The organism is Parasutterella secunda (assembly GCF_016901835.1).
In the GTDB taxonomy this organism is placed as follows: domain Bacteria; phylum Pseudomonadota; class Gammaproteobacteria; order Burkholderiales; family Burkholderiaceae_F; genus Aphodousia; species Aphodousia faecavium.
The window spans coordinates 1-57671 of sequence record NZ_JACJKX010000012.1; the positions used below are offsets into that span (position 1 = coordinate 1).

A 57671-nucleotide genomic window follows, 5' to 3' on the forward strand; every position below is an offset into this window, starting at 1 on the left:
AAGCCAATGTCGTTCGCCCCATGGCTTTGGCTGCCATGTGCTGTAGCTTGCCAACGGCAGAAATTAATCCATCTTCAATTTCTCTTAATGAGTCACAGCCTGCCAGATGACAGAACAGCAAAGAAACAATTTGGTCCCATAAGGAAAATTTGCGAGCGTTGCACTTTGGACTGATCCGTTTATCTTCTTGAAGTATCCAGTCCTGAGGAAGGTATTTTAAAAGCTGAGCAAAGAAGCTGATCGGTGCATTTTGGTTGGTGGATTCGTTAAAATGAGTGTCCATGGCGGTTTCTCGATTTTTAGTGTGGTAACTTAAAATCTAATAAGAAAACCGCCATTTTTCTGTCCGTTATTTCCCTGCCGGAGACGAACAGAGTTTGACTGCATTTTTAAAGTTCGATTTGGACACTACTGAAAAAAACTGTCAACCAATTTCAGGCAAGGTCAAGTTTTTTATGCATTTTTAAAAATAATTCTGTCTAAATTGAGTAACAAATAAAACAAATCCTACTTATTCTCGATAAAGAAATGATGGACACATTCTCTCTGAATTCGAATTACTGCCATAGTGTACATATATCGATTTCTACAGTAAACTTCATCTGATCAATCTGGTTGTAAAAACAAAACTGGTACTTTTTTGTGAGTAGCCCGACGATTTGGAAGTTACTATAGTTAACTTACCCATAATCATCACGCGGTCAAATATGCCTGGCAGCTTATCAAACTCTAGAATTAACCCTTGAAAAGGTCCATAATCAGTCTCAACATTAAAAATCTTATTTCACAATATTACATTTTGGATTTACAAATGCTAAGAGAAATTATTAATGCAATCACAGATTTTTCTAAAAGTAGTAGAAGATTGAACATTGCCTTTATGTTAGGTTGGCAGGATATCCGACAACGATATCGTCGTTCCAAACTGGGACCTTTCTGGTTGACCATCAGTATGGGGGTCGTCATTACAGTTATGGGAATTGTCTTTGGTCAAGTTTTGAGTGTTCCAATGCATGATTATTTGCCATTTTTGGCGGTTGGATTAATTGTATGGACTTGTTTTTGTACATCAGTAATGGAAGGAAGCTCTGCCTTTATAGACGCTCAAGGAATGATAAGACAACTTAATTTACCGTTAACGCTTTACCCCATAAGGGTAGTATGGCGAAACATAATTATTTGTGCCCATAATATGGCGATTTTGCCCTTTGTTTTTCTAATTGTTAATAAAGACTTAACATGGAACTTACTTTGGGTAATCCCTGGTTGTTTTGTATTTGTTTGGAATATTTTGTGGATTTCACTCATATCGGGTACGGTATGCACTCGTTTTCGTGATATGCCTCAAATTGTCAATAGTGTATTACAAGTCTTTTTTTATGTGACACCTATAATTTGGATGCCGAATGCCTTGTCACCCCGATCTGCGAGTATGATTGTCGATCCTAATCCTGTATATCACTTAATCCAATTACTCCGTGCTCCTCTTTTAGGAGAAGCTCCCGTTTTATTAAATTGGCAAATAGGGATAGGTATGGCAATACTTGGTACAATTTTGAGCTTAATATTATTCGGTAAATATAAAAAGAGAATTGCTTACTGGCTGTAAAGTGAGGTTCTTGATGGCATACATTAAATTTCAAAATGTAAGTGTAGATTTTCCTATTTATAACGCAAAAAACAGATCTTTTAAAAATACTGTTATGCAAGCGGCAACAGGTGGGAAAGTTAGCTTTGGTGCTGAAGGAGCCATTATTAGGTCACTAGAAAATGTCTCTTTTGAAATTTCAGAAGGAGAAAGAATTGGCCTAGTAGGCCACAACGGCGCGGGAAAGAGCACGTTATTAAGGGCCTTAAGTGGTGTTTACGAACCTACTGCAGGGTATGCTGAAATTACTGGAGAAATTGGTTCCCTGGTGGATATTGGTTTAGGGATTGATGGGGAAGCTACTGGGAGAGAAAATATTTTTATTCGCGGTGCACTATTAGGTTTAAAGCGCTCTGAAATTGAAAAAAAGTTTGACGAGATTGTCAGTTTTTCTGAACTTGGCGAGTTCGTAGATATGCCAGTTAGGACTTATTCTTCAGGTATGCACCTAAGATTAGCTTTCGCCGTAGCCACTGTGATTCGACCAGAGATCCTTTTAATGGATGAGTGGTTGTCTGTTGGCGATGCTGCCTTCAATGAAAAAGCCGAACAGAGACTAAACGATCTCGTTAAATCAAGCAGGATTCTGGTTATTGCTAGCCACTCTCGAGATTTGATCTTAAAAATCTGTACAAGAGTGTTTTGGTTTGAACATGGGAAGCTAAAAATGGATGCCTCTCCAGAAGAAGTTTGTAAGCTGTACTGGGGATATTAAATCGGATTTTTTCAATAGATGGGTTCGTTCTCTACTCTCTAGGTTTTAAATTTAGAACCTATAGAAAACAAAAACATTTCGCTTCGCCATATGCATAATCACAAGTTGTTTATTTGCTACATCCTATCTGTTCCTGTAATTGTATTTGTCATTCTAAGTAGAATGGACTTAGAAAATTTCTGGTATTTTTGGGATTTTAAGGGCTACTGGACTACTTGGGAGAATCTTCTAAATTTATTACAAACAGAAAAATTTTCAGATTTTGTTACCTATGTTTTTAAAAACATCCGCGAGGATGACTATAACGTTTTCCCCATTGTAATTCCCGTACTTTTTTCGTCTTTGTTAACAGGATTAGATTTACCAAGTCGAACTTTGTACATTCTTTCTATCACTGTAACCTATATTCCTTTATTAGCACTGATTGCAACTAAAACTATCGAGTATATATTTAGAGAAAATAGAGACTATTTTTTATTAACAGGAATATTTTTTCTATTTTTATTTTTCCCTAGTTTTTGGAGCCCAACAGTGATTGGCTATCCTGATGTTTTAGGGCTTATTTTTATTTCATTTTCAATTTACATAACCTTGAGCACAGACTTTTCCAGAGAAGGTTGTCTAAAAAATGTCGTCATGCTAGGTGTGACTCTCTGGCTTGTATTTCTAACAAGACGATGGTATGCCTACACAGTTGTTTCTTTGTATATCTCCCTTCCATTTCTTAACTATATTTTATTTAACGGTTTAAGCGTTAAAACTCGAAACCTTATACTTGTAGCACGAAACTTTTTCTTATCAGGAATTATCTCCATTTGTTGTGTCATTACATTTCAAACCCAAACTTTATTAAGAATTATTAGTACTAGTTATTCAACACTGTATGAAGGGTATCGTTTAGGGGTATTTGAATCAGCAATCGTAGCTTTTGAAACTCTAGGTACAGGGATAGTAATTTTCGCTTCAGGTGTAACATTTTTTTCCTTCTTCGTGAGGAAAACTTTTCCTAAACAATTTATCTTGATTGCTTTTTCCTTTGCTAACCTTATCTTATCATCACTGTTGTTTTTTCAAACCCAAACAGCCTACGTCCAACATTGTCTTCCTTTTGGATTCTGGTTACTCACGATTTCGTGCATTGGAGCGTACCTCATTGTTGCAACGTTCGTAGAATCTATAACCCCTCAAGTTTCTATTACCCTAATTGTTTGTTCATTGGTTATTTTTTATTTGCAATATTTTTCCAATGATTGGGAACGACACAAGTTATTACCGCCACCTGTTCCTCCATTACAGATGCAAAACTATTCCGAATATGAACGATTGGTTAAGGCAATTTCTCTTCTTCCTAATTCACGAGCTACTGTCATATCATCATCAGGGGTTTTAAATCATGAAATGCTCATCACAGGAAGTTTGATTCTCAATATTCCCAGCCATATTGTGCCTTATCCTCAGATCGATAAAAGGGATCATTTAGTTGTAGAACCTTTCTTAGAACGGTATGTAATTGTTGCTGATCCAATACAGTTACATACGAAGCCTGGATCTCAGTTGGTTGTGCAAGTACCTGCCGAAAAAATACTCAAAAATATCGGAATAGGTCAAGCTTATAAGGAAATATCAGGACCTTTTGTTCTTGCAAACGGGGTTGAGGCATATATTTATGAAAAAACTCGACCTTACTCGAAAACTGAGATTATCGATTTTCTTCAACCATTTAGGCAGGCCTATCCTGAATGGGAAGATGAGCTCAATATAATTGGTTCTCTTCTTTCAATTCATAATATTAGTCTCGGAGATAAATGGGGACATTTGAACATTAAACAATCGTCAATTATTACTCATCCAGGAGAAAATACGCCGACTAAGTTCAACTGGATGCTATCAGGTATCAATCAACTTAAGATTACATCTTTTAATAACTCTTGTTTCAACAAGGATTCTGTTAGTTTTAATATAGAATCGGGAATTTCTAAATTGCGTATAAAAATACCACATGGACAATCACAAGTTATTAATGTTGATCAGTTTAATGGAATAGAATCTACAGTCACTATTGAAAAAAATATTTCTGTTGACTGTGACGGAATATCAATTGAGTTAATTAACAATTAGAGATAAAACAACAAAAGACTATTATTTTGTGATAACGTTCTGCCATCTAGTTTTAAAGAGAGGATAACTTTTTTAAACAAAGTTGTTGAGGAATTAATCGAAAGTGTTTAAAAAGCACTGAGTAAATTTATTAAGTGAATTCTATTTTCAAACAGAAACTATGCAGTAATTATCCTGGAATTTATTTTTATCGGAGTTAAGTATGCGTTGTTTAGTGGTTGGTTGTGGTATCTCCGGAGCTACTGTAGCAAGGTGTTTGGCGGATCTTGGCAATGATGTAAATATGATAGAAGAGAGGCCTCATATCGCAGGAAATTGTTACGATTTCCTTGATGACAATGGCTTAACAATACATAAATATGGGGCACATATTTTTCATACGGACAACATAGAAGTTTGGAATTTTGTAAGTAGATTTACAAAGTGGTACCCCTATCAGCACAAAGTTCTTGGTCTAGTTGATGGCCATTATGTACCAATACCTTTTAATTTGAATTCGATCGAAAAAATTTTTCCTTCAACAATAGCGCATCGATTAGAAAATAAATTAATTACCCTTTATGGATACAACGTTAAAATTCCAATTCTAGAGCTTCGCAAATCAGGTGATAAAGATTTGTCATTTTTAGCAGATTTTATCTATGAAAAAATATTCTTCCATTACACACTTAAACAATGGGGACTAACACCAGAGGATTTAGATCCTTCAGTAACTGGTCGAGTTCCTGTTGTCACAAGTCGTGATGATCGTTATTTTCAAAATCGGTATCAAGGTATTCCATTACTGGGATATACAAAACTTATCGAAAAGATGCTTGAGCATAATTCTATAAGCATAAAATTTTCAACAAAATTTCAGAACGGAATGGAGCAGGAATTTGACCATATATTTTATACAGGACCAATTGATGAGTTTTTTGATTATGAATTTGGAGAGCTGCCCTATAGAAGTCTTCAGTTTGATTTCTTTACTTTTAATAGACCTTACTTTCAACGAAATGCCGTAATTAATTATCCATGCAATTATGACTTCACTAGAATCTGTGAGTTCAAACATTTTTTAAATACTAATTCAAACAAAACCGTTATTTCATATGAATATCCAAAAAATTTTATTAAAGGACAGAACGATAGATATTACCCAGTACCTTCTTTAGAAGCCAATAATTTGTATAAAAAGTATCTTGAAAAAGCCAGGAAAGATAAAAAAGGTATTACTTTTCTAGGTCGCCTAGGTGATTATAGGTATTACGATATGGATAAAGCCATTGCACGTGCATTAGAAATCGTAAAAACAATTATGAAGAATATATAGACAAAGTCCTTGTACTATAGATTTTTTCATATTTGTAGAGAATGGCTTAAGCTTCGTCGGTATCTTTTAATGAGAGTTATGAATGCAAACACTTTCTATAATTGTCCCTTGTTTCAATGTTGAGAATTTTATTTACCAGTGCTTAGATAGTATTAGGAAACAGACTTACCAAAATATTGAAGTAATCTGCATCGATAACCATAGTACCGATAATACTTTGCAAATTTTAAAAAAATTCTCTAGGTTGGATAATAGGTTTATCATTATCGAAAAGTCCACTAATACAGGTTACGGAAGTTCTTTAAATCTTGGTTTAAAGGTAGCTAAAGGCTCATATATAGGTATTGTTGAAGGAGACGATTTTATCCAACCCAATATGTATGAGTTGTTAATGGAAAAAGCTGTACGCTATAACTTAGATATTGCTCGATGTGGCTATTGGTATTATACGGATAGTGTTTCTAAGCCTGAATTAAACGAGATTATTCCGAAAAACAAGCTAATAAGACCAGTTGACAACTTAACCCCATTCTTTACTTCACCGTCAATTTGGTCTGCTATCTATAGAGCCAGATTCATTCGTGATAACCATATTTATTTTTTAGATACTCCAGGAGCCAGCTATCAAGACCTTGGATTCTCCTTTAAAACTTACCTAGAATGTGACAGATTCATGATGGTTGATAAATGTCTTGTCAATTATCGTCAACATGCTACGAGTAGCGTACACAGTAGTAAAGGACTACACTCAATTCGAAAAGAATGGGAAGATAATGTTCTGTTTGCCAAAAATAGACTCTATAAATTTAATAAAATTCAATCTATACTGATTGACTTAATAAATTATTCATATAAATGGAATTATCAAAGACTTAACAGAAAATATCGTTACCACTTTTTATATCTATGGCGGAAAGACTTGCAAAAATTTTCCAAGGATATTCCGTTGTACTCTAGCCGCCATTTACTAAATAAACTCGAAACCCTAATAATCATTAGGTTTCCTTTTTTGTACCCTATTCTAAATTTTTTAAGAACCACATTTAAACGGTTATAAACTAAATGCCAATCCTAGTTTCAGTCATTGTCCCTATATTTAATGCTGAAAAATATCTTTTAACTTGTATTGAAAGCATTGCTAAACAAAAAATTAATGGGGATATGGAAATTATCTGTGTAGATGACGGATCCTCTGATAAGTCTATCTGTATTCTTCACAATCTAGCAAGCATTTATCACCAAATTCAAATACTTCAGCAAAGCAATCAAGGTTCATCAGCTGCAAGGAATTTTGGCCTAGATAAAGCAAGTGGTAAATACATTGTTTTTGTAGATGCAGATGATAAACTGGGAGGGAAATCTTATACAGGAAATGAACTTCAGTCTTTAATTGATCCGTTAGAAAATGATGCATCCATTGATTTTAGTGTTGGTAGGGTTAATGTGGTGCATGAATTCGATTCTAATCGTAAATTATCTGATGCGAATTATTATAAGTTACCTTTTTTCGGGAAAAAACAACTTTCTGATCAAGAGATTTTTCAACTACATTGTAGTGCTTGGTCAAAATGTTTTAGAAAAAAGATAATTGACGAATTATCTCTACGATATCCTCTCAACTTGCATTTTGAAGATGCTTATTGGCATTCGTGTTATATGTGTAAACATCACGTTGGTTATGGAGTTGATAGGGTTGTTTATTCATATTTCAGGAGAGAATCTGGAATAATGTTTAAAACCTTTCAATCAAAAGATTCGAAATTAGCTTTTGAACATGTATTAATTGCAGAATTAATTTATCAAAATTTTCAAAAACTTAATCTACTCGATCAAAAGCTTGAGTTAATCTTGAAAATTTTTGAAACTTCGTATCATTTTGCGCTATGGCACTCTCCCGAAAAAGATGCTCTTCTTATTATGTGGAAGACTGGAGAGATTTTAAGAAAGAACCAAATTAAATGCACAAACTCCACCCTTTTAAGTAACCTTAAATCAGGATTACCAGAAAGAATTTTTAGCTATGACAAAAACATTGAAAAAGAAGCTATTAAATGGAGAAAGCTCGTGGAGATATTAGAAAAGATCTTCCCTCCAAATACTTTTAGGAGAAAAGTAGCTGTTAATTTGATTGTAGCTGCATATTCCCGACTTGGACAACATTTGTTTCATTAGTAATACTAGCGCCCATGCATAAGCTACCAAAAATTGAATCTGATATTTTAACTTTCTAGCAAGATACCTTGGAGCACATTTAATAGATGACAAGAAAAGCAACAGATAAATCAAGATGTTACTATGTTACTCACTATCGGTCAAAATAATTTCGCAAATTATAAAATTCTTTTATCCCGCATTCTAAACTCATTAGTATCAAGCGAATTAACATGAAGATTAGTACAGTAATAGTCACCTTTAATCGAAAACAGATGCTTAAAAGATGCGTATTAGCTGTTTGCAATCAAACGTACTCTGTCAACGAAATCTTGATTATCGATAATTGTAGTAGCGACGGAACTGATAATTGTGTGGCTTCACTTATAAAAAAATGGGGAAGTAAAATCAAAATCCGCTATTATCGAATGTCTGAGAATCGTGGGGGAGCTGGAGGATTTGAATTTGGCATAAGCAAAGCATTTAATCACGAGGCTGATTTCATCTGGCTAATGGACGACGATGGTGAACCAGCCCCTAACTGCTTAAAAGAGCTACTTAAACATGCAAGAAGTGACCTCTTGATAGGTCCTCTCGTCGTTTCTTCTGAGAACGGTGCGTTGCTCGCTTTCCCAGTTAGATCTAAAGGTAAATTAGTTAATATTGAGTCAGTCAATAAATTCAAAAATTGTTTCCCTCTGCTTGCTCCAGATATTCTTTTTCCATTTAATGGAACTCTTTTACCAAGAAAAATAGTGAAAAACATTGGATTACCTAGGGGGTGCTATTTTATCTGGGGTGATGAAATTGAATATTGCCTCAGGAGCAAAGAAGCTGGTTATGAACTTGTAACTATAACTAGTGCTGTCTTCTATCATCCCAAAAAGGCAAACATCGGAACCAAAATGATGGGAGGTCTTTTAACATACAATTACTCCACTGAACGTATTAAAAATTACTGTATAGTTCGGAATAGTATTAGAAATTATTTAGATTATAAAAATTTTATTTATGCTATTCTGTTCGCGGTAAAGACGTTCTGGTTTCATACTTTTACAAAACCAAGTTTGACAAATTTAGGCATTTCTTTTCAAGCTTCTATTGATGCTTTAAAAAAAGACTTTTCCAAACATAAAAGATTTTTAAACAAAACTACCAGTGAGGGTTCGGATGCTACCAACAAATAAAGGTGGATTCACATTAGTATTGGTGACACATAATCGCAGCACCTTATTGAAAAAGTGCCTAAAAAGCATCTTAGAGAATGAAAATATAAACTTCTTGCGTTTACTATACATTGTTGATAACAATAGCAGTGATGATACAAAAGAACTTGTTCTTTCATATTCAAAAAGATACTCGCAAATAAAATATATTCACCTGAATGAAAACCTCGGTGGAGCCGGAGGATTTGAGTTTGGACTTAAGATGGCCCGCAAAGAAGGGGGAGAGTGGTTCGGACTACTAGATGATGACATTGTTCTTGATGCCCATTGTTTATCTAGTTTATTTCGCTTGACTGAACAATTTCAATGTATGTCAGCAGTGAGGGAAAATCTTGATGGATCTTTAGCAGAGTACTCTGCCTTAAAATTCGATTTTTCTAATCCCTTTAGACTGAATATTAAAGTAACTTCTATAGCAAAAGAGTACAAAAATCGTGACGTTATGCCTGAAACAATTGAAATTCACGGCGCTGCTTTTGAGGGGCTTTTTTTAAACAAATCTGTCATAGATAAGGTTGGATACCCGCACAAGGAATTTTTCATTTTTGGTGATGATTCTGATTACTGTATAAGAATTCGCAAAAATAATTTTACGATTCGTGCCATTAGAGATGCAAAAATAATTAGACAACTTGAATACCATCCAAGACAAGAAAATAATGTAAAAAGGTACTTCCGCTGGAGAAACTTCTTTGTTCTTCATTTTTTATATGGAGAAAATATCTTTGTTAGATGCAAACCATACCTTTTTTCTTTTGTTCTTGTAATCGCTAATTTATTTAACAAAAACAAAATCCCCGCATACAGACTATTGTCTGATGCTCGAAAGATCTATCATATCCTTAAAATAAAATAATAATTTTGCGTCTAACTACAAAACTCTCCCATTTTTAATTTATCTCTTACTTTAACAAACCAATTATTTTAGACGAAACTTGTAATGCCCTATCCAAAGCCTGATCCATATTGTAATACTTAAAATCTGCCAGCCTTCCACAGCAGAATAAATTGTTTATTTTTTCGGCTTTCCTCCTATACTTATCGTATTGGTTCTTACTCTCTGAAGTCAAGACAGGATAGTAGGGTTCTGCACCTTTTGTTTTATCGTACGCTAACGGGAACTCCTTTGCATAACTACTACCTGCACCTGTTTGAGGTTGTAACTTTTTAAATTCTGTTATTCGAGTAAACCCCGGTGCTTGAGGATAGGCAACAACCGGATATTCTTGTAAAGAATCTTTAGATGTAAAGAACCACTCAAAGCGCAAAGATCTATACGGAAGAGGCCCCTCCATAAGATTAAATAACTCGTCTAGAGCCCCCGTGTATACTACAGGGATAGATGACACCTGACCATCAATAATTAACTCTTTTCCATCATCCGAGATTCTTATGTGATTCAAAGCTTCGTGGTTTAATTTAATTGAAATATTAGGATTGTCTAAAAGATCCTTGAAAAAATCAGTAAAAGACCTTTCTGGCATCAACTGATAAGGATCATCAAAATATCCTTCTTCATATGAAAAGCGTAAAGGTACACGTTTCAACACACTAGGGTCAATTTCATCAGGAGAAATTCCCCATTGTTTAGCCGTATATAAGCTATAGTCCTTCTCAAATAAAAATTGAGCATACTGCCGAATAATAACGTCTTCGCAAGATAAAACCTCGAGAACTGTTGCAGTTTTTCTGCTTCCAAAAACTTGTTTAATATGCTCAATAAGTTCGCAAGATTTCTCTTTTGTATAAAAATCTTCAATCGTTCGGAAATTGAAAGGCGTAGGCGTACACTTCCCATCAATTTCAGCGCCACACTTCAATATAAATTTCTGCCATCTAGAGAATTTAGTTATGTAATCATAAAGTCTTTTCTCTTTGGTATGGAAAGTGTGAGGTCCATATTTCTGCACAATAAAACCATGCTCATCAACATAGTCGTAGAGATTGCCACCAATATGGTCTCGTCGCTCCCACACTTGAACCTTTTTCCCAGCCTCAGCTAACTCTCTTGCAACTACAGCTCCAGACAGGCCGCATCCAATTACTAATACATCCATAGTAAACCTCTTTCTTATTTCAGATTTGAGATTTTAAAGAATTAATTACTTTGGCAATACCTTCTTCAAAAGTAACCTTTGGAACAAATCCTGTATCACAGCGTAGACTAGTCAAATCAACACATGAACATGGAAGAACAGAATCATCTTTATATGGTACTTCTCCAATGCCAAGCGGTAATGATGGATCAATGAGGTCTCGTATCTTATAAATATAGTTTGCCAGTGCCCAATTATCCCCGTGACCTATTGAATAAAAAGCTCCTCCCTTACCTTTAGTTGCAATTAAGTACAATGCCTCAATCGCGTCATCAATATAAACATAGTCCCATAACTGTTCCAGTTTCGTCAAAGATGGGCGCTCTTTTCTTAACAACTTAGCGATTGTGTAATATATGACGTTGTTGTCTTTTCTATCAGGAGCGTATATCCCTGTTGCAACTGCATAGATAAAAGGAATTTTTAATTCTTCACATAAAGATGCACACAAAAATCTAGTCGCGACCTTTGCCGCACCATATGCGTTTTGTGGAGCCGGAGGGGTAGTGGAGTTAATTATTTGACCACTAAGAGCATACTCCATTGTTGAACCTAAAAGAATAAATCTCGAAGCAGATAGCCTTCCAGCTAATTGAACCGCTGATAAAGACATGTCTATATTTGACTTTTGTAGTAGAGTCGAACTTCTAAATTCTGGCGCCACTCCTTTCCATGCGAGATGTACAAAAGCAACAGGATTTTGCGGCAAATTTTCCGAAGTATCCTCCCAATCGTCAAAATGAACAGGAAGTATCCTCACTCCATCAATTCCGCAAATCCTTTTAGCTGACTGGCTAGTTGGAGCTGTTAGTGCATAAATCTCAAAGTTAGAATCTGATAGTCTTTTTAAAAAGTGTCTACCAATAAATCCATCCGCACCAGTCACTACTATTTTTTGTTTCATCTCAAGCCTTTCATAAATTCTAAGATTTCCCTATCCATCTCTTTTGGAATATCGCCTCCTTGCATCCAAACATTTGTCCACTCTACAATTTTTTCCATTGCTTGATCTATATGCCAAGTCGGCTGCCAATTAAAGACCGATTTAATTAGAGAACAATCAAGTTTTAAAAAATTAGCCTCATGTGGAGCGTTAGGATCTGCATTAGTTTTCCAACAGAAATCATTTCCCCATTTTTGTCTAAATAAATCCACAAGATCACCAGTAGTCACACAATCACAATCATCGGGACCAACGTTATACCACCCAGCGTAACTTCTATTCTCATATTGTTTTTGTACGATCATCAAGTAAGCAAAAAGAGGTTCTAACACGTGTTGGTATGGTCTTGTAGAGTGAGGATTTCTCACTTCCATAACTTTGTTGAATTTTACGGAACGAACACAATCAGGAATAATTCTGTCTTTAGCAAAATCCCCTCCCCCTATAACATTACCAGCTCTTGCTGTTGATATAGCTGTGTCAATATCCTCAAAAAAACTATTTCTATAACTATGAGTGATCAGTTCTGAACATGATTTAGAATTCGAGTATGGATCGAAACCGTCTAGTTGCTCATTTTCCCTATAACCCCAAGGCCATTCACGATTCAAGTAAACTTTATCCGTTGTTACATTCAACAGACTTTTAACACACCCTGACAAACGAACACATTCCAAAAGATTCACAGTACCAATCACGTTTGTTTGGTACGTGTATACCGGATCTTGATAACTCTCTCTCACAAGCGGTTGTGCAGCCATATGAATAACAATTTCCGGATGATATTTATCAAATACCTGTTTTAGGTGATCAATATCTCGAATATCTCCTGCAATGTGAACCATTCTTGACTTTACATCTGCAAGCTCAAATAAGGAAATTTCTTTTTTTGAACACAAGGAATAACCAATAAGCTCTGCCCCAGCTAAGCAGAGGATCCTACTTAACCAGGAACCTTTAAATCCTGTATGGCCTGTTAAAAGAACTTTCTTACCTTGAAAAAAACTAAAATCAGTCATATCTTCAATCCTTCCAGACTTTCCACGGAGCATTACCAGACGTCCACATATTTTCGAGCAATTGCTTCTCCCTCACTGTATCCATGCATTGCCAAAAACCCCTGTGTTTATAAGCCATTAACTGACCCAGTTTGGCAATAGTTTCTAAAGGCGTCTTTTCCAAAACGGTGGAGTCATTCTCTATATAGTCAATAAACTCGGGTTGACAAACCATATATCCGATATTGATCATATTCCCATCTCCCTGGGTTTTTTCACGGAATTCAGTTATCTTACCCTCATTATCAATATCAACAACACCAAAACGCTGTCCCGCATTGTATACCGACATGGTCACCATCTTTCCATGTGACTGATGGTATGCTACAAGTTTTCCAATATCTATATCTGAAACGCCATCCCCGTAAGTCAACATGAACGGCTCATTACCAATGTAGTCCTTAATGCGTTTTACGCGACCACCTGTCATAGTATTTAAGCCAGTATCAACAACTGTCACCTTCCATGGATCAGCATGATTTTTATGCACAATAAGATCATTCTTCCCTTTTGTAAAGTCGAAAGTTATGTCAGATGTGTGAAGGAAATAATCGGCAAAATACTCTTTAATTACATGTTGTTTATAACCAGCACAAACAACGAATTCGTTATACCCATAATTTGAATACAACTTCATAATATGCAACAAAATTGGAAGTCCGCCTAACTCAACCATAGGTTTTGGCTTATAGATACTCTCCTCAGAAATTCTAGTTCCAAAACCACCTGCTAAAAGTACTACTTTCATTTTTTATTCTCCGTAGTTAAAACATATCCTAGTAACATTACTTCTGTTACCAAATCATGGTAAACAATTTTCCGAACCATAAATTGATAATCCAATTGCAAATCTTCAATTAAAGGCTTAATCTCAAAAAAATCCTCCGGTCGATGATAGATTGCTATTGACAAAACGGGACGATAACGCTTGATTGTTTCTAAAGCTCCTTGAACAGCAGCGAGTTCGTTCCCTTCGATATCTAGCTTGATAAGGCCAACCTCCAAATTATTTTCTCTAACATAATCGTCAATTGTCAGCAATTTCACCTTGTTAGAGGTCATTTGAGGACCTTTTATTGCATTAACTTTGCTCAAATTAGAGGCGCTCTTCAACTCATTGGAGTATAGCAAAGTTGACTCTTGCTTATTGCCCAAACCTGCCTCGATAGTTATCACTCGATCAGCCATATTATTTAGACACATAGTATCTTTTAATTGTTTAAAGTTGTCCGGCTGAGGCTCAAAAGCATAAATTTTTCTTGGATGATAACCATTAATGACCAAAGCACTATCTCCCCAGTATGCTCCACCATCGATAACATCTTTGGAATGTATAGTCCGTGTCACCGCTTCTGGCAATAAAGTTAAACCACAATGAAACTTGAACACTGGGACTTCAAAATTACTTACACTGGAAGGTATAACAAATTGCTGTTTAATCTTTTCAATATTAAGTTTTATAGCCGCACCCTTTAGCTCTTCAGGAGTATATATGTGTGCATGATCATAGCGAAACAGATCAGAATCACTCTGTTTTGGTAAAAGTTCAAAATTCCTATAACAAATTTTTTCGATTAATTCACAACTTTCATTATCAAGACCCTTTTTCAACCTTATTTTTTTTTCATCAATTTGAGAGTATTTCTCTAAGTAAAATTTCTTCCACACGTCGACCCAACCTGTAGTCCACACCGCATGGTAAAACCCCTGAAATTCTCGTTTCATATCCTCCAATTGCTCGCGGATTTTCCTTGTTTCATCTTCTTTCTTTTTACTATTACAGATCTTGCCTTCTATGCTACGAATTGATTCTTCAAGATTCTCAACAAGTTGATTGTTTTTCTCCAATAATTGTCTTTGCCTATTCTCAAATTCGAGAACTCGATCCTCTAGCTCAATCAATTTTTTCTTAGTATGAGTAGAATAATCTTCATTAATTTCTTTTATTTTTCCATCCAATACATTAATTCGACAGTTTAATTGTCTAATACGAAGTCGCATACTAGACAAAATATTTACAACACTCCTCTTAAATTTCAAAAATACATCATTGTTATTTTTTAATTGGGAGTGTAGCCACTCTATTTTGGTTAGTAGATCATTCTTAACCCAATCTAACCCATTGTGTAACCATTTAATTAAGTTAAATAAGTCAGATTTTGAGATATATTTTATGTAAAAAGAACCTAAGCCAATTGTGTGGTACGAATCTTCCAAGCCTAAATGGAATAACTTTTTGTAACCCCGCCTTGTCATATTTAATATCTTATTCGTGGTCTTGGCCAAGGAATATAGAGTTGCAGAACGCATTTTTAGCAATCGATAAAATATTCGAGCCTTGGGGTTATAGTCAAAAATTCTCGATAAGCAATTCTTATCCGTTTCATCAAATAAACACCCTACCCTATCGAAAAAAACAGGAATTGCTTTGTTTTGTAATTTTGACAGCATCCATCGAGCATACTCAAACTTAAACTCTTCAATATAACTATACAGAGTAGAATTTTTGGATAAGCCAAAAATTTTAAGAATATCGGACTGATATTCAGAGCCAGATATAAATTCATCAATATGTCGCTCTGTCATGTTGTTAGACAAATTTCCAACACTACGAATTCTGTATTTGTACAATGCTTCTTGAACTGTTGCTATACGATTCGTTTGTAAAAAAGCCAATGTCATTACCGGAACATCTTCCCAGGCTAGAACTTTTGGTCTAAATTGGAAATGCTTAATCCCCCGAATGTATTCCGTCCGAAATAATTTACACCAAGCGGCTGGTTCCATTAGTAATTGAGGTCGCTCTTCTAAAGATAACAATTGGTCTGAATTACTGTACCACCAAAGAGGTCTGTGCAAATATGAATTTGACAACTGGTCAACAAAAGCAGTAACACCACACGTCACAATGTCTGCACATAAAGATTCTGCCTTCCTATACAACTTTTCAAACATTGCTTGATCACAAACATCATCACTATCAACGTAAGCAAGATACTTCCCTGATGCATAATGTAAGGCTGTATTTCTGGATATTGCTAATCCTTGATTACTAGTATGTTGAATAAGGGTAATCCTTGGATCTTTAGCATAATAATCCTTTAGGATTTCAAAACTAGTATCCGTACTCCCATTATCTACAAATATAAATTCAATTTTCTTTAATGTCTGATTAAGTAAACTTTCCACACAATCTTTAAGAAAAGGAGCTACGTTATAGACAGGCACTAAGATTGAGACCAGTGGTTTAAACCCTATTTTATTAGGATATACACTCAATTCTGGGCTGATACTTTGAAAATGTTGATCCAACCTATCGTAAAATTTCACTCTATCATTTGCCCTTGCGTATTCGACAACTCCATACCTCTTTTTATATAAGTCTTGTTCTTTCTTATCCAAATAACCCATTAACCTTTGTGTTGTTATTACCTTAATTTTCTGATCAAGTTTCTTTTTCTGTATCCACACATTAAATAGTCTCTCACCTAAGAAACCCAATACACGCCGTTGTGAACTATTAGAACCTGAATATTTTTCTGAGTTTAAAGGTAATACTTTCTGTAGTTGTAAAATAATATTAAAAAGCCATTCAGCATACTCAAAAAAAAGCTCCTTCTTCATAATGAACATATTACAAAAATGAGCATTTTTCAGTTCTTTAGTTCTTGCAATTGACTCTGTGTAATCCGGATAGAGCTCATTGATTACATCAACAGCCTTATCGAAATCTTCTGAATAATGAGCGTGTTTGTAGTGAGTTTCCAGTGTAGCTGGCGTAGCCCAATCCTTGGGATCCAATATTGCCTCTGTCTCTGGCAAAACCAGATCATATCCTTCACATACTTTTCCAATATCACTCTCGGTCCATCCATAACGTTTCCTGGTTTCTAAATTAAAGTCAAAGAATGCGCACTTCCAAGGATCCGACTCCAAAACTCGGTAACCAAAATTTAAAAACCTACGATAATGAAATAGCCCAACATAGTCGGGATTACCTAATTTTTCATAATTTTTCCAAGCCCAATAGATTGCTGTAAGCTCTGCACAATATGGATGAAGGTAGGCGATGTTATCATCTGAGCTATCCCAAAAATCGTTTTTAAAATATTCCTTTACTTCATTTGGCGCATAATGAGAACCTAATAATATTGGAGCAAATAAACTATCCCTGATGACAGGTACTTCTTTATGGCAACAAACTAAGATTTTGAACTTGGACATTTCTAAACTCCATATCGGAAATCAATAAACTCTATCCGCTTCAATAAATTCTGATCATTATAAAGTTAGTTACATTTTTTTACCTATTATCTTTACATTTCTTCTTGGAAGTAGCTAATTGCATAATTTTCGAACATAATGGATTTAAAAAGAAGTTATCAACCACTACAGCAACAATTAAGGAAAAAATAAAAACTATAACCGTCATAATAAGGTGTAACAGAATAGACAGAGATCCAGTCCACTGCATCGGGTAATATTTAATTGTTATTTCAAATACCATCATATGTACAAGATAAACAACAAACGAGTGTTTAGCTATAAACATTATTACTGGAGATAAGTTCGAGAGTTTATCTTTTAATCGTTTTGCTAAAGACAAAATACCAAAATAAGTACCAAGAGTAATTATTGTAAAAATTGGAGATAAATCGTGGATATAATTTGTCACACCTTTGTACTTTAGAATGAGAGAAATACCTACACCTACAAATGCCAACGTGAATAAAATCTCCTTCACTCTCTTGGTATAAATTATCTTTTCAACGCAAGTACCTAAATAAAAATAAAGACTATACCCACTAAAAATGAAGGACCAACAGTAATTTACATGACAGATTGAGCAAATCATCATCATCGCATGGGCGAACAGACCAAATCCCAAAAATAACCAACATTCAGTCAAATTGAAATTAACAAAAGCTTTTGCTAGAAGGGGGGCTAAAACAATATTCCCAATAAGAACATACAAAAACCAGTATTCAGTGTCTGCTAATTCACCCAAAAGATTCAAAAAATAATTACTTCCTTCATAAAGAGACCGAATATAGAAAAATATGAGTATCGGTATCCCCAAATAAACCATTTTCTTTAAATAGTACAGATAGAGTGACTGTCTTTCAATTAACGCAAATTTTCCGCTCATTAAAAAAAACATCCCATTACAAGTAAAAAATATTATCTGCATCAATTGAAAGTAGAAAAAGCTAACAGGGTCTTTGAAATCAATAACTGCTAGTGTATGAACGGCGATAACAAAGAGCATCGCAATAACACGAATATAATCAAATTCGATAAGATGAATTTTTTTAGTGGTCTGAATTGATGATTTAGGGGGGGGGCACAAATTCATTTTATTTATCTGCCTCATCTTGTTATTTTCAAAAGAAAAATGTTGGAGTGGTAATTTCTTCGAACCACTACGCTTTTTTATAAAGAGACCTTGTCATAGGCTAGAAAATGAAGGACTTACGGGATCAGAGTATAACGAAATTTGTGTTTAAAGGTAAACTGTTACAAAATCTGTGTCTGAAGGTTCTTTAGTTTAATTCCTTTTAAATTTGGGTTCAATTCTTTTGCTACAAAGTGGGCTGGGCTTTGAAGAGATTGCATTGCAGGAACGAAGAAGCCCTATTTTGCAGTGGCCGCTTTATTCAAGATGTAATCGATCGCCAAAGAAAAGTCGCATCTCTAAAAGTGCCTTGCGCCACTTGGAGACCGTCTTGCTCCATTCCTTAGTTGAATTCTTTATCGCCAGCCAAATCAGCTTCTTGGCAGCATCTTCATTGGGGAATAGCGTTCGGGTTTTGATTACTTTTCGGATCGAACGATTCAAGGCTTCAATACTGTTGGTCGTATAAATAAGTCGACGAATTTCCGGTCCAAAATTAAAGCACGGTACCACCTGCCCCCAGGCACATTCCCAAATGGCTCCTATATTTGGATAGCGTTGACCGTAGGCACTTTGCTTAAATTTCTCCAACTCCTCTTTAGCCGCTTCAACTGTAGGAGCTTGGTAGATGGTTTTGAGCGCCTTAATTACTCCTTTCATATCTTTCCAATTAATGAAGGCCATTGAGTTTCGAATCAAATGAACAATGCACGTTTGATGTAGCGTATCCGGAAATACCGTGTTCATGGCTTCCGTCATCCCTTTTAATCCGTCCGTAACGGCAATCAAAATATCCTCTACACCACGATTCTTTAGTTTAGTAAATACACTGGCTCAAAATGAGGCACCCTCATTCTCGTTAAACCACATCCCTAAGACATCTCGGCTACCGTCGGTTTTTATTCCCAAAGCTAAATGCACGGCCATAGCTTTTACTCCGGTACCGGAATGAATTTTGACCCTTAAAGCATCAAAGAAAACGACCGGGTAACAGGCATCTAAAGGCTGGTTCTGTCACTCTTTAACGTCCTCTAAAACGCTCTCTGTGACATGACTGATGAATTCAGCACTGACGCCAACCCCGTAAAGTTCTTCCAAATGAGCTGAGATTTCACGGGTACTCATCCCTCTGACGTACATACTGATGATTTTGTCATCAATGCCCTTGATTCGGCGTTCCCGCTTAGGAACACTGATGGGTTCAAAAGTTGAATTACGATCTCTTGGAACGTTCAGATCAATTTCCCCTAAATCGGTAATGACGGTTTTCTTGGTCGTTCCGTTACGTTTATTGGCAGGGAACTTGTCTTGGTCAGAATTCGATTCTTGAGGCTTGTTAACGTCCAAAACGTTATTTTTAAGATGATTGTCAAGCTCCCCTTTGAGCGTACTCTCAAGAAATTTTTGACCGCTCTTTTTTTAATGAAATCAGATAGATCTTCGCTGGTTAGGGCAGCCCCACCTCGCTGTTGCATCTTGTCGAGAACATACGATTCAATGAATGAGTCGAAATCCGATGGAGCATTTTTCTTTTGTGTCATAAAGGTTCATTTTGCGGGCATCGCCCGCTCAGTTTAATGAAAATCCTTAGACACCGATTTTTTTCATATTCCTAGAAACCAAATTTTCTTATACTCTCTATGACTATTCCATATTTTGAATTTGTTCGCGCATTTTTTCTATATTGACTTTAAGCGTCAAAGATGCCTGCGTCATTTCAATCGCTGCAGCTTTACTTCCCAGAGTATTAGCCTCTCGATTGAGTTCCTGCATCATGAAGTCAAGTTTTTTGCCTACCTCGCCTCCGACTTTTAATAACCGTCTAACTTCTTTCACATGCGTTAAAAGTCGTTTCATCTCCTCATCCACATCCAATTTAATCGCATAAAGAATTACTTCCTGACGAATACGGTCACTGACCTCTTCTTTAGTTAAAGTGGAGCGTTCTACCAAAGTTTTTGATAAAGCCTCTTCTAAACGTTCTTCCAATTTCTTCTGAATATTGTCAATAATCTCTGGAATTTTAGGTTGCAACGCATCCACAGTTTCCACAATTCGATCGCAGTAATCATTAATGACACTAGCTAACGCTTCTCCCTCCCGTTTTCTGGCTGCTAAGAAAACTGCCAATGCACTAATGAGTCCCTCCAAGACTTCTTTCTTGAGAAGGTCAAAGTCAACGGTTTTTGGCTGTAAAATTCCCGGGAAACTCAAAACCTGCGAAACCGTCAAAGGTTTAACGTCCGGATGAGCTTTCATCACTTCATTTTGAAGTGAATAAAGATTAGTCATAGCTTGTGTATTTAAAGTTTGCTCTAAAACAGCTTCCCCCATCCATTGCATACGACATTCAATCTTGCCACGGGCCACGCTTTTAGCTAAAACCGCTCGAATTTCGCCTTCTAAAAAACGCAGCTCTTCAGGTAATCTCATCGAGATTTCCTGATAACGAGAATTGACACTTTTCACTTCAATAGCCAGATGTCCCAACAGTGTTTCAATTTGGAGGTGGGCAAAGCCCGTCATGCTACAAACCGTCACAATAGCCTCTGATCGTTCAATTAGAATGTGGACATTTTAAGACTTTCACCAATTAAAGCTACTTTTGACTTATCTCAGAACTTGCATGGCGTTCTTCATTACAATGCGCCCCTCACCTCGCTTAATCGAAGCGTGATTTTTTATATTTTTGCTTGTAAAGGAAAACATGAAAGATCTTTATTCTTTTAACCTGGTTACTCTTCTCAACTGCGGAAAAATCCGATATTTAAACCAAGACTCCGCAGATCCCTGTCACTTCTATGATGTCTCCTTTTTCGATTTAAAGGATTTACAAATCGAAAACGTCATCAAAGCCGTGGGGCTTTATCCCCTCCCTTTCTTTTCAGTAAAACTTGCTGATCGCAAGACTCACATCAGAAAGGTTGAAGCCATCCGCAATACGTGGTTCAGTGTCCACATGGCTGACTTCATCCATAACACCAATCACCTTTTAACATATGCCGCTAAAATCAATGAGCCTCACGATCTGCATGAAAAGCTCTGCTTAAAAGACGAGCATTGGTCTTTACTTCATACCGAAGCCGGTGATAATGTTTCTGTCATTCAATACGCATTTTTGCGTATCGGCGGGGATCAAATTTTGAACCGTTTACCCCCCCCGAGATGAAAACCAAATACTCCGCCCGGTCGATAAGCTTTTAAAAAGTAAACTCCCTCACTCCATTGTCTCGGCTTTACTGCATACTTCCGACAACAATGTCCGAGACCTTCGCAAACAACATGTTGATGGCGCCAACTTTATCGGACGCTCCATTCCACAAAGACGTCTGCTAGAACGTCATACTTTCAGCCGCTTCTCGCTTTTTGTCGGCGTGAGCTTTTTTAAGTTCCTCTGCTCTTTAGGTTACAAACCGGTTGAAGCATTTTTAAAAACCATTGATGCCTTCGAATCGGCTCCGACCATTCTTGCCAATCGCAAAGAAGAGTTCCAATTCGGCAACAACCTTTTTCACTGGTTGGACGCTCATGGTCTTTTACCGACTAAGCACTACAAACATCATCGAGTGAGTCAACCGGAAGACTTCCCGGAAAACTTGCACGACTATTTTGACTTCAAAACAGTAAAGTACATCCCTGAGATTAAAAACCTGGGACTCTTTCACATTCCAGAATGCATGGATCAGGAACATAAGCGTCTGCTTCATGCCATCAACGAGGCCATTAAAAACAAAACTTGCTTAAATACGGTCGTTCAACGCTACTACGAAGGAGCGTTTGAATGATTTCCTTTTTTGCCAACTTCAAAAGTGTTAAGCATAAAGTCCAAGCACCCTTAGGAGCACATCTTCCTGACAAACTTCAGCCGATCAACGTGGAAGAGTTCTTAATCTCACACGAAACGCTTCTAAAAAGACTGAAACTGGCCTACTCCGATACCGACAGTTGGGAAACCAAAATTCTTCCCTGTGTCAAAGCAACGGCTCTCATGAGTGCGCATCTGCCTTACTCAGCCTCCGGCATTTTCAGCGATATGGACGGTCTTTTTAAAGCCAGTGTTTCCGCTGCAACTTATGCCATCGAAGTTATGGAAAGTTCCGTGCAGTTAGAGAAAAACATCATGGCGCAGCACCTTTTGCAGGGAAGACTCAAAGCGGTAGCGTGCCTTGCAGGCCTTTGCTCTTTTTTCGATGTCTTTGAAAAAGTGATCATCGGGGAGAAAACAACCGATTCCGGGTCATCTTTTTTTCACATCAGTGAATCCAACCACACCAAGCACATTGCTTTTGATCCCCTCTCCATGCCCTTTAACTCATGGGTTTTGGAAAAACTGGCAACCAATCCAACCATTGATTTGACCCTTCAATGGAGGTCTTCTCCCACTCTCATCACGCAAACTCAACAGAATTTGAAGCTTTTTTTGGCCAGGCACATTCTTTTACCTGAGACTTTAGCCTGGTTATCAGAAGCCGGTCCCTTGCCGCTATCAGAACTCATGAAGTGCCTTACGACCGACAACGATCTTGAGAATCTTCCGTCATCGGTCATCAAAGCGCGAAACCTGGGAGTGTACCGAACGTGTCTCTTAGAGCGCGAACGGTTGGGAGCAGAGTTAGGCAAAATTCTCGAACCTCAAGGTTGGCAAGACACCTTGATTCGTATTCTCCGAACAAGGATTCTGAACGACTGGGAAATCAATGCTAAGGATAGCCCCTTGAGAAAGGGCGCAGACGGCCTCTTTTTATTCTGGCCCGATGTTTTTCCTATATTGATCGATGACATGAAGTCCTTCGGTCTCGTAGATTTACCCACCGATCCCGATATCTGGGCAGGATGTCTACTCTCAAGTGGCATTACCCTTGCCTCTATCAACAAAACCCCTACTTGCTCCATTGCGGTAACGCCTAACGCCAACCCACGAAAGGCCATTAAATTATCAGACGCCGTCTTCTTTACAAGCGGAAGGGTTCTGGCAACGAAGACCATCAAACGCAACTTTGAAGTGGACATTAAACTCGTTGCCTCATTAGCACTTTCAAAACTCACACGTGAAGCGCTCGAGGTTGCCAATCGCGCTTTTACAGACGATTTACCTTCTGATACTCCTCAACAACCTCACTTAATTTGGTATCTCAACAAAGAACTCAAACAAGCGAGTCTTGAAGAAGCTCTGGGCTTAATTCTTAATCAATTAACTGAAAATGCCTCTACTACCCTTCACCACATCATTGATGAAGGTTTATTCATCAATGAAGATTTGGTCAGACAATCAAAAACTTCCCTTTCCTTTGAACATCTTGTTCTGGCTTTATTGTCTGAAGGCGTGATCTACCAAACAGCCAAACTAGAACCCTTGTGGGTAACCCATACCGATTCAAACGGCACACTCACCAATGGCTTTTTAGTGCGTCCTGATGCTTTAGAGGCTTTGTCCGACAATAAAAAGGTTTCTTTCAATGACGCTTTTCTGGCTATTTATGGGAAAGCGCCCGATCCAAAGTTCGCCTTTAAAGAAGTACTCAAAGAACCGACCGATCAGTTAAGTCTCGATTTTGAGGGAAAGGAAGAGAGAAATGAGTGACGCACAAAAAACGTCTCAGACGTTTGAGCGGTATGAGTGTTGGCGCCCGGCCTATGAAAGTTTTGCCGTTCTAGCCTGGTTCATCGCCTTTGGTTGGGTCTCTTGGCTTTATTTCACAGAGCGTTTGCCACTTACGTGGTGCGCCATTCTTTGGACCATTACACTCGCGATGCTCATCAAACGCGCTTTTGAAATGCTTAAAGTTTTAAATGCTCGAGCAGCCCTTTCTGGATCTCAACTCGCCTTCATGACGTTTGAAGAACTCGCCCGAATTATGAAAGGGCACACAAACGACTTATGGCTCGGATACGGATTTCGGTGGTGGCCCGAACACTCTCAAAAGCTCTATGAGCTCATGAAACTTGATTGGACGAAGCTCTTATTACCGTCATGGCTCACCCGACTTCTTCTTAAAAACTCTGAACTACCCGATGAAGCCGCAGGGCTTCCCATTATCCATGGCGTCAGTACCTACGATGACTCACTTTTTCGTCCTTTAAAAAACTTCGAAGGCGGCCTGTGTCTTTGTGGTACCACTCAAGCCGGTAAAGGCGTTTATTTAAGTCACTTGGTGGCTCAAGCCATTGCCCGAGGTGATGTCGTAATCGTTATTGACCCCAAACACTCCTCACGCCTTAAAGACAATATTTTGCATGCTTGTCGAGCTTCAGGTCGCGACGATCCCCTCACCTTTCACCCGGCCTTTCCTGATACCGGGGTGAGGCTTGACCCCATGCACAGTTTTACCAACGCTACGGAAATCGCCTCCCGCATCCGTCAAGCCTTCCCACCCAATATGGATGAAAGCTTTGCCAACTTTGCCTGGATGGCCGTCAACGCCATCGCACAAGGTCTCATTGCATTGGAAAGTCGTCCTACGCTTCCCTTGATTGCCAAATACGTCAAACTGGGTATTTATGATATTTTGGAACCGTTACTCGAAAAACATGCCAGAGAATACGCTCCCAAGGATTGGCAAAAACACTATCTAGACTTAAAAGAAAAAGCAGGCAAACCACCTGCCCCTAATGTGACTGAACGTCTGATGGTTTTAGTAGCCCTCTATGAAACCGACCTTCATCACATTGCTCCTGATCCTGCTATTGATGGACTTATTGAAGTCTTTCGTCACAATCGTGAGCACTACTCAAAGATTACGGCCTCCCTTTTACCCATTCTTTCGATGCTTACGACAGGAAAACTTGCGGACAGCCTCTCACCCACCATCGTTGATATGCACGATACGAGGCCCGTGATGAATCTTGAGAAGATCATCAACGGAGGTCACGTTCTTTATATCGGTCTGGATTCTATGCCCAACCCCACCGTTGCCTCGACCTTAGCGGGTATTTGGCTTGCGGATCTCGCTAATATCGCCGGTCGCCGATATAACCTTGGGTTATCCGCTTTAAATTCCCGTCGTATCAGCTTATTTGTGGACGAAGTCTCCAACGTCATCAATGTCCCTTTAATTGAAATTCTCAATAAAGGGGCAGAATCCGGCATTGCCACAACCTGTGCCATGCAAACCATCGCAGATCTTGCTCACCGCATGGGAAGCCTGGAAGCCGCCCACGTGGTACTTGGGAACCTCAATAACTTGATTGCCTTAAGAACCAAAGATCAGATGACGCAAAACTTTGTCGTCGAGACACTGGGCAATACCTACATTGCCAATCAAAGTCTCTCCATCAATAACCGCGCACCGGATCATCTGTCACCTGACTATCACTCAGGCCTCACCCGTCAGATGAATTCCGAACTTGAACCTATATTCCCGCCTGAATTTTTAGGAAAACTTCCCAATTGTGAGGCCATTGTTCAGGTCTCTGCGGGCTACATCTATAAAACCCGTTGTCCCATCCTTGTGAGCAAAAGGTAATCCATCATGAGCCGCTTTCTTTGGTTAAGTTTAATTTTCTGTGTCTGCGTATCGCTTCTTTGGTGGCCGGGTGCCCGAAATCAATCGAGCATTTTTGAATTGATTGAACGGGAACGTGCTTGGCAAACCGAACATCTCGGATTTGATTTAGTCAATGCCGTGGATAATCAACTCATTTCCATTCAAAACTTTATTTTTCAATCTCCGATTCCGACTGGTGACCGCTCAACGCTCAGGCATTCATCGGGAGTGGTCGATCATGAAATTGAAGGCGCTGTCACCCGTGTGTCTCAAGAGCCTTACTTTCAAGCCATGTTTGCTTTGATTGTATTAGCGATCGGCAGAGTTCTGGTAACCAGCCTTTTAGCCTTACTGATGATTCCTATTTTGGGAGCAGTGGTAGTGGATGCAATGTGTGCAAGAGAAATTCGGCATGTGAAATTTCTACCCTCAGACTCTTTTCAATTCAGAATAGCCATTGCCGCCTTTTTCGTTTTGATTGAGATAATGTTTATTTTGAGTCTGGCGCCGGTATGGATTGATCCCTTTTGGATTCTCGGGGGATTTTTATTGATGATGTTCTCTGTTCATCGCTTTATTACGCATTACTTCAAATAACAAACCAAACATATAAAAAAAAACAAGTACAATCCGTCGTATCTGCTTGTTATTCACCGATTAGACAAATGAGTTTTACTGCCCCCCCCCCAGAACCCACATATCGCATTCTTTGTTGTGCCCTGCTATAACGAAGAAGAAGTCTTACCTGAAACATCAAAAAGACTTAAAGAAAAACTTCAACAACTAATATCTGAAAAACTAATTTCAGAGAAAAGCAGAATTCTGTTTGTCAATGATGGTTCCAAAGATCGGACTTGGTTCATTATCAAGGAACTTCATCACTCCGATCCACTTTATAGCGGAGCAACACTTTCAAGAAACCGCGGGCATCAAAACGCTCTTCTGGCAGGTCTTATGTCTGCCAAAAACTACGCTGATTTTGTTATTTCACTTGACGCGGACCTACAAGACGATATCAATGCAATCGATTCAATGATTGAAAAATACTATGAAGGCTACGACATAGTTTATGGAGTACGATCAAGTAGAAAAACAGATACATTTTTTAAACGCTTTACCGCAGAGGGCTACTACAAATTTATAAAGTTGTTAGGCGCCGATATTGTTTTTAATCATGCAGACTATCGTCTAATGAGTAAACGTGCTTTAGACGATTTATCCGAATACTCTGAGGTCAATCTTTTCCTTCGTGGAATTGTCCCCATGCTTGGCTATAAAACCACGTCTGTGTTTTATGAACGTGGGGAGCGCTTCGCCGGCGAAAGTAAATATCCCTTAAAAAAGATGTTGGCTTTTGCTCTGGAAGGAGTAACTTCTTTATCAACTAAACCCCTCCGTTTCATCACGCTCTTAGGTTTTGTTATATTTTTTGTCAGCCTACTTATGTTGATCTATTCGTTAGTTCAATGGTTTGTGGATGAAACAGTCATTGGTTGGGCAAGCGTTATTTGCTCCATCTGGGCTATCGGTGGACTGGTCCTATTGTCCATTGGTGTTGTCGGAGAATATATCGGCAAAATTTATCTTGAAACAAAGCACCGACCAAGGTACAAAATCAGTGAATTTCTAAATTCTTAAGAAACAAACCTTTGAGTCATTAGACTAATTCACATACAAATTTAATTTGGTGCGAGTTAGCCTCAATTCGCACCTATCTAAAATAAATAAGAGGCTAACTCATTGAAAAATAATCTATTACTCCAATGAGAAGAGCTAAAAAAACAACCAGATAGAAAAATCCTACGATCCCATCCAAAATCGACCCAATTAACCCAAAGAACAAACTCCCTGGTCGCCTTTTTTCTCGTCCCTCTTCCTCAATCTCACAGTAAACATTGATGTTCACAGGCTCATCATACGTTTCCTCGTTATGGCCGGAAGGCGAATTTCCGGCACTTGTACTGCCCTTTCCGAATCGATAGAGATCTGCACTCTGAAGACGGTCTTTTTGTGCCATTTTCATCCCTTTAAGCAATTTCTTTAATTAACACATTCCCGCATCGAGGGCCGTTAAAAACGTTCCCAAAAACCGATTCCACCGTTCTTACTGAGCATAGTCGCGCTCCTTTTCCCCTTGACAAAAATCAAATCCCCTTAGTTTTCCATAGGAACGCATTGTCCAATCCAAATTAAGTCACTTGCCACTTTTGAACCCTAAGAGCATTTCAGAATGGAGAAGTCTCGTCTTTCATAAGAACTTTTACACCACTTAACTTCATTTTGAGAACCATCCGGTCGGGTAAATCCTGGGATTTACACGGGGCTTCTTTTCATGCACGATACCGCCCCTGTCAGCTCAGCGGAGTCTGAGCCTATAACAAAAAAAATGAAAGGACAATCATGAAAAAGAACCTCTCCCTTTGCTTAGTTTTGGGTTTACTGTCAGCTTCTGCTTTTGCGGGCACCACGGGTACCGAATTTCAGGAACTCTATGACCTCGTGCACGATTGGGCAACGGGCTATCTCGGTCGTGCCATCGCTCTTATTTTCCTTTTGGTGGGTTTAGGTATGGGTATTGTCCGCGGTTCCATCATGGGGGCAGTGGGATGTTTGGCTGCTGCCATGTGCCTTTTGATTGCCCCGAGCGTGGTTGAAGGGATTTTGACGGCAGTTATCTAAGGATAAGGACAACCTTTCATGAGCTTGCGCCGAAACGAAATGGGGCTTGTGCCGGTTCCGCGAGAGTTGGATGCCGGTGCCAAAATCTTTATTTGGGATTTTGATGTCTCGGCTCTTTTTGTGACCGGGTTTGCGATCGGAGTGATGGTGGGCAGTCTCCTAGTGGGAGTTGTTTTAGGAGTCGTCTTTGCCAAAGCCTGGAGCAAACTTCGTCAGGGAAGAGCCAAGGGCTACGGGATTCATACGCTTTATTGGTATCTGCCCGGTAAACCCTTTCGCCGCAGTCCCGAATCGTTTCGGCGCGAATTCATGGGGTAGATCACCATGAACGCTTACGCTCTGATTTCATCTGACTTAGCCGCTCGCCTAGGTTTAAAGCGCCTCACGATCGGCATTCTGGCGGCCTCTGTTGCCACGAACGTCATTTTGGCTGCAGGTCTTCTTTTTAAAAAGGATTCTGTCACCACTGTTCTTGTTCCGGTGGGGATTAACGAAACCACGCACCCGATGACCGTGACCGAAAAGCATGTTGATCAGGACTACCTGATGCTCGTCGCGCGCGACCTTTTGTCTCTAGCGATGAATGTGACACCTGAAAACGCAGACTTTAACCGTGAGACGCTTTTGCGACATGTCTCGCCCGCAAGCTTCGGGGCCATCAATGAATTATTAACCCGTCAGGCCCAAACGTTAAAGCGATTACACGCAAGCAGTCTTTTTTCCGTGCAGTCGATGACGGTGACGCCTGAATCCTTAACCGTTGAAGCCTCGGGTCTAAAGCGCCACTTTATCGGTAAAACGGAAACGTTAAGAGAACAGTCTCTGATTACGATGCGCTTTACGATGGTCGCAGGAAAACTGCAACTTACAGAACTCTCCGAATCGGGTGAGGCGAATTCTCGCAACTAAATCTTCACCGATTGTCTTAACCCTTCTTCACACTTTTATGAAAACGTTTTTATCAGACCGTCTGAGAGTCTCTTTTTGTCTCAAAATCGGTGCATTGGCACTCGTTTTGTGCCCCGCTCTCACTTATGCCGGTATGGCGCCTGACTTTGAGTCTTCAATGGACGAAACCGTTAAAGAAGCCATCCATTCGGTTTCCAACCCAAAAGCACAGGCGCAAAGTGCTCCTGCTTTTGCCGTGAGTCTCACCGGACCCAACCGCATTGCCGTCACAGGAAAAAAGATCACGAACGCTATTTTTGATGCGAGGCAACTTGATATGCAAACAGAAGAAGCCACGGGCCAAATATTCGTTTTTCCGAAAACGAATGAACCCGTTGCGCTTTTTGTCACAACGGAGGATAAGGAAACGCACGCCCTGACCTTAATGCCTCAGGCGATCCGAAGCCAAGAGATCATCCTCGGGGCCAAAGAGTCGCCCAAAGCGAGTTTAGCTTCTTCTTATCAACCCAAAGCTTTAACTGATGCGATTGATGCGCCGGACTTGGATAAGCGCGTGACCAAACTCATTCGAGCCCTTGCCCGAGACGAGTTGCCCGAAGGCTTTCATGCCACAAACCGCTGCGGCAAAGGCTGCCTCAAACTCATGGCAAACGATGAACTGGTGGGCAAAGTGCTTTTGCACACCAACACTTCACAAACTACTGTGACGCTTGAAGAGAAATTCTTTTATGAGCGAGGTGTCTTGGCGGTTGCCTTTCAGAAAACGACTTTAAAGCCTCAGGACTTCACGCGTGTTTTTCTTGTCATGAAAAACACGCCACTCACAACGAATGAGGCAAAACGATGAAAAACACCGATCTTCGCATTCGTCAGTGGGTGATACTTGCAGGGCTCGTCACCCTTTTGGTCACCTTTGCCATCGTCATTGCCTTTATTTCGCAAGACCGGTCGGAAAAGGAGAAAAAGCCCGCAAGCACCACCATCAACCTTAAAAACGACTCGTTTAACGAAGAGCACTTTGTGACAACGTACGGCGCACAGATGACGGAACTTGAAAAAGAAGTTGCTTCCCTTTCGGCTCAAATGAAACGTGAGGCAGAACGCCAAAAGCGGGAAGCAAAAATGAAAGACGCTCAAACCCGCTTTGATGAAACGTTTGAGGCCGTCACTCAGGAAATGGGGCCCGTGCCCGGTGTATCTTACTCGCCGGGACAAAACACCCGCCACACGATCGCCTCTTCCTCTCAAGACACAGGGCCTCGCCTTGTCATAAAAAAGGTGAGCGACGCTACTAAAGACAAAGAGAACAACGCCGATAAAAAAGAAGGCATCAGTAAAAACCGTACAAGGGAAAGAAAAGCTGATGACCTCCTGATCACTGGCACCTTCGCCCGAGCTCGACTTCTTAACGGCGTTGAAGCTCCAAGCGGCGGGCAGGCTAACGGCAATCCCGTTCCGATGCTTTTGGAAATCAAGGACCCGGCTTTTTTACCCAACCGTTACCGCTCGGACGTCAAGCGCTGCATGGTCACGGCTAATGCTACCGGTGACTTAAGTTCCGAGCGGGTCCTTGTGCGCCTGGATCGTTTAAGTTGCATCACTGAGTCCCGCGGTGCGATTGACGTCAAAGTCACGGGCTACGTCACAGGTGAAGACGGCAAAACGGGACTTAAAGCACGTGTGGTGACGCGCTCAGGGCAGGCCATTGCGAATGCCTTACTTGTTGGCACGCTCTCGGGCCTTGGAGAAGCCGTGAGCTTGGCTGCCCAAGACTCTTCCACCAATTTTGCGGGCACCGTCACCCATTCCGTCAATAACCCCTGGCGGGCGGGACTCGGTGAAGGAATGCAGGATGCCTTGGATCGCGTAGCAGACTATTACCTGAAACTCGCCGACAAAATTTTCCCCGTTTTAGAGGTCGATGCCGGGCGTGACGTCGATATCGTCATCACGCAAAGCGCCTCCATTGCGACTGAAAAATCCCTTTTCTAAGTACGACTATGAAACACACACTTATTGCACTACTTGCGAGTCTAGCCATGAATTTTTCGATTACCGATGTGTTGGCACAAAGCCAGACCGAGCCCTATGCACAACTTTTTAGACAAACGTCTTTAAGTGAAGAGGAGCAAAAACTCCTCGCAACGCTTCAACGGGTCTATCCCCAAAACCGTATCCGTTTCGTGAGGCAAACACCTGTACCCGGTTTTTATGAAGTAATTTTGGGTGAAGGGGTGAGCTACGTCTTCGTTACCCCTCAAACCCTTAAAGAACTTGAGAAGATCACTGACGAAAACCGTGATACCTATTTCCGTCACTGGCTCTTCGGCGGGGTCTTTTACGACATGGCGACTCAAACGGATCTCACGGCTCCCATGAAGACACTTGCCCAAATGGTGGATGTCACAAAACTTCCCCTCGAAAACGCCATTGTCAGAGAAAAAGGGAACCCCAACAACACGCTTTTTGTCTTTACCGATCCCCGCTGCCCATTTTGTAAAAAACTTGAAGCGGAACTTACCCAACTCACTGACGTTCGCCTCTATACATTTTTAACGCCTTTGACGTCACTGCATCCGGATGCGAAAGAAGTCTCGGCTCGCATCTGGTGCGCTAAGAATCAGGCAGAGGCTTTAGAAGACGTCATGCTCAAAGATCGCGAGTTAGAGGGCCCGGCACACTGCACCACACCCCTTACCCAAAACGAAAAACTCATGGCAGAGCTTGGCATTAAAGGGACCCCTACACTTTTCTTTGAAAACGGAGAGCGCATCACAGGCGCCCTATCAGCCAAGGCCATTCAAGAGAAGTTCAAAGATATTCAAAAAATGAAAGATGCAATAAAGGAGAGCAAATGATGCGTTCATTAGTGTCTTTTCCCCTTTTAGTCGCTCTACTTACTTTAACCGGGTGCTCGTCGCTCTCAGGCCTGCAGGATGCACAATCGGATTTTGCGTGTTCCGTGGATATGACTCCCCGCTGCGCCTCCTTATCTGCGGTTCATGAGTCTTTGGATAAAGAAGAAACCCTGGGCAAGGCTATCGTGATCAGAGAAGAATCTGATCGCGACACCGTCTCTCAAAGCTTTGATCCCTTAGCGATTCAAACGCCTCTCATGAGTCCCAAGAGAGCTCCTGAAGAAATTCTTCGTATCTGGATTGCGCCCTATATTGATATGGAGGGAGACCTTCACGCCGAGCACGTGATCTTTACTACCGTTCGCACCGCCCGTTGGGCACCGGAGTCGCTTGAAATCAAGTCGCTAGACGAAAGTTCCGATCGCATGATCTCTCCCTTAAAAGGTAGCGCCCGATGAAGAAATCCATTTTTTCATTGGCTCAAAAATTTAAAGAGTCTCTCACCTATAAAAGTCTTGCCTCCAACCTCACGATGGATGATGAGGCACTTGGTGTGACTCGGGGATCCAACACCCTCATTGACCGGGTGGGCTCTCTTTTACCCTATGGACATGAGATTGAGCCCGGGCTTTTTGCCATCATGGATGAAAAGCATCTGGCAATCGAGTCCGTGGGCTTTACGCTTGAGATGATTCCGCAAACCGGAGCAACGCCTGAGATGGCCGAGCAATTGGCCTCTCTTTTTTCACCCGACTTACCCACCGGCACCGGTATTCAGGTGACGCTTTTTGCCGAACCCGATATCAATTGGGCTACAAACGCCTACATCGCAAGCCGCACTCCTCACTTTTTAGCCACGGAAAATAAGCAATCTGCCGCTCAAACCCTCACGCACTTAGCCCACGAGCGTGTACGCTATCTAAACCATGGCGTCCATCATGGGCTCTCGGCGGGTTCTCACTTTCGCGTCCGTCATTATCGTGCCTGGGTCTCCGTTGCGATTCCCCTAGGCGACAAAGAACTTTTCTCAACGGTTGAGCGCGCGAAAAAAGAGCGCGAGCGTTTGATCACCCTTTTAAAGTCTCAGTACCTCTATAGCCACACGTGGGAGGCACAAGACCTCTACCTCACGGTCCGAACGATACTGAATGCTCATAAAGATCCCTCTGACTTAAAAACCCGAGCGCGACCCAACAGCCGGGACTTGCTCTCTCTTGGCCTGATGGATCCCGATACCCGCATGAGAATTAAAGAAGAGGCAATTGAACTCTCAAGCGCGCACACTGATCGTTCGGTAAGCCTTACGGGGCTATCTGTCACTGGCTACCCCGGGGACTATGCCTTAGCGCTCACGCGCCGCTTTATCGGCAATAAAGTGCTGGATATCCCCTGCCCGTTTCTCGTGACGTGCGCAGTCTCCATGCCCGATTATGAGAAAACGAAGGCCAGGGCGAACCTTATGGCCGCACGCTCCAAGCAAATTGCGTCAAGCGAATTGGCCCACTACCTCCCCTATCTTCAAAGGCGCAAAGAAGACTACGACATCGTGACCGACGAGTACGCGAAAAACGGCGGTCTTTGCAAAATCACGCACCAGGTACTGCTACTTGCCCCTAGTAAAAATCGAGAGGAGTGCATTGAAGCCGCGATTACCGTTTTTAAAGAAGCGCATCTGGATCTCACGCGCGATACGCGCATGCACTGGCAAAGTCTCATGACGACGTTACCCATGACAATGGGCCCGATTTTGGCAAAAGACCTGGAGCTTGCCCAACGGCAAAGCACAAAGACGCTCACGGACGCTGCCAATCTCTCGCCCTTTTTGGCTGAGTTTCAAGGCACGGGCAGAAGAAACGCCGAAGAGTCTCTCACGCCCCTTTTACTTTTAACGGGTGAGCGAGGTCAGATCACCCCGATCGATCTTTTTGCAAGTTCCGGTAACTACAACGCGATCATTGTGGGGACGTCAGGGGCCGGGAAAAGTGCCCTTACCAATGACCTCATCACCGGTAACCTGGGCACGGGCGGGAAAACCTACGTGATTGACGTGGGGGCGTCCTATAAAAAACTCTGCAGACTTTTAAACGGTCAATGGATTGAGTACGCCCCTCACACCAGGCTTGTCATCAACCCCTTTGAATTGGTTCGAGACATTAAAGAGGACATGGGATTTTTACTGCCCATTCTCACGGAGATGGCCTCGCCCAATGAGGGCCTGACGGACTTTGCGCAAAGCGTATTGCAAACACACGTTATTCATTGTCTGGCTAAAGCCCGCGAGGATAACCGTATTGCTACCGTTACTGATCTCGTGCAAAGCCTATCAACGGGCTTTGTTCACCCCGATAAACCCCAAAGGGTTGACTCGCGTGTCTTGGATTTGGCCGTGCAACTTGCACCCTTCAGTCGTGAGGGAGCGTACGGGCGTTACTTTGATGGTGCTTCAACCGTTAATTTCACCCATGACTTTATTGTCCTGGAGCTTGAGGGACTTAAAGGGCGCAAAACGCTTCAAAGCGTTGTACTTTTGTGTCTTATCTTCTTAATTACCCAGGATCTCACCGCTGGCGACAAACATATTCGCAAAATGGTGGTGATTGACGAAGCGTGGGACCTATTAAGTCACAAGCACGCCGGCACCTTTATTCAAAACGGCTACCGCAGGGCGCGCAAACAAAACGCCTCCTTTATTACGATCACGCAGTCTTTTGCCGACTACTACCAAAACGATACGGCGCGTGCCGCGCTGGAAAACGCCGACATCCGCTTTGTACTTCGTCAAAAAGAAGAGTCCATTCGCTTTATGCAAAGTCAAAAGAAGGTGGCTTTCTCAGCCTGGGAGATGAACGCCATTAAAAACCTTCGCATGCGTGAGGGCGAATACGCCGAGTGCCTTTTTTCAACGCCCGATACCGTCCCCTCGGTTCTTCAAATCCGCTTTGATCCCTTCTCACGCCTTTTGTACTCCAGCCGTGCGCAAGACGTCGCCCGCATTGACGCGCTTCTTCAAAAGGGGCTGACCGTGACTGAGGCAATCACCGAACTCTTAAAAAATGAAAGGCGCTCGTATGAATAAAGACTTTGTGGTTGATAACTTTGCCGCGCCCGGCACGCAGTGGTACGCCGTCAAAGACCCTTATGAGTCGGACTTGGCTCAGGATCCGACGCTTACGCGCTCAAGAGTTACTAAAAGCGAAGCAAATCGCAATCGACGCCAAACACGGCAAACCCAAAAGGACTCTCCTTACCTTCAGGTGAGTCTTCAACACAACAAAACCTATCAAAAGAAATTAAAAGACATTTTGAAATGACAAGAAAAGAGACCCTTTTTCAAGACTCCCTTCTTTGGATAACGATTTCGGCCCTGCTTTGCGCGCTCGTTGCCCTTTTCTTTGCCTTCAATACTCAGGCTAAGGCTTCACTCTCGGTTGTAACAGTTGATATCGAAAAAGTGACCGATGCCCAAAAGCTTATTTGGGTCAAACGCATGAGGGAGGGCGAAACAGACAAAGTGCTCACCGAGTCCCGAGCATTTCAGTCGAAACTCGAGCAGGTCATCGTCTCTATTGTCGGAAAAGACACAATCGTTATCGATAAAAAATCGGTCCTTTTGGCTCCCACGGATACCGATATCACGGCAGAGGTGATGCAAAAACTCAACCTCTCGGAAGTCGAGACCCGTCGTCTTTATGAAGCCCTTGAAAACGATGTCTTTGCAGACTTTCCCGCTTTAAAAAAGGGTGGTCACTAAATGCGTGAGAACTTGAAGCTTCTGATTCGGATGATTGGCCTTTGGGTAAGAAGCCATGCCCTCGGGCTTATTATTGGCGCGTGTCTCACCACTCTTTTTATCTCGCGCTTTCAGTTTGCTATTAACCTCACTGAGAGCCTTGCGGGACGCATTTTCTTAATTGATAAAAGCGATAAAAGTGTCAAGCCCGGTGAACTGGTGGCCTTTTCTTCGCAAAACGCCGCCCCGATTCCCGATGGCATCACACTCATTAAACGCGTCGCGGGTGTTACGGGAGACCGTGTCGCGGTTGAAAACCGCTTTGTTTTCATTAACGGTCAACCCGTAGCGTTTGCCAAACCCACCTCCCGCACGGGCGAGCCTTTGAGGCCTATCAATTCCTGCGCGATTCCAGAAGGATTTTTCTTTGCCGTGGGCGAGCACCCGGACAGTTTTGACAGTCGCTATGCGACACCGGGCCTCATCAGCCTCAACACCGTTCGGGGTCAGGCCTATTGCCTTTGGTAGGAAAAACCGCACGATGACATTGCCTTCTTTCTTACTGACCCTCGGACTTTTCATGGGCTCAGCCTCCGCACTGAGTGCACCGACTCAGGCGCTTGGGCCGGTCTACCCCGTCATCGAAATCGATCTTTTATCGATAATAAAGCGTCATGCCGAGGAAGAAGCCCAAAATGCCTCTTCTCGTATTCATGACAATCAAGCCCTATTAAAGCACTGGGCAAGTAAGCCTCTCGGCCACGCATTACCCGAAGCGATCGAGTCACGGCGCCTGCGCTTTGACACTCACCCACAGGCCTTGGAGGTTTTAGGCAAAGACTATCGACGTGAGTGGCTCTTTATCAATGCTGATAACCCGATGCACCTTAAAGTCGCCCAAGCGTTTTTGCAGCCAAAGGAAGTCACGTGCCGCGTGATTTTGGTTGCGGGCTCTATCGAAAACGCTCAAAAAGTCTTAAAGACTCGCCTTTGGTTTGATCAAGGGGGAACACTCGTTAAAAGACTGAAGATTCATGCGCTTCCGGCTCATGTCGAGATGAAAGCCACGGGCATCACGGTGAGCGTGCGTCCCGCAAAAGATTTCTTAAAAGGCCATAAGCCATGAAAAAGCTTCTCTTCACTATCCTCTCAGCCGCCTTTATACCGGTGGCAACGGCCGCCTGTTACGGAAAAATCACGAATCCCGTGACCGACGTCTGCTGGGAGTGTGTCTTTCCGATTACCGTCGGTCAAAACACGAGTCTTATCAGCAGCTCTGGCTTTACCGATGTCACAACCGATGCCGACTCCCTTTGCAGCTGTATGGGAGAAGCTGACATCACGTTCGGCATGAATATCGGCTTTTGGGAACCCATCCGAACGATTGAGATCGTTCGGGAACCTTTCTGTTTCCCGTCGTTGGGTGGAATCACGATGGGCGGGCGCTTTTCTGTACCCGCTCACGGCCGCACGCCCAATCCCAAAGAGCGGGGCCATCGCACAAGCTTTTATCAGGTGCACTGGTACCACACGCCCTGGCTTTACCTCTTAGAGGTGCTTTTTGATACGAAGTGTTTAGAGGCTTCGCCCTGGGATGTCGCCTACATGACAGAACTCGATCCCTTGTGGGATGACTCGATGAGCTCTTTTTTACTTAACCCCGATGTGACCCTTTTTTCAAACCCCATTGCGCTTGGCGCCTGCAGTCTCGATTGTGTGGCCGCAACCGTAGATTTACCCATTAACAGTCTTTATTGGTGTGCGGGCTGCGCGGGAAGCCTCTTTCCCTTAACCGGTTGGGTGAATGCTCATATTACCGATGAGCAGGCTTTTAGCCTCTTAACTCAGCGCTTTACGTTAAAGCTTCACCGAGAAGGGCTTCTCTGGCGTCAATGGGGCAAAGACGGTCAGTGCGGACCGCAGTTGGAATTCATGATGAGTAAAGATGTCTACCGCACCCAAATGGTTTGGCCCTCACGGCAAACTGAAGGCACTTGCTGCCGCCCCTTCGGAGCGTCGACCGCCATGGATGCTTTAGGCGGAACAACACCTCCGGTTCGTGGCGAAGACGGCGCGTACCTGATTTGGCGGCGCCGGGATTGCTGCCAAGGGATGAATTTGGGAGGCAATTCATGAAAAAGCTTTTGATTCTTACAGCACTGTTGTCTGCTTCAACGCCATACGCTTTGACGCCTTTGGAGGTTCAAAACGTCATTAACGAAGCCCAACAGACCGTTCAATCGTTGCCTGAGTCTGACGAAGAGACTATCGCAATAGACATTGCGGTCTCGCTTTCCATGCCCCGCGCATCCCTTATTCGACTGGGGCAGGACGCCAAAGACGCAGGACTCGCTCTATCTTTCAGAGGTGTCGGTCGTCAGATAGAGCCCAAACCCCATGACAAACCCCGTACGATTTTAGAGACGTACGGTAAGGGCCTTGTTGCCCGACACTTGAGCGACTTTAAGTTTCTCACTGACTTGGGCGTCTCCGTCAAAATTGATCCGGTGTTATTTAACCGGCAAGGTATTGACGATGTGCCTCAGATCCTACTTATGCCGGTCTGCAAGAGCGCCTGTGACAATAAAAAGGCTCTTTTTGTCGCCCGAGGCGACGTCACGCTTCGGTATGCACTTGACTATTTGGCAAAAGACATCGAAGTGGCTTTAAAAAAAGAGCCTCACAACGCTCAATCCATTAAAGCCTCAGAGGTAGTCAAAAACGCTCTCAATCGTTTGGGGGACAGACCGTGATGCGTTTGATTTCCCCGGTGATTTTGTTCTTTGTCACTCAAAGTGCGTGGGCCGCCGATATTTCGGTGAATGACGCAGCCGCTGCTGCACAAACCGTTGAGCGACCGAGCTACAGCACCATTGTCACCAACGACAAACGCAATGATGTGGTTAACAAAGACTTTGTGGGCGACACGTCAGACCTCTCCAACCTTCGGCCCGAGTCCGGTATGGGCGATCTCTTTACACCGGGTGCCGATAAAGCCAACGGCTGTTTATCCAAAAACGATCCCGAGTGTCTCGCCGTACAGCTTGTTTATCAAGGAGGCGCCAATAAACCGGAATTAAGTGGCGAAGAAAAAGACAAGATTCTGGGCGAGTATCAGGACACCATTGAAAATGCCGATTCGATTATTGGTGAGGCGGGCAGCATCGTAAGTACTGAAACGCATTGTGAGACAGTCACCACGGTCATCCCCGGGTTATCGGAAATTGAAGTCTGCGATGAATCAAGCGGCGGAGTTATCACCGGTTCCTGCTCCGAAGGCTGGACCATGGAAATGGGCACACGTGAGCTCTACCGCTGCCACACGGGCAACACCGTTGAAAATAAAACCTGTTCCATCAAGCGGGAAGTGCTCTCACACACTGAAAACCGCTACTCATGCGTAAAAGCCCCTGCTGAAAGCCAAACCTCGGCCTGCACGGTCCCGGTCACGGTCAATGTCACCAAAACCTATCCTTATCAGTGCCGCATTGAACAGGAACCCGCCACCAAAGAGACGTGTATCAAGACTCTGAATATTGAAGTGGTGCCGCCCTGCACCACGGCTCAGAGCCAAACCGTGAGTCTTAAACCCTTTAACGACGTGGGCTATGGCGGTACGGGCTCGTACCTCACGGCCACGATTTCGTATGCCTGCAGTAACGCCATGTCGATGACGGTGAAGTTCGGTTCCCGCCCCATGGCGACCTTTACCTCAGCTCCGGCGACAGTCAAAAAGACCCTTCGAATTGAGTTTGTGATGAGTGTGCGCCAATACACAAAAGAAGAACGGGACTTCTATGAGGTGACGATTACCAATACCGATAAGGGTAAAGGTACCCGAACCGTCACGGTTACGCTTCCCCTCTTGCGTCCCAATCACAAAGAAATCGAACGCTGGGAGACGGTATGCAAGTAATTGCTTTCGTGATTGGGGTACTGATGGTGTGTGTCTCATCGATCTCTTGGGCCGCCGGCAACTGCACGGTTACTAAAAACACCTGTCTGCAAGGGCCCGAGACCCGTACGATTCAAGGCGTCAAAGTCTATCGTGACTGTTGGCAGTGGGAAACCGTGACCGAGTGCCAGGGCTCGGACACGATTAACTATTGCTCACCATTAGAAAAGAACGGGGCTTGCAAAGAAACCGCCTCGGAGTGCTTAAGTTCCTCCAAACCCGGTGTTTGTGAAGTGAGAAAAAAGAGTTTTTCCTGCTCTTCTCCCCTTTCGCCCGTACCCAATGGCGTGACGGCACTGCCCATGCAGTCCTCTGTTTCGGACAAATTTGAGACGGGTAAATATTGCTCTCAGGCTGCAAACTCTTCCTGCTCACAAACGCAGATGATCTGCACCGCCCCGGATCAAACCCGGGTGGTTGATGGCATATCCGTAACACTGCCCTGCTGGAAGCGAGAACTGACTTACTCCTGCATTACCAAACCTGAAAACCCCTCATGCGGATACTTGATTGCTGCAGGCTGCAAGGCCTCAACCGGAAAAGACAAAGCCCAGACACTTACCTATGACTGTCAGGAAAATGCTTCGTTTACACCGCACGAGGACATTCACTTCGTGGAAAAGCTCAATATTCTGGACGGCGTCAAAGAAACCGAAAACACCTGCGGGAATCACTCCTGCACTGTCGGCAATACGACTTGCCTTGCTTATCACCCGATCTTCACGGATATCTGTTTATCGGAGCAAACTCAACTTGTCTGTGAATCAGGTGAGAAGAAGACCTGTGAATTCCTCACCGACAAAGGCTGTGTAGTCAAAAGCGAAGAGATCGACTCCACGCTCTTCTACTGCTCAGCAAAATACCCCGATGCGCCTACTCACATCGAATGGTCAGGCAGTGAAGAAATCATCACCGGGATGACCGAGGACTCTAACTGTCCCTTCAGTTCCACTTTAACTCGCGCTCCCCAGCCCAGAGCCACCTGTGAGGTAACAGGTAAGGTCTGCACAGAAGGTGCCGAGACCCGCATTGTGAACGGAACTCCCGTTTATAAAGACTGTTGGCGCTACGAAGTACAGTACGGCTGCACCAATGATGAGTCGGTCAACACCTGTGAGGATCTTTCCCAAAACAGTAAGTGCCAACTCATTGAAAAGAAGTGCTTAGCCGGAAGTGAGGCCTTCTGCTCTTTCTGGACGTATACCTATAGCTGTGAAGAAACACCCGAAACCGTTATTGAAGAAGAGGTCTGCACCGAGTCCATCTGTCAGCACGGGCTTTGCACACCGACGGATGATGCTCCTAACACGGGGTTAGCCGATGCCGTCACTAAACTCGAAGTCGTCCGTCAGGCCGCCGTTTACGGCGACTACAAAAACCTGAAGTTCTTCACAGGCGAAATGAACACCTGCCGCAACAAATTGGGAGGCGTCTCCTGCTGCAAGGGTAAAGTCAAAGGCTCGCACTCCAACGCCTCAGGTCTTCCCGTTTCTTACGTTTTTGCGGCTGACATTGCCAAAGAAACGATTCACACGTTGGGCTCACCCTATGTGAATGACATTTTGATGAGTAACGAGACGGTGGCCTCTGTCATGACCGAACTCTATGGCGAGGCTGCAGGCCAAGCCTATTCCCCTAATCTCTCCTACTACGGTCTGTCTGTGAGCTATGTGGGCGGAAGCCTTCAGTTCTCCTTTGATCCCTGGACGTTCTTCGCGATGGTTGCACTAGAAGTCGCAAACGAATATCTCTCCTGCACTCAGGAAGAACAGGCTTTGCAATTAAAGCGTGGGGCAGATACCTGCCGGTACGTCGGAAGCGTCTGCACCGAGTACTTCATGGGGCAGTGCCTCATTAAAACCGAATCGCACTGCTGCTACAACTCCAAGCTTGCCCTTTTGGTGCAGGAAGCTGCCCACGAACAATTGGGGCGCCCTTGGGATGTAACAGACAGTCAGGTCTGTCAGGGTCTTACTGCGTGGGAAATGAGTCAGGTGGATTTAGGACAAATTGATCCCGAGGCGCTCGGAGCTTTGATTGATACCTCCAAGGTAAATATTCCTGATGAGAAAAAAGCTGAAACTCGTGCCAAGGCACGACAGGAACAACTTAAAAAAGATCCCTATGCCGATATGCCCGGTAAAGAAGGCACTTGTTACGGCACAGATTGCTAATAACGAAAACAAAAATGAAAAAGACTTTAGTTTCTCTCTTACTACTGACTCCCCTATTGGCCAATGGTGCCAATGAGGACTTCTGGACGCAAGACGTCTGGTCAAGCCCCGACCGAGGTTTTCTCTTTTATCAGGAGAAAACTCAGGACAATCCAAAGGAACTTGAGGAATTTAAAACGGTTGAAGAACTTCGAGCCGAAGCTCAAAGGCGTCTGAATATCGCCGTGATGGATCCCACTGAAGAAAATCTCAAGGGGTATCTGGCCATCAATACCTTGATGCTCGAGAAATCCACCGTTTTCGCTCAACGCTGGAAAGAAACCCTTTGGGCCAACCCGGGGTTTGATCATACGGTCATTCATCCCAATGCCAACTTTGCGCAGGTGGCTCTAAAAGATGAAAAGAAACTCGCAAAAGAGGCGTCTTTGAAATCCTTGGCTTCACAGGCAGGATTGGTGGTTCTTGTTCAGGCGGAGTGCTCTTTTTGCAGCATGATGGCTCCGGTCATGACCAATCTTTCAGCTCAAACCGGTATTTCTGTTTTACCCGTCTCTATTAAAGGGGATGTGAGCAACGACTGGCCCAATGCCAAACCCGATAACGGGATTGTGAAGAGATTAATGACGCTAAGCAGCTCAGTGCCAACAGTGACGCCTGCCGTCTTCCTTGTAGATCGTACGGGGCAAAACGCTCAACTCATTGCCTCGGGTGCCTTGTCGCTTGAAGACCTCAAAGACCGTCTGGTTCAGGCCTCAGGGCTTTCTCAACCCATGAATTCAACTATTAAAACTCTCCCTCGCTTGTAAGGATGAATAAGCCATGCGACCTCTCTCATTTCGTCTGACGATCGCCGCTGCTCTGCTTTCTTTATCGTTAACTGTTAAAGCCGGGTTCCTGGAAGATTTCTACGATTCATCTTCCGGTGTGGCCCAAGGTAACGTCACGGCTGCAGGTATTTACGAGTCCGCTCATCTAAATATCGCCGCCGGGGGCGGCTTTGTTTACCGTGCACCGCGAACTGACTTCACCCCTTTTCAATTTACGCCGCCCAAATTGTCCGCAGGCTGCGGTGGCATTGATCTTTTCATGGGCGCCTTCAGCATTCCCTCAAAAGAGGAGTTCTTAAACTACTTAAGAGCCATCGGCTCGTCTTTGCCGGGCCTGGCTTTCCAACTGGCGCTTCAGACTCTGTCACCCGATCTTTCAGAACAGGTCACAAGTTTCCGTGACCTCATTCGTGAATACAGCTCCAAATTTCAAGATTCCTGCACTGCTGCACAAACGCTTTTGGACATGACGGGTGCCCAAGGCTACATGCAAAAGCTTCGGTACTCAGCATCCAACCACCTGAGAGATTCCGGAACTGCCTCAGATGCTTACGAAGCCGATGCCATGACCCGAACCGATGGAGCGACCATCTTTAAAAACACGCCGACTCGCACGGACTCGGGCGGCAATACGATTGAGGCGGGTGAAATTAATCTCACCTGGGCGCTTTTAGGGGGCGGTACCTTAACCTCCAAGTACCCCAAAGAACTCAAAGAACTCATGATGACGCTGGTGGGCACGACGATCTACACCCAGGCGGGAGACGATTCCTCTGCTGTTGCTCGATCTCGGTACATTATGGGGGAAGACATTGCAAGTCTCCTTTTCGGTTCTGCTGAAAGCGTGAGTCTCAGTAATGCCACACGCCTCATGTGCCCCACTAAGGACACCAAATGCCTCTATCCCGAGCGCGTGGCCCTTGATGACATCAACCTCACGCACCGCCTTTGGGAAGCTGCAACGAACTACAGGCAGTCACTTTTAAGCCGCGATCCTTCCCGGGTTACCGAAGAAGATGTTCTGCTTTTGGGTTCGACTTCTTCCATTCCCTTGATCCGGTTAATTAACACCTTATCGATTCACCGCTATGCGGGATTTTCAGAGGACATTCTTCGAGTCTATGTAGAAGCTGCCTCCTATGAAGCCATTGTGCGGGCGCTTGATCAACTCACAATCGACATTGAAAAAGTGATTACCGGAGCAAGTGGGGCTCAAGCCAATGCGATCAACGCTGAACACGTCAAAAGGATTTCCGCTCGCATTGCTTCCGTACGCCTGGATTTAGCTTCAAGAAGTGACCGTATCTATCAGCAAATGTCCCGAGCTCGAAGCTTCATGGAACAGATTGAACACATTGAACGCAGTCTGATGGGCAACGCTGCTCAGAACCTTGCCTCCCGCTGGGGTGCTCGTGAATAAGGATGAACCATGACTTTTGAATTTTTTGCATATTGGAACGGCGCCCAGATCAGAGACCTCTTTGAAGCCGTGGTCGCTATTACGGGTTCTGCGGACTACACGGGACTCTTAAAAACACTCGTGCTTTTCGGCTTTCTTTGTGTCATCACGGTCTGCGCCCTTCGCTATCGGGGACTCGATGCCGGCAGTTTCATCTTTGCTGTGCTTCTTTTTTACGGTGTGACACTTTTACCCAAAACCGATGTCGCGATTAACGATGAGCGATCGGGTTCCGTTTATGTGGTCTCTAATGTCCCTTTGGGTCTGGCTTTTATGGCAAGTACCACCTCTCATGTGGGGCATTGGCTCACCACCATCTTTGAAGACACGTTTGTGGGGGTTGAGGCTGAACGCTTCTCACGCTTCGGGATGGTTTTCCCCGAGCGGGCCGTCAACGCCGTCCTGGCTGCAGGCCCCGTCACCGTTCAAGGCCGAACGCTTATTTCTGACTTTAACCGCAATTGCGTCATGCCGGAATTAATCGACAACCCGGCCAAAATCGAAGCGTTAAGCACGAGTGGTAATTTGTGGCAAACCATCTCCCAGGCCGGTTGGGTCAATCCCGCCCGCATGACTCAGGACACAGCAGGCAATTGGATCGGGTGCGATGAGGCTATTGCTTTTGTTGATAACCATATGACCACAACAGAATTACCGGCCATTCAGAAGTTTCTTGCGATGAAACTTTTGCCCGATCAGATGGATGCAAGCACATTGATATTGAGAGTGCTGCCGCAGGCAGAAACTTTGCTTCTTGGGATTTCCCAGAGCTTATCGTCATCCATTAAGCATTCGGTCTTTATGAATACGCTGCAGACGGACATTGATAATGTGGCCGCCTTAGCCGGTCACCCGCTTGCTACCGCTACGGCGTTAGCCAAAGCTCAAGGTAATCTATCGTCAGAAATCAACTATCGAACCATGGCTGAAATTGCGAAGGACGCTTTGCCCAAGGTCAGAAATTCTCTTGAATTCATCATTCTTGCCTCTTTCCCGTTGGTTTTCATCATGGTCTTAGCTGTGGGCCACATGGCAGGGACTATTCTGAGGAGCTACTTCACACTTTTGATTTGGATCCAACTCTGGGCCCCGATTTCGGCTGTGATGAATTACCTCATTATTCACACGGACAGCCACCCGATGAATCAAATTATTGCGGAATACGGGGCCAACACTATTTATGCCGCTAATCTCATTCGGGAAGCTGGGGCGAGCTCTCAGGCTATTGCCGGCTTTCTCACAATTCTCGCCCCGGTTATTGCGTTTGCCATTGCCAAGGGCAGTGACTTTGCCACCGCCCAATTAGCTGCAAGCGTCATGGCTCCGGCACAAAGTGCCGCCCAGTCCCAAGGGGCAAGTCTCACGTCAGGTAACATTTCTTTGGGTAACACAAGTTGGGGCAATGTATCCACCAATAATGTCGGTGGCAACAAAAATGACCGATCGATGGGCTATACGGACTCCAGCATGAGCCAAACCACTTCTGCCTACGGCTCGGTTACTCGCTCGGGGTCGGGTACCGTTACCGGTATGTCAATGACGCCTGTTTCGATGGGGATATCTTCGGCTACCTCACTTGGAGAGGCAAGCAGTCAGACAAACTCCAGCGCTATGACAAACAGTTTTGCGTACTCTGATTCTATTCAAGCGCTTCGTTCGTACACCACACAGACTGCAGATAAATCGGTCGCAGGATTTACGCGACTTTTGAATACCACATTGATTCGTCAATCCGGATTGCAAACAAGCGATACTCGTTCGAATCAGTTGACTGATACATTGTCTTCCTCTTCCAATCATGTTTTAAGTAGTCAATTAACCAATGGACAAAGTGCAGCCCTTCAGACTTCTTTAGGACTCAGTAGTGGCAATAACAAATCCGGCAACAGCTTTATTAATCCTAAAAATGAAATGGCGTCTGACTCTTTGGCAAATGTAAAGTCTCTTTCTTCAATGCAATTGAATTCAATAAACGATGCACTGATAGCTGGAACAATTTCAACAGAACGAGAGGGTGGGAATTTATCTGCCGGTCTGTCCGGTCAAATTCAAACAACTCAACATCTCCTGGACTCTGCTACTCAACAAGAAAGTGCCTTAAACAGCAAACAACGTCAATTGGCTTATCAATCATTACTATCTGCCACTCGACAAATTGCTACCCATACAGCAGATACCGGTATTCGTAATGCCGCTAAAAACTTTGAAGCACAATTGACACGTGCCTATCAATACGGCAATCAGACCCATTTTGATCAAAATGCTTCTCGCTCGGCGTCTAAACAATTGGACTATGTCTCTAATCAGAGCATGAGGACTTTAATGGAGAACTCCCAGTTTGCCATGCAAAAGGCCATTGAGGTATTCGGTTCGGCTGAAAACGCTCAAAACGTACTCTTTCATAGCCCTGCAGCAAGAAGCGCTTTTGCCAATACCCTGCACAAGGAAATCAACAATTCCGGTTGGAATGACGAAAATCCTATACCGCTGACTACCGTCGATATCGATACCATGGCCCGTCCCCACAGACAATCCTTTGATATTGAATCATCCCGAAAATTCGATCATTCTCTTTCTGCCGATACTCTGGATATTCAGAGTTCTTTCAACCAAGTTCTTGAAGGAAAATCTGTGAGCGAAGCTCCAAACACCGAACCGCTCAATCAAACGGTTTCTAAGGAGAAAGGTTTTATTGATAACGAAAAAGAACAGCTCAATGCTGAGTTACTGGCTGACAGAGGAACAACTTTTTCTGCAAAAAACTTCTACGAAGAAAAACAGATTGGTCTTCCCACCGTTTTAGATAACGCATTTTTGGGCGGTACAACGTACAACAGCGGAATTGAATACAAAAATAAGTTCGAAGACAAAAAAGATGAATCAACTGAGTTTAAGAAGGCAATGATAGAACTCGGTCAAAGTCATCGAACCGAGTTCTCTGACTTTGAACGAACAACGCAAAAACATCAATAGAGTTCAAATGCGATGTCAGAACCAATATTTAGGATTTTTTCCCCATTTTATTGCCGGAGGAACTCTTGACGACATTCTTAACCGCAAACGACGGTGCAATTCACCGTCACTGTCCATTTCATAGTAAGGAGAGACCATGATCAACGCAAAGAAAAAATACGCGGTATCCAACACCTCTTTAAGACTGATTTTTTCACTGAGAATTCGGTCGGCATACTCATTTTGTGTTTTAACCGGAGCCGTGAAGAGCTTACGAAAATTCATGGAAAATCCCCAAAAAGCAACTGTCATCGGAGAGTATTTAACCATGAGAAAAATGAGCTCGTCCAATTGATTTTTCCTATTAAAATCAATGATCTAATTGATCCAGACTATGATCTTTTGCTCCAAAAAATTTAACAAATTGTAAAAATGTAACATGGCAAAAATTTCTACTTTCGGCATGAATGCCGCATTCCAATTGGGTTTTGAACGAATTGCTGACGTCAGAGGTGTTACAAGTGTCGTGAGCCTGTTTGAAAATGCGATGATCCTCTCGGGAATCTACCTTCAAATTCGCCCGGGCAACGTCGCCTACATCGGCAAAACCAACAATATGCCCGCTCGATTTGAACAACATTTAAGCCGCGGAGTGGTGATTGAAGAGTTGGCTTTTAAACCAGTGTTGGCCAAATATGTTGATGACAAAGAAAAAGAATTGATCGCCTTAGCAGAGAGAAAAGGCATTGCGCTTGACAATATTGCTTTAAGAGAGAAAAAAGACTCAAGAAAAAGAACGCTCTCCGATATTATGAGTGAAGACGAAGTGCACGGATGGCTCAATCCGGACTCTTCGCCGACCACGACCAAACACTGGTTGCTCGTCTATCAGGCGATGCACCCGGGTCTTCGTCACCAATTTGATACCGCCCGCTCGCATCCCACCTGGCCTCAGATCTTTCCCGTTGCCAGAACTTTTGTTCAAAAAGTCATCCCTAAACCGGACCAAACCCAAGAGGATTTCTGGAGTGCGCAAGCGTACACGCGCAACACTGAGCAGGACTTTATTTCCATTATTCGAATTCACGCGGGTAGTCTCACCCTTTTAAACCTGGGCACTTACCGAGCTGCCCCCTATGAAGCATGGGGATGGGTAAGCTGCAAAAAAGAGGACCTGATTCAATATGGATTTACCCTCAATCGTTTAAAAGAAACATTCCTCTTTGCCAACCTCATAGAGAAAGAGGAACTGATACTGTTGAGCACCTCAGCTCGGTTATTGCCGATCGTGATTGAAAAACTTAAACCCGCATTACGAAAAACAGCCTACAGCGCTATGCAAAATGCTTTACTTCAAAAAGGCAACCCTGCACTGGAAGATCTCTTGAGTATTTAGCTGACAGTTCAACCATGAAATTGAAAATATGTTTAACATATTTTAAAAATCGACATTGTTTATATATTATATTAGTCAAACTATATTAGTATTTTGAAGATTGATTACTATGTTAAACAAAGTCATTCCCCGCACTGAATACATTGGCAAACTTAAAGGATTCCGTAACAATGGCTTAATTAAGGTCATCATGGGCCCAAGACGGTGCGGCAAATCTTTTTTGCTTAAGTTGTTTCAGCAAGAACTTCTCAAAAGCGGAGTCGCCGCCGACCATATAATCTCGATCGAGTTAGATGACTTGCTCCAAGTAAGTCTGCGCGAACCACAAGTGCTTCATTCCCATGTTTTGGATCACCTTAAAGACGAGTCCGTCCATTACGTCTTCATCGATGAGGTGCAGCTTTGCGCTCATTTTGAGGAGGTTATTGCGAGCCTTACAAAACGACAAAACATCGACCTCTACGTGACCGGATCCAACGCCTATTTGCTCTCAGGCGAATTGGCGACTTTCTTGACCGGTCGCTACACCAAAGTAGAGATGTTGCCGCTCTCCTTTAAGGAATTCCGCCAAGCGGTCTTAGAAGATGGACTTTCAGAACAGGAAGATTTCGAACGCTATCTTCAAATCGGGAGTTTCCCTGCTTTAGTTCGAGACAGAGACGATCCAGAACATATCGATATCTACTACAGCGACCTCATTCAGTCCATCATTCTGAAGGACATATCCTGGAGGCTTAAACTCCGCGATACCGAAACCTTATTCAGACTTTGTTGTTTGTTGTCATCAAACGTCGGAAGTGCCCTTTCAACCACTTCGATTCTTAATACATTGAAAACACAAAAAGTCGATATTTCTCGTCTGACGCTTTCTACCTACTTGAACGCACTGGTTGATAGCTACTTTGTGCACCGCGTTCCTCGCTTTGATGTCAGAGGAAAATTGACCCTTCGAAGCGAAGAAAAGTACTACCTCTCGGACATAGGTTTCAGACACCATTTGGTTACGACTCCCGTCAAAGATTATGGTCACTTGCTGGAAAATATTGTGTATTTAGAGCTCAGTAGGCGTTACAAAAAAGTGTGCATCGGCAAAAACACCCAAAAAGAAATCGACTTTGTTGTCCAAACGAATGACGGTTTTGCCTACTATCAAGTCTCGCAAACTGTACTTGATCCGAAAACCCTTGAGCGCGAACTCAACGCTTTTTCCGGGCTGAAGGATGCCCATCCCCGCTACCTTTTGACAATGGATAGTTTAGGAAAAGGAAGAAACTTTGACGGCATTAAGCAACTCAATCTTGTGCAATGGCTGCTCAACTAAGCCCTTTGATCATTAGAACAGAGAAAAATCGGAGTGAAACCAATTTTCCTTCACTTCGTTAAGCTTAATGTCGTTAAGCTTAACGACATTAAGCAAAGAGACATAATGATTAGAGCTCCAAAAACAATCTTCAGGTTCAATTGATCAAATCGACCAAATGGAGTGATAAACCGTTTCAGGATTCATCGCAAAAGGCTCAGGCGTCATCGAAATGACGGCGCCGAGCCCCGTGTTTTTGACACTTTTTCTGAAACTTTCCAATCCGCTCAATTTCTTTTGTTCAACAGACACCGAGGATTTGATCTCGACCGGATGGTATTTCCCACCGGCATGAATTAAAAGATCAACTTCGTTTTGCTCAAAATCCCGATAAAAATAAAAGTTAGGATTCAGTCCGTTATGCACCCAACTTTTCAAAATTTCAGTGACCACAAATGTTTCAAAAATGGCTCCACGGTTGTAGTACCGAGCCAATTCTTCAGGCGATTGAATGTCTAGCAGGTAGCACACCAAACCGGTATCCACAAAATACAATTTAGGTGACTTTACCAATCGTTTTTCAATATTCTCAAAAAACGGAGGCAATAAATAAATAAGGCCGCTTGCCTCTGCAATAGATAACCAAGCCTTCACTGTCGGGAAATTGATTCCACAGGCTTTAGAAATATCTGCGTAATTTAATTCCTGCCCGCTTCGGGTAGCCAAAACAGCTAAAAATTTTTGAAATTCCAGTCGTTTTTCAATGCTATTGAGTTGAACGACGTCGTTGGCGATATACAAATTGACGAGCTGGTTAAAGAAAATCTGACGCTCTTGAGCATCTGCTTTCAAAACATCAGGCCACGCACCTTGAAACACGGTCCTCCAAGTATCTGAGGGCGATTTTTCCGGCAGTTGTCGCTTAAGATTGAAACTGGGAACATAAGGTTGCTGCAGCTTGCCAATGCCCTCCCGTTCGTAGATTGACAAAGGCAGCAGATCAAAACTCGCTACTCGCCCGGGTAACTTATCTGAAACATTTGCCCAAAGTGCCAAGCGTTGAGAACCTGAAAGCCAAACCAAACCTTTTTCATCGGTTTCGTCAAAATAGGCTTTCAATGCGGGGAAAAGTTCGGGCGCCCACTGAATTTCGTCCACCGAAATAGGAGGAGGATTCATCTGCAAAAATTGCTCCGGTGCTTGCTTAGCCATTCTGAGCAAACGACTGTCTTTCAATGTCAGGTATCGTCTGGTTCGGCCAAGATGCTTTAAGAGCGTACCTTTACCTACCTGACGCATGCCGGACACCACGACTCCTTTGTAGACCGAAGAAACATTAGTTAAAACGGTTTCTAAAGTACGTTCCAAATATTGCATTCCGTTTCTCACTAAATTCCAAAATTTACCTTTGTATTTTATGAAGACTTTTTTCAGATTTTCCGAAATTTTCCAACACAAAATCTGAAATATTTTTAGACTTCTTTAGAATCGCCTAAACTCGTGTGATCCGCAAAAAGTTAAGAACTTCAACCTTCACGATGCTTAAGCTGCATAGGTAAGAGCAAAATCAAACCGACGACAAAAAAGAGTCCCGTGCACAATAAAGCCAAGCGCTGATCATTATCGGTAAGCCACGTTATGTAACCGTAAGTCATGGGCCCGATAATGTTGGCGACCCAAAGCGCCATATTCCAAAAAGAGTAAAACGCTGCACGATCTTTAGGGGGAGCCAGCACCCCCACCAAGGCTCGCCCGGCCGATTGACTCGAGCCCATTGCAATACCTGCTAAATTCGCAGCAATCCAAAATACGGGTTTGGTCTGCGCAAAGTAAGCCACACCCACCATAGCAATCCATATTAAAAGCGTTACGATCAACGCATTTTTGTGCCCGATACGGTCTTCAACATAGCCGAAAGCAAAGGCACCGATTGCCGCAGTGATATTAACGAGCAATACCAAAAGAATGGTTTCATCGGGCGTAAAGCCCATCGCCTGATCGGCGTAGACGGCAGCAAGCGTTACTACAACCGCAATACCGCCTTGAAAGGACAAACCGCTAGCCACGAGCCAAGCAAAATTTTTGTGCTGAGGCAAACTTTTAAAGGTTTCAATGAGACTGGCCTGGGATTGCTTCACCAGAGTCCAGAATGCCGCTTCAGTTCGGGGCTGAGCGCGCTCCTTTAACCACAAAGCCAAGGGCAGGGCCGCTACTAGAAACACCGCTGCGGTAATGATCATCGTGTAAGGAACATAGTCTTCAGCTCCTGCTCCCTTTGACTGCATAAAAAGAACCACAGCCAAACTCAAGCCTAAGGTCAAAAGTCCCCCACAATAACCGAAGCTCCAGCCCCAGCCCGAGACCTTGCCCATTGACTTTTCATCGGCAATTTCAGGCAGAAAAGCGGAATTGAGCGTCTCGCCGATGTTGTAAGCAAAGTTGCTGACGATCACCATTATGACGGCAAGCCACACCGTTCCCGAACCCGTGAAAGCCAATCCCACTGTCCCCAAAATACACAATAGGCTCATCAATACGGTCCAAAACTTTTTATTGGCTTTCAAGTCCGTGGCAGCACCGATTAACGGCATGCAGACAATGGCAAGAATGTTGCTTGCCGCAATAATGCTTGTCCACAAAAGTGTTGCCCAAGAAGCCTCTCCACAGATAACCCCCACGAAGTAGGCATTAAAAACCGCCGTGAGCACGACGGTGGTGTAACCGGAATTGGCAAAGTCAAACGCAGCCCAGGACCACACTTCCCGACCCGAGACACCGGCTTTTAAATGTTGAGCGGAAAAAAGCGACACAAACGATTCCTTTTAGACGTGAGCCAATGTTCGGATATGAGCAATCACAGCTCGAGACAGGCTTCTCGGTTCATAGCCTCCTTCCAACACACTGACGATTTTTTCGCCGCACACACTACGGGCGATGTCATCAATGATTCGGGTGATATGGGCATAGTCCAAATCGGTAAAATCAAGGCCTGTCATCACATCCGATAAGTGGGCATCAAATCCTGCAGAAATGAGTATCAGCTGCGGGTTACATTCTCTGATCACAGGTTCCCACTTCGAGCGGATAATTTCGCAGGCCGCCTCTCCCGTATCGCCTGCTACGAGTCCTTCTTTATGAATATTGGCAGCCTTACATTCAAGACCGGGGTGAGGAAAGATATCTTTTTGGAAAAAGGAGAAAAAGTCGATGGCTTTTTGCCCGGCAAGAATATCTTCTGTGCCATCACCGTGGTGCGCATCAATATCAATCACCACAATACGGTCAAGATTTAAAACCTCTCTTGCGTAGAGGGCCGCAATCGCCACATTGTTGAAAATACAAAATCCCCCCGCTGAAGCCCGATGCGCGTGGTGACCCGGCGGGCGCACGCAACAAAAGGCGTTCGTTAAGCGCCCTGCCATCACTTCATCTACAGCTTCTAAAACACATCCGGCGCTCTCTAAGGCTGCCACCCAAGATTGTCCGCTTACCACCGTGTCTTCGCTGATATGGACAAGTTCCTCAGCGCCTGCGGGAATACTTTTTCGTACCAAATCAATATAGGCCTGATCGTGCGCACGCAAAAGATCCTCAAGCAGGGCCTGACGGTTGGTTTGCTTGTAGGTAAAGGCGCTCTCAAGTCCTGAGGCCACCAAGCGCTCTTCAATCGCAGTCACCCGGTTGGGTGACTCCGGACTCATGGGTCCGGTCAGATGGCGATAGCAGGATTGATGAGTGAAAAGTCCAGTTGACACAGATTATCCTTAGTGTTCCTTGATTTCATTTTACCAAGAGCACGGCCTGCTATTGAGCTGAACTTGAAATCGGATTTCTCAATCTCAAACGATTAAACGAATTCAAACACACCGATACGAATGCAATCAATTTAAAAAAACTAGTCAACCAATTTCATACAAGGTTAAATAAGAAAAAAATCCTCAGTTGAGTAACGAATTTTGATAGAAACTCTAACGCCGCAAACCTCTGACTTCAGTCAGAGGATAAGGCGCAAAAATTAAGAATCGGGTAGTATACCTCGATCATGAAATCAACTACTCCCACTTTCGTTGTCGAACTGCCACTTAGTGTGAACGATCAACAAAATCGGTTTCTCACAAAGGCCTTCGAGTTCGGGCGGACGTTATATAACGCCACGCTCAGTTCTGCTTTGGGCAAACTTCAACGAATGCGGCAGAGTCAATTGTGGCGTGAAACACGTTCAATGCCAAAAGGCAAAACACGCAGTAAACGCTTTTCCGATCTGCAAAAATCTTATGGCTTGACTGAAAACGGTTTAAGAACGATTGCCAATAATCATCGCAAAGCAAGCGGCCGCAACGACATCGATGCTCACGAAGCCCAGTGCATCGGACGCACCGTTTGGCGGGCATTGGAACGCTATCTGTTCTTAGGTGCCGGTAAACCCCGCTTTAAGTCTTTTCGTCAAGGACTCAATTCCATTGAAGGAACGGATAATCACGAAATCATGTTCAAAACGGAGCGCCAAGCGATTATTTGGCGTAAACAAGTTTTGAAACTGATCATTCCGGATACCGACTACTTCAAGGAAGTGTTGGCTGATCCTATTGAACCGACTCAAACTAAACGCATTAAGTATTGTCGTATTGTTCGTCGGACACTCAACGGTAAGAAGCGTTGGTTTGCGCAGATCTGTCTGGAGGGAATGCCTCCGGTCAGAAAGATCTACGCACCGCAGTCGGAAGTGATGGGTATTGACCCGGGCCCGAGCGGCTTAGCTTATTTCCATCCACAGGAAGCGGGACTCGTTCGAGTTGCGCCTAATGTGGATATGCAGGAAAAGACGATTGGCCGTTTGCAGAGAAAAATCGACCGATCCCGACGAGCAAATAATCCTGGTCATTTCAATGAAGATGGAACAGTAAAACCGTTTCCCGAACCTTGGAAGGTCAGTCATCGGATGGAAAAACTCCAAGTGAAGCTCGCTGAACACCACCGGTGTTTGGCTGCTACGCGCAAGCGTGATCACGGAGAACTGGCGAATTTTCTGCTGCAAAGGGCAGGTACGATCAAAATTGAAAAGAACAGTTACCGTTCTTATCAACGCAACTTTGGAAAATCGACGACAAGGACAGGGATGGGAGCGTTTGTCAGTCACTTGAAACGTTCGGCTGAGAGAGCTAACAGTCGGGTGGTTGAATTAAACGCTTATGAGCTGAAAATGTCGCAATACGATCCGATAACGGATACGTATCGAAAGAAAGCGTTAAAAGAGCGATGGCATCGCTGGGGCGAGACGGATATCCTGGTTCAAAGGGATGTGATGTCAGCGTTTTTAGCGTGCTATGTAACGGACAATGGGCATGACCGAACCCGCTTATTAAAAGAGTGGGCGACTGCGGAAGCGCTGTTGAGCGATAGCGGTCTGTGCCAACATGAACTTTGTAACGATCAAGGAATCCCGCAAGAGGTTCTGAGACTCACGAGTCCGAAGGCAAAAAAGGCCGAAGGGGCGGAAAAGAAGTCTATCGCGAACATTTTGTGCAGGAAGTGACGTCAGGTCGAGCATTGCTCCACCTGAAGAGCTTCTTGTTGGTCAAAATGAATCCTTCGAATTCATTCGAGGGAGCTTCAAACAAAAAACCTCAGTTCACTGAGGATTTTTGTACGCAGACTAAATTTACCGATAGATACTTAGGTGACTTGTCCAGAAGAAAGTCCGCACCTTCACCTGTCAACCAATTTCAGGCAAGGTCAGGATGTCAATTGAAAGCGCTTCAATTTTGCGATTACGTTAGAATTACGAGATAAGTTACTCATTACAAGTTTTTTTCTTTATTCATGAAGCGCCTTCTCGACATTGTGCTGGTTTTGGCATCCCTGCCTTTGGTCGTGCCTGTGGCGCTTATTGTATCCATTGCCATTAAACTGGATTCCCCCGGTCCCATTCTGTACTGGTCCCCGAGAATCGGCAAAAACGGCAAGCCTTTTGCCATGCCTAAGTTCCGCTCAATGAGTATCGGGGCTCCTGTGGTGTCGGCAGAACAATTTCTCACTGCCGATCACTACATCACCCGTGTAGGCGCCATCTTACGTAAAACCAGTCTTGATGAAATTCCTCAGTTTTGGTCAGTGCTGGTGGGCGACATGAGTCTGATCGGGCCTCGTCCCCTTTTGCCGATTGAAAAGCATGTGTTGAAACTGAGAAAGGCTGCCGGCGTTGACAAGCTCATGCCCGGCATTTCCGGTTGGGCTCAAGTCAATGGCCGAACCTGCATCAGCGGAGACGATAAGGCCGCTCTTGATGCCGAATACCTTGAAAAACAATCCTTGTGGTTTGACATCAAAATTATCGGACTCACGATCCTTAAGGTTCTCAAGCAAGACGATATTGTTCACTAATTTAAACGCCTACTAGTGCGCTCAAATCTGCCGTTACGCAACCGGGTTGTTACGTTTTTTGATAATTCATTACCCTCTTTTGTAACGTTTTTTGAGATTACATACAGTGATTTTGTAACGTTTTTAAAGTTCTCCCAACAGCTACTTAACAAGATTTCTCTATTTAATTTCAATGTGAGAGTAGCCGTCACCAAACTCAACCAGAATTAAATAGCGACCGGTCAGATAGGTAGCCAACTCACTGGAAAGCATATAGACATTGGAACACATAAATATCAAGTTTGTCGCGTGTAGCAAAAATGGCTTTCATGAACGTCTCTGTCCTATGAGCACTTTGATCAAACTATTTCCTCTCTACTGTTTGAGCCGATCGCGATCATAAGAACGATCAATAGTTTTACTCATGATTTAAATAGTTTCTAAAAATTCGGTTTTATTAATTATGTTTTAAACTTCCCGAGTATTCGTCATTTTTATAACTCATGGATTAAAAAAACATAAATGCTCAAGATTTTTAAAAGCAGTTAAAAAGTTAAGCTGGTGGGTAGCAAAAAATTAAGACACAAAACAACTTGTCATAAAAAATTTGCCAAACAAAAAGAGGAAGGCTCCAATTAGGGATCTCCTTCCTCTTACGATTTAAATCAGCGTCTGATTAATCTTCTGCAGACTTTTTGGGTTTAGCCTTAGCGGCTTTGGCCTGCGCTTCAAGTTTGGCCAGATATTCTTCAGTCACGTCCCCCGTGACATACTCCCCGTCAAAGCACGAGCATTCAAAACGTTCAATGGCAGGATTCATGTCGTGGAGCGCCGCCTTGAGATCTTCAAGACGTTGATACACCACGGCATCGGCTTCAAGAAGCTTGCAGACCTCATCATCGCCCTTACCGTCACCGCAGATC

The 57671-nt window shown here is 43.2% G+C and carries 51 protein-coding genes and 1 pseudogene (1 of these 52 running past the window's edge); 37 read left to right on the forward strand and 15 right to left on the reverse strand.

Going from position 1 to position 57671, the window contains the following annotated elements:
- The coding region (locus tag H5985_RS06780; protein ID WP_205050557.1) for a DUF4372 domain-containing protein at positions 1-283 on the reverse strand (283 nt) is incomplete at its 3' end.
- A gap of 528 nt (positions 284-811) precedes the next feature.
- Here H5985_RS06780 and H5985_RS06785 point away from each other — a divergent pair.
- From H5985_RS06785 to H5985_RS06820, 8 genes are all read left to right on the forward strand, one after another.
- The gene (locus H5985_RS06785; RefSeq protein WP_205050558.1) at positions 812-1609 is read left to right on the forward strand and encodes an ABC transporter permease; all 798 of its coding nucleotides are present in this window, start codon (positions 812-814) and stop codon (positions 1607-1609) included.
- Positions 1610-1622: 13 nt separating this feature from the next.
- Positions 1623-2363: an ABC transporter ATP-binding protein gene (locus H5985_RS06790; RefSeq protein ID WP_205050559.1), complete on the forward strand. Its 741-nt coding sequence runs from the start codon at positions 1623-1625 to the stop codon at positions 2361-2363.
- Positions 2364-2525: 162 nt separating this feature from the next.
- A complete protein-coding gene (locus tag H5985_RS06795; protein WP_205050560.1) occupies positions 2526-4481 on the forward strand; it encodes a hypothetical protein in 1956 nt (651 codons plus the stop codon).
- A gap of 202 nt (positions 4482-4683) precedes the next feature.
- Positions 4684-5796, forward strand: a complete 1113-nt coding sequence (gene glf / locus H5985_RS06800) for a UDP-galactopyranose mutase (RefSeq protein WP_205050561.1) — start codon at positions 4684-4686, stop codon at positions 5794-5796.
- 82 nt (positions 5797-5878) lie between these two features.
- Positions 5879-6853, forward strand: a complete 975-nt coding sequence (locus tag H5985_RS06805) for a glycosyltransferase (RefSeq protein ID WP_205050562.1) — start codon at positions 5879-5881, stop codon at positions 6851-6853.
- A 5-nt stretch (positions 6854-6858) separates the two neighbouring features.
- Positions 6859-7968, forward strand: coding sequence for a glycosyltransferase family 2 protein (locus tag H5985_RS06810; RefSeq protein ID WP_205050563.1), 1110 nt, complete (start codon positions 6859-6861; stop codon positions 7966-7968).
- 212 nt (positions 7969-8180) lie between these two features.
- A complete protein-coding gene (locus H5985_RS06815; RefSeq protein WP_205050564.1) occupies positions 8181-9134 on the forward strand; it encodes a glycosyltransferase family 2 protein in 954 nt (317 codons plus the stop codon).
- Complete coding sequence (locus H5985_RS06820) at positions 9118-10029, forward strand: glycosyltransferase (protein ID WP_205050565.1); 912 nt, start codon at positions 9118-9120, stop codon at positions 10027-10029. The genes H5985_RS06815 and H5985_RS06820 overlap by 17 nt, the downstream gene beginning before the upstream one ends.
- A 46-nt stretch (positions 10030-10075) precedes the next feature.
- On the opposite strand, the gene glf (H5985_RS06825) is transcribed toward H5985_RS06820, so the two are convergent.
- From glf (H5985_RS06825) to H5985_RS06870, 8 genes and pseudogenes are all read right to left on the reverse strand, one after another.
- Positions 10076-11230, reverse strand: a complete 1155-nt coding sequence (glf, locus tag H5985_RS06825; RefSeq protein ID WP_205050566.1) for a UDP-galactopyranose mutase — start codon at positions 11228-11230, stop codon at positions 10076-10078.
- Between the two features lie 19 nt (positions 11231-11249).
- Positions 11250-12173 carry an NAD-dependent epimerase/dehydratase family protein gene (locus H5985_RS06830; protein ID WP_205050567.1) on the reverse strand — a complete coding sequence of 308 codons (924 nt, stop codon included), beginning with the start codon at positions 12171-12173 and terminating at the stop codon, positions 11250-11252.
- Entirely contained in the window at positions 12170-13231 is a 1062-nt protein-coding gene (gene rfbG / locus H5985_RS06835; protein WP_205050568.1) for a CDP-glucose 4,6-dehydratase, read from the reverse strand. Before rfbG ends, H5985_RS06830 begins: the two co-directional genes overlap by 4 nt.
- Positions 13232-13235: 4 nt before the next feature.
- Positions 13236-14018: a glucose-1-phosphate cytidylyltransferase gene (rfbF, locus tag H5985_RS06840; protein ID WP_205050569.1), complete on the reverse strand. Its 783-nt coding sequence runs from the start codon at positions 14016-14018 to the stop codon at positions 13236-13238.
- Positions 14015-17494 carry an FkbM family methyltransferase gene (locus H5985_RS06845; protein WP_205050570.1) on the reverse strand — a complete coding sequence of 1160 codons (3480 nt, stop codon included), beginning with the start codon at positions 17492-17494 and terminating at the stop codon, positions 14015-14017. The genes rfbF and H5985_RS06845 overlap by 4 nt, the downstream gene beginning before the upstream one ends.
- 79 nt (positions 17495-17573) lie before the next feature.
- On the reverse strand, positions 17574-18626 hold the full coding sequence (locus H5985_RS06850; protein ID WP_205050571.1) for an acyltransferase: 1053 nt from the start codon (positions 18624-18626) through the stop codon (positions 17574-17576).
- Positions 18627-18923: 297 nt separating this feature from the next.
- A pseudogene (locus H5985_RS09460) lies at positions 18924-20072 on the reverse strand (IS256 family transposase); the annotation flags it as partial.
- A gap of 237 nt (positions 20073-20309) precedes the next feature.
- Positions 20310-21191, reverse strand: coding sequence for a YicC/YloC family endoribonuclease (locus H5985_RS06870; protein ID WP_205050574.1), 882 nt, complete (start codon positions 21189-21191; stop codon positions 20310-20312).
- A gap of 181 nt (positions 21192-21372) precedes the next feature.
- On the opposite strand from H5985_RS06870, the gene H5985_RS06875 reads away from it, so the two are divergent.
- From H5985_RS06875 to H5985_RS06900, 6 genes are all read left to right on the forward strand, one after another.
- Positions 21373-21834, forward strand: a complete 462-nt coding sequence (locus H5985_RS06875) for a hypothetical protein (RefSeq protein ID WP_205050575.1) — start codon at positions 21373-21375, stop codon at positions 21832-21834.
- Positions 21835-22039: 205 nt separating this feature from the next.
- On the forward strand, positions 22040-22450 hold the full coding sequence (locus H5985_RS06880) for a hypothetical protein (protein ID WP_205050576.1): 411 nt from the start codon (positions 22040-22042) through the stop codon (positions 22448-22450).
- Complete coding sequence (locus H5985_RS06885; RefSeq protein ID WP_205050577.1) at positions 22447-24246, forward strand: TraI domain-containing protein; 1800 nt, start codon at positions 22447-22449, stop codon at positions 24244-24246. Before H5985_RS06880 ends, H5985_RS06885 begins: the two co-directional genes overlap by 4 nt.
- Positions 24239-26128 (forward strand): conjugative transfer system coupling protein TraD, encoded by a 1890-nt coding sequence (traD, locus tag H5985_RS06890; protein WP_205050578.1) that lies wholly within the window; start codon positions 24239-24241, stop codon positions 26126-26128. Before H5985_RS06885 ends, traD begins: the two co-directional genes overlap by 8 nt.
- Before the next feature lie 6 nt (positions 26129-26134).
- Entirely contained in the window at positions 26135-26746 is a 612-nt protein-coding gene (locus H5985_RS06895) for an IncC plasmid conjugative DNA transfer DtrJ family protein (protein ID WP_205050579.1), read from the forward strand.
- A 117-nt stretch (positions 26747-26863) separates the two neighbouring features.
- Positions 26864-27787: a glycosyltransferase family 2 protein gene (locus tag H5985_RS06900; RefSeq protein WP_338124962.1), complete on the forward strand. Its 924-nt coding sequence runs from the start codon at positions 26864-26866 to the stop codon at positions 27785-27787.
- A 94-nt stretch (positions 27788-27881) separates the two neighbouring features.
- Here the strand turns inward: H5985_RS06900 and H5985_RS06905 are convergent, their stop codons facing one another.
- A complete protein-coding gene (locus H5985_RS06905) occupies positions 27882-28166 on the reverse strand; it encodes a hypothetical protein (protein ID WP_205050580.1) in 285 nt (94 codons plus the stop codon).
- 383 nt (positions 28167-28549) lie between these two features.
- Here H5985_RS06905 and traA point away from each other — a divergent pair, with 383 nt between their 5' ends.
- The 19 genes from traA to H5985_RS07000 are packed head-to-tail and all read left to right on the forward strand — an operon-like array spanning position 28550 to position 47713.
- Positions 28550-28828 (forward strand): TraA family conjugative transfer protein, encoded by a 279-nt coding sequence (traA, locus tag H5985_RS06910; RefSeq protein WP_205050581.1) that lies wholly within the window; start codon positions 28550-28552, stop codon positions 28826-28828.
- An 18-nt stretch (positions 28829-28846) separates the two neighbouring features.
- Positions 28847-29146 (forward strand): type IV conjugative transfer system protein TraL, encoded by a 300-nt coding sequence (gene traL / locus H5985_RS06915; RefSeq protein WP_205050582.1) that lies wholly within the window; start codon positions 28847-28849, stop codon positions 29144-29146.
- A gap of 6 nt (positions 29147-29152) precedes the next feature.
- A complete protein-coding gene (gene traE, locus H5985_RS06920) occupies positions 29153-29737 on the forward strand; it encodes a type IV conjugative transfer system protein TraE (protein ID WP_205050583.1) in 585 nt (194 codons plus the stop codon).
- A gap of 37 nt (positions 29738-29774) precedes the next feature.
- The gene (locus H5985_RS06925) at positions 29775-30584 is read left to right on the forward strand and encodes a TraK domain-containing protein (protein WP_205050584.1); all 810 of its coding nucleotides are present in this window, start codon (positions 29775-29777) and stop codon (positions 30582-30584) included.
- Positions 30581-31729, forward strand: coding sequence for a TrbI/VirB10 family protein (locus H5985_RS06930; protein ID WP_205050585.1), 1149 nt, complete (start codon positions 30581-30583; stop codon positions 31727-31729). The genes H5985_RS06925 and H5985_RS06930 overlap by 4 nt, the downstream gene beginning before the upstream one ends.
- A 47-nt stretch (positions 31730-31776) precedes the next feature.
- Positions 31777-32595, forward strand: a complete 819-nt coding sequence (locus H5985_RS06935) for a DsbC family protein (protein WP_205050586.1) — start codon at positions 31777-31779, stop codon at positions 32593-32595.
- Positions 32592-33053 carry a type IV conjugative transfer system lipoprotein TraV gene (traV, locus tag H5985_RS06940; protein ID WP_205050587.1) on the forward strand — a complete coding sequence of 154 codons (462 nt, stop codon included), beginning with the start codon at positions 32592-32594 and terminating at the stop codon, positions 33051-33053. The genes H5985_RS06935 and traV overlap by 4 nt, the downstream gene beginning before the upstream one ends.
- The gene (gene traC, locus H5985_RS06945) at positions 33050-35671 is read left to right on the forward strand and encodes a type IV secretion system protein TraC (protein ID WP_205050588.1); all 2622 of its coding nucleotides are present in this window, start codon (positions 33050-33052) and stop codon (positions 35669-35671) included. Before traV ends, traC begins: the two co-directional genes overlap by 4 nt.
- Entirely contained in the window at positions 35664-35906 is a 243-nt protein-coding gene (locus H5985_RS06950; protein ID WP_205050589.1) for a hypothetical protein, read from the forward strand. The genes traC and H5985_RS06950 overlap by 8 nt, the downstream gene beginning before the upstream one ends.
- Positions 35903-36346, forward strand: coding sequence for an OmpH family outer membrane protein (locus H5985_RS06955; protein WP_205050590.1), 444 nt, complete (start codon positions 35903-35905; stop codon positions 36344-36346). The genes H5985_RS06950 and H5985_RS06955 overlap by 4 nt, the downstream gene beginning before the upstream one ends.
- Positions 36347-36853 carry a signal peptidase I gene (gene lepB, locus H5985_RS06960; RefSeq protein WP_205050591.1) on the forward strand — a complete coding sequence of 169 codons (507 nt, stop codon included), beginning with the start codon at positions 36347-36349 and terminating at the stop codon, positions 36851-36853.
- A 13-nt stretch (positions 36854-36866) separates the two neighbouring features.
- Positions 36867-37451 carry a hypothetical protein gene (locus H5985_RS06965; protein WP_205050592.1) on the forward strand — a complete coding sequence of 195 codons (585 nt, stop codon included), beginning with the start codon at positions 36867-36869 and terminating at the stop codon, positions 37449-37451.
- Positions 37448-38461 (forward strand): TraU family protein, encoded by a 1014-nt coding sequence (locus tag H5985_RS06970; RefSeq protein ID WP_205050593.1) that lies wholly within the window; start codon positions 37448-37450, stop codon positions 38459-38461. The genes H5985_RS06965 and H5985_RS06970 overlap by 4 nt, the downstream gene beginning before the upstream one ends.
- On the forward strand, positions 38458-39078 hold the full coding sequence (locus H5985_RS06975; protein WP_205050594.1) for a TrbC family F-type conjugative pilus assembly protein: 621 nt from the start codon (positions 38458-38460) through the stop codon (positions 39076-39078). The genes H5985_RS06970 and H5985_RS06975 overlap by 4 nt, the downstream gene beginning before the upstream one ends.
- Positions 39078-40241 carry a hypothetical protein gene (locus H5985_RS06980; RefSeq protein WP_205050595.1) on the forward strand — a complete coding sequence of 388 codons (1164 nt, stop codon included), beginning with the start codon at positions 39078-39080 and terminating at the stop codon, positions 40239-40241. Before H5985_RS06975 ends, H5985_RS06980 begins: the two co-directional genes overlap by 1 nt.
- The gene (gene traN / locus H5985_RS06985; RefSeq protein ID WP_205050596.1) at positions 40232-42454 is read left to right on the forward strand and encodes a conjugal transfer protein TraN; all 2223 of its coding nucleotides are present in this window, start codon (positions 40232-40234) and stop codon (positions 42452-42454) included. Before H5985_RS06980 ends, traN begins: the two co-directional genes overlap by 10 nt.
- Before the next feature lie 14 nt (positions 42455-42468).
- Positions 42469-43260: a conjugal transfer protein TraF gene (locus H5985_RS06990; protein WP_205050597.1), complete on the forward strand. Its 792-nt coding sequence runs from the start codon at positions 42469-42471 to the stop codon at positions 43258-43260.
- A 13-nt stretch (positions 43261-43273) separates the two neighbouring features.
- Positions 43274-44701 carry a conjugal transfer protein TraH gene (locus tag H5985_RS06995; protein ID WP_205050598.1) on the forward strand — a complete coding sequence of 476 codons (1428 nt, stop codon included), beginning with the start codon at positions 43274-43276 and terminating at the stop codon, positions 44699-44701.
- Positions 44702-44710: 9 nt separating this feature from the next.
- Positions 44711-47713 carry a conjugal transfer protein TraG N-terminal domain-containing protein gene (locus H5985_RS07000; protein WP_205050599.1) on the forward strand — a complete coding sequence of 1001 codons (3003 nt, stop codon included), beginning with the start codon at positions 44711-44713 and terminating at the stop codon, positions 47711-47713.
- 15 nt (positions 47714-47728) lie between these two features.
- Here the strand turns inward: H5985_RS07000 and H5985_RS07005 are convergent, their stop codons facing one another.
- Complete coding sequence (locus tag H5985_RS07005) at positions 47729-48043, reverse strand: hypothetical protein (RefSeq protein ID WP_205050600.1); 315 nt, start codon at positions 48041-48043, stop codon at positions 47729-47731.
- An 88-nt stretch (positions 48044-48131) separates the two neighbouring features.
- Between H5985_RS07005 and H5985_RS07010 the strand changes: the two genes are divergently transcribed.
- Complete coding sequence (locus H5985_RS07010) at positions 48132-49088, forward strand: GIY-YIG nuclease family protein (RefSeq protein WP_205050601.1); 957 nt, start codon at positions 48132-48134, stop codon at positions 49086-49088.
- Between the two features lie 190 nt (positions 49089-49278).
- Positions 49279-50409 (forward strand): ATP-binding protein, encoded by a 1131-nt coding sequence (locus H5985_RS07015; protein ID WP_239481687.1) that lies wholly within the window; start codon positions 49279-49281, stop codon positions 50407-50409.
- A gap of 144 nt (positions 50410-50553) precedes the next feature.
- Here H5985_RS07015 and H5985_RS07020 read toward each other — a convergent pair whose 3' ends face one another.
- The 3 genes from H5985_RS07020 to H5985_RS07030 form a co-directional block, all read right to left on the reverse strand.
- On the reverse strand, positions 50554-51765 hold the full coding sequence (locus tag H5985_RS07020) for an ATP-binding protein (RefSeq protein ID WP_205050603.1): 1212 nt from the start codon (positions 51763-51765) through the stop codon (positions 50554-50556).
- Positions 51766-51914: 149 nt separating this feature from the next.
- On the reverse strand, positions 51915-53198 hold the full coding sequence (locus tag H5985_RS07025; protein ID WP_205050604.1) for an MFS transporter: 1284 nt from the start codon (positions 53196-53198) through the stop codon (positions 51915-51917).
- A gap of 12 nt (positions 53199-53210) precedes the next feature.
- Entirely contained in the window at positions 53211-54143 is a 933-nt protein-coding gene (locus H5985_RS07030) for an arginase family protein (RefSeq protein ID WP_205050605.1), read from the reverse strand.
- Positions 54144-54430: 287 nt separating this feature from the next.
- On the opposite strand from H5985_RS07030, the gene H5985_RS07035 reads away from it, so the two are divergent.
- Positions 54431-55921 (forward strand): hypothetical protein, encoded by a 1491-nt coding sequence (locus H5985_RS07035; protein WP_205050606.1) that lies wholly within the window; start codon positions 54431-54433, stop codon positions 55919-55921.
- Between the two features lie 287 nt (positions 55922-56208).
- Positions 56209-56769: a sugar transferase gene (locus H5985_RS07040; protein WP_205050607.1), complete on the forward strand. Its 561-nt coding sequence runs from the start codon at positions 56209-56211 to the stop codon at positions 56767-56769.
- 655 nt (positions 56770-57424) lie between these two features.
- On the opposite strand, the gene purF is transcribed toward H5985_RS07040, so the two are convergent.
- A protein-coding gene (gene purF / locus H5985_RS07045; protein WP_205050608.1) for an amidophosphoribosyltransferase crosses the window boundary here: on the reverse strand, positions 57425-57671 show its 3' end. It continues 1247 nt past the right edge of the window; only the last 247 of its 1494 coding nucleotides appear in the window; its start codon lies off the right edge, out of view — the gene reads right to left on this strand; its stop codon occupies positions 57425-57427.

Coding starts and splice junctions, on each gene's coding strand:
- H5985_RS06785 (WP_205050558.1), top strand. CDS start 812: ATGCTAAGAGAAATTATTAATGCAATCACAGATTTTTCTAAAAGTAGT.
- H5985_RS06790 (WP_205050559.1), top strand. CDS start 1,623: ATGGCATACATTAAATTTCAAAATGTAAGTGTAGATTTTCCTATTTAT.
- H5985_RS06795 (WP_205050560.1), top strand. CDS start 2,526: ATGGACTTAGAAAATTTCTGGTATTTTTGGGATTTTAAGGGCTACTGG.
- glf (WP_205050561.1), top strand. CDS start 4,684: ATGCGTTGTTTAGTGGTTGGTTGTGGTATCTCCGGAGCTACTGTAGCA.
- H5985_RS06805 (WP_205050562.1), top strand. CDS start 5,879: ATGCAAACACTTTCTATAATTGTCCCTTGTTTCAATGTTGAGAATTTT.
- H5985_RS06810 (WP_205050563.1), top strand. CDS start 6,859: ATGCCAATCCTAGTTTCAGTCATTGTCCCTATATTTAATGCTGAAAAA.
- H5985_RS06815 (WP_205050564.1), top strand. CDS start 8,181: ATGAAGATTAGTACAGTAATAGTCACCTTTAATCGAAAACAGATGCTT.
- H5985_RS06820 (WP_205050565.1), top strand. CDS start 9,118: ATGCTACCAACAAATAAAGGTGGATTCACATTAGTATTGGTGACACAT.
- glf (WP_205050566.1), bottom strand. CDS start 11,230: ATGGATGTATTAGTAATTGGATGCGGCCTGTCTGGAGCTGTAGTTGCA.
- H5985_RS06830 (WP_205050567.1), bottom strand. CDS start 12,173: ATGAAACAAAAAATAGTAGTGACTGGTGCGGATGGATTTATTGGTAGA.
- rfbG (WP_205050568.1), bottom strand. CDS start 13,231: ATGACTGATTTTAGTTTTTTTCAAGGTAAGAAAGTTCTTTTAACAGGC.
- rfbF (WP_205050569.1), bottom strand. CDS start 14,018: ATGAAAGTAGTACTTTTAGCAGGTGGTTTTGGAACTAGAATTTCTGAG.
- H5985_RS06845 (WP_205050570.1), bottom strand. CDS start 17,494: ATGTCCAAGTTCAAAATCTTAGTTTGTTGCCATAAAGAAGTACCTGTC.
- H5985_RS06850 (WP_205050571.1), bottom strand. CDS start 18,626: ATGAATTTGTGCCCCCCCCCTAAATCATCAATTCAGACCACTAAAAAA.
- H5985_RS06870 (WP_205050574.1), bottom strand. CDS start 21,191: ATGACGGGCTTTGCCCACCTCCAAATTGAAACACTGTTGGGACATCTG.
- H5985_RS06875 (WP_205050575.1), top strand. CDS start 21,373: ATGAAAGATCTTTATTCTTTTAACCTGGTTACTCTTCTCAACTGCGGA.
- H5985_RS06885 (WP_205050577.1), top strand. CDS start 22,447: ATGATTTCCTTTTTTGCCAACTTCAAAAGTGTTAAGCATAAAGTCCAA.
- traD (WP_205050578.1), top strand. CDS start 24,239: ATGAGTGACGCACAAAAAACGTCTCAGACGTTTGAGCGGTATGAGTGT.
- H5985_RS06895 (WP_205050579.1), top strand. CDS start 26,135: ATGAGCCGCTTTCTTTGGTTAAGTTTAATTTTCTGTGTCTGCGTATCG.
- H5985_RS06905 (WP_205050580.1), bottom strand. CDS start 28,166: ATGGCACAAAAAGACCGTCTTCAGAGTGCAGATCTCTATCGATTCGGA.
- traA (WP_205050581.1), top strand. CDS start 28,550: ATGAAAAAGAACCTCTCCCTTTGCTTAGTTTTGGGTTTACTGTCAGCT.
- traL (WP_205050582.1), top strand. CDS start 28,847: ATGAGCTTGCGCCGAAACGAAATGGGGCTTGTGCCGGTTCCGCGAGAG.
- traE (WP_205050583.1), top strand. CDS start 29,153: ATGAACGCTTACGCTCTGATTTCATCTGACTTAGCCGCTCGCCTAGGT.
- H5985_RS06925 (WP_205050584.1), top strand. CDS start 29,775: ATGAAAACGTTTTTATCAGACCGTCTGAGAGTCTCTTTTTGTCTCAAA.
- H5985_RS06930 (WP_205050585.1), top strand. CDS start 30,581: ATGAAAAACACCGATCTTCGCATTCGTCAGTGGGTGATACTTGCAGGG.
- H5985_RS06935 (WP_205050586.1), top strand. CDS start 31,777: ATGAATTTTTCGATTACCGATGTGTTGGCACAAAGCCAGACCGAGCCC.
- traV (WP_205050587.1), top strand. CDS start 32,592: ATGATGCGTTCATTAGTGTCTTTTCCCCTTTTAGTCGCTCTACTTACT.
- traC (WP_205050588.1), top strand. CDS start 33,050: ATGAAGAAATCCATTTTTTCATTGGCTCAAAAATTTAAAGAGTCTCTC.
- H5985_RS06950 (WP_205050589.1), top strand. CDS start 35,664: ATGAATAAAGACTTTGTGGTTGATAACTTTGCCGCGCCCGGCACGCAG.
- H5985_RS06955 (WP_205050590.1), top strand. CDS start 35,903: ATGACAAGAAAAGAGACCCTTTTTCAAGACTCCCTTCTTTGGATAACG.
- lepB (WP_205050591.1), top strand. CDS start 36,347: ATGCGTGAGAACTTGAAGCTTCTGATTCGGATGATTGGCCTTTGGGTA.
- H5985_RS06965 (WP_205050592.1), top strand. CDS start 36,867: ATGACATTGCCTTCTTTCTTACTGACCCTCGGACTTTTCATGGGCTCA.
- H5985_RS06970 (WP_205050593.1), top strand. CDS start 37,448: ATGAAAAAGCTTCTCTTCACTATCCTCTCAGCCGCCTTTATACCGGTG.
- H5985_RS06975 (WP_205050594.1), top strand. CDS start 38,458: ATGAAAAAGCTTTTGATTCTTACAGCACTGTTGTCTGCTTCAACGCCA.
- H5985_RS06980 (WP_205050595.1), top strand. CDS start 39,078: ATGCGTTTGATTTCCCCGGTGATTTTGTTCTTTGTCACTCAAAGTGCG.
- traN (WP_205050596.1), top strand. CDS start 40,232: ATGCAAGTAATTGCTTTCGTGATTGGGGTACTGATGGTGTGTGTCTCA.
- H5985_RS06990 (WP_205050597.1), top strand. CDS start 42,469: ATGAAAAAGACTTTAGTTTCTCTCTTACTACTGACTCCCCTATTGGCC.
- H5985_RS06995 (WP_205050598.1), top strand. CDS start 43,274: ATGCGACCTCTCTCATTTCGTCTGACGATCGCCGCTGCTCTGCTTTCT.
- H5985_RS07000 (WP_205050599.1), top strand. CDS start 44,711: ATGACTTTTGAATTTTTTGCATATTGGAACGGCGCCCAGATCAGAGAC.
- H5985_RS07010 (WP_205050601.1), top strand. CDS start 48,132: ATGGCAAAAATTTCTACTTTCGGCATGAATGCCGCATTCCAATTGGGT.
- H5985_RS07015 (WP_239481687.1), top strand. CDS start 49,279: ATGGGCCCAAGACGGTGCGGCAAATCTTTTTTGCTTAAGTTGTTTCAG.
- H5985_RS07020 (WP_205050603.1), bottom strand. CDS start 51,765: ATGCAATATTTGGAACGTACTTTAGAAACCGTTTTAACTAATGTTTCT.
- H5985_RS07035 (WP_205050606.1), top strand. CDS start 54,431: ATGAAATCAACTACTCCCACTTTCGTTGTCGAACTGCCACTTAGTGTG.
- H5985_RS07040 (WP_205050607.1), top strand. CDS start 56,209: ATGAAGCGCCTTCTCGACATTGTGCTGGTTTTGGCATCCCTGCCTTTG.